The sequence below is a fragment of the Porphyrobacter sp. MBR-155 genome (assembly GCF_040547625.1).
Lineage (GTDB): Bacteria > Pseudomonadota > Alphaproteobacteria > Sphingomonadales > Sphingomonadaceae > Erythrobacter.
Genome location: NZ_JBEPQB010000003.1, coordinates 167501 through 223923 on the forward strand (window position 1 = coordinate 167501; position 56423 = coordinate 223923).

Sequence of the window (56423 nt, forward strand, 5' to 3'; positions counted from 1 at the left end):
GCAATATCGCGTTTGAACGGGTCGGCCAGCAGGCGACGCTGAATCTGGCGGAGGATGTGTTCGCCCGCCTGCACCGCCTGTCGCTGCGTTTCCACCTCGCGCGGCGCACCGGCGAAGTCACCAAGATCATCGAACGCGGCACCAAAAGCATCGATCAGATGCTGTATTTCCTGCTGTTCAACATTGCGCCGACGATCATCGAGCTGATCGCGGTCGGGATCATCTTCTACATCAATTTCGGGATCGAGCTGGTTGCGGCGACTGCGGTGACGGTGGTGGCCTATGTCTGGGTGACGCGCGCGATCACCGAATGGCGCACCAAATTGCGGCGCGAGATGAATGACCTTGATGGCAAGGCGCTGCACCGCGCGGTTGATTCGCTGCTGAATTACGAAACGGTGAAGTATTTCGGCGCCGAGGCGCGCGAGGAAGCCCGCTATGCCAGCGCCGCGCGCGCCTATGCCGAAGCGGCGATCAAGTCGGAAAACTCGGTTGGCCTGCTCAACATGGCCCAATCGGCGATCACCAACGGGCTGGTGGCGGTCGCGATGGCCTATACCGTGTGGGGGTGGAGCAAGGGCACCTTCACCGTCGGCGATCTCGTGCTGGTCAACACCATTCTGATCCAGCTGTTCCGTCCGCTGGACGTGCTGGGCTGGGTCTATCGCACCATCCGGCAGGGCTTGATCGACATGGCCGAAATGTTCCGGCTGATCGATACCGATATCGAGGTGAAGGATGCCCCCGGCGCGCCCGCGCTGATCGTGCGCAGGCCGACGGTGGCGTTCGACAATGTCAGTTTTGGCTATGATCCGGGGCGCACGATCCTGCGCGGCCTCAGCTTTGAAGTGCCCGCCGGATCGTCGCTCGCCATCGTCGGGCCTTCTGGCGCGGGCAAGAGCACGATCGGGCGGCTGTTGTTCCGGTTCTATGATCCGACGCAAGGCCGGGTGCTGGTGGGGGGTGAGGATATTGCCACCGTTACGCAGGCGAGCGTGCGCGCCGCGATCGGCATTGTTCCGCAGGATTCGGTGCTGTTCAACGAAAACCTCGCCTACAACATCGCCTATGGGGCAAAGGACGCGGATCAGGCGATGATCGAACAGGCCGCGCGCGATGCCGCGCTGACCCCGCTGATCGAACGCCTGCCGGATCGCTATGATACGATGGTGGGCGAACGCGGACTGAAATTGTCGGGCGGAGAGAAACAGCGCGTCGCCATCGCGCGCACATTGGTGAAGAACCCGCCGATCCTGCTGCTGGATGAGGCCACCAGCGCCTTGGACAGCCGCACCGAACAGGAAATCCTCGGCACGCTGAAACGCATCGCCAGGGGGCGCACCACGATTGCGATTGCCCACCGGCTGTCGACGATTGCCGATGCGGATCGCATTATCGTGCTGGATCACGGCCAGATGGTGGAAAGCGGCAGCCACACCAGCCTGCTCGGCCAAGCCGGGCTGTATGCCGATATGTGGGCGCGCCAGGCGAATGAACAGCGCGAGAATGATCCCACCGCCGCAGTCGAAGCGGCGGAGTAACGGGTCGCGAGGCTGATAAATCCGTAAACCACCACACCAAAGCTGATTGACGTAAGGTAAGAAGCAGGTAAGTCTTATTTCCTCTTTGAGGAGGACGCGTGTGGCCCTTATTCGGTGTACTGACTGCTCAAAGGAAATTTCAGACAAGGCTTCTTCTTGCCCCAATTGCGGAGCACCTGTTGATGCTGCCAACGCAATTCCAGCACCAGATAGACTGGGGTTCGAGGACGGCGAATTCGTTGGAACCTCAGCGCAACTGGTAGAGTTGGCAAAGAAGGCAATCGGGCGTCTGAACTACCGGGTTGATAGTGCCGACGCCTCTTCAGGAACCGTGTCATTCACCACCGGAGTTACAATGGGATCGTGGTCCGGCGTTTCAGGCACAGTTTCATGGGAAGAGACATCACCGTACCACTTCAAGGTGGTTGGTCATGGCAAGCAAAACGTAAAAGGCGGACAGGTTGTCGCGATCAACCTCTTCGATGAAGCGAACGGAAAAACGAAAAATGTAATCGATGAGATGCAACGATTGGCTTGCGGAGGCTCAGAAAATGACCCGCCAGCTTCATCTTGTTTGGTACTCTTATTCGTGATCTCGGGTTTTGCTCTGGGCGGAGGAGTTCTAGCATCAAAGCTAGTCTCGTGAAGGCGGCAGTCTTTCCAGCGCACTGACATAACCGCGCACCATTGCCTGCTTTGCCGCGCGCGGTTAGTCCTTTCTCCATTCCTACACCGGAGAGAGAGCCAACAATGCGCCATGCCCGACTGCCACTGCGCCTGACCGCCCTGCTGCTTGCCGGCGCCGCCGTTCCCGCTGCTGCCCAAGATGCCGCCGCCCCTGCCGCGCCCGCTGTGCCGATCCCCGCCGCGATGACGGCTGAGGATATGCCGCCGATCCCGCTTGCCTTGGCCGAGCGCGCGCGCCCCTATCTCGAAGCGCGCGGCGCAGGCTTTGCCGGATGGGATCCGAACGCCCGCGCAGTGCTGATCTCCACCCGCTTTGCCAATGTCAGCCAGCTCCATCGGGTCGAGATGCCGCTGGGCGCGCGCACCCAGATCAGTTTCGAAGCCGAGCCGGTGAGCGGAGGCTATGCGCCGGGCAAGGGCGACATTATTCTGGTGACCAAGGATCGCGGCGGGGATGAATATTTTCAGCTCCACACCCTGAAAGATGGCCGGCTGACCTTGCTGACCGACGGCAAGAGCCGCAACGGGCTGAATGCCTGGAGCAAGGACGGCGAACTGATCGGCTATAGCTCAACCGCGCGCAACGGGGTGGATGCCGATCTTTACGTGATGAACCCGCGCGATCCGGCCTCGGCGCGGATGGTGCATGAAAGCCAGGGTGGCGGCTGGGCCATCGTCGCCTTTGCCGCTGACAAGCAGACCGCCATCGTCATCGATTATAATTCGGTCCAGGATCTTGATCCCTACCTGCTCGATCTGACGAGCGGCGCGATGGTTCCGATTGGCAATCCGGCGGCAGAGATTGCCTATGGCGGGCTGGAAATCGCGCCCGATGGCACGTTGTGGGTAACAAGCGATCAAGGATCCGATTTTCAACGCTTGGGTCGTCTAGACCCCCTCTCGGGTGCCTTTAGCCATGTTTCACGTGAAACATGGGACATCGACAGCTTCGACATTTCGGACGATGGCAAGACCATCGCCTATGTGGTGAACGAGGCTGGTTCCGACCGGCTGCGGCTGCTGGATGTGGCCAGCGGCACAGTCACCAAAGTCGATGCCCTGCCCGCTGGTCAGATCGGCGGGTTGGAGTTTGCCCCGTGGGGCGAGATCGGCTTTTCGTTCTCCTCGGCCAAAAGCGCGGCGGACGTATGGTCGCTCGATCCCAAGACGATGGCGCTAACCCGCTGGACGCAAAGCGAGACCGGCGGGCTGGACGCGGGCGTGAATGTCGAACCGCGGATCGTGACCACCCAAAGCTTTGACGGGCTGGAGGTATCGGGCCTGCTCTATCTGCCCGATCCGGTGAAGTTCCCCGGCAAACGCCCGCTGATCGTTTCTGTCCACGGCGGGCCTGAAGCGCAGAGCACCGCCGGGTTCATGGGGCGCAACAACTACTATCTCAACGAATTGGGCATCGGGATATTCTACCCCAATGTGCGCGGATCGACCGGCTATGGCAAAACCTTCGTCAGCCTCGACAATGGCCCGTTCAAGCGCGAAGATTCGGTGCGCGACATGGAGGCGTTGATTGACGCAGTGCGCAAGGATGCAGCGGTAGATGCGGCGCGCGTCGGCCTCAGCGGCGGATCATATGGCGGCTATATGTGCTATGCCGCTGCGGTGCAGATGAAGGACAAGCTGACCGCGACGCAGTGCACCGTCGCGATCAGCAATTTCGTCAGCTTCCTCGAAAACACCAACCCCTACCGGCAAGACTTGCGCCGCGTGGAATATGGTGACGAGCGCGATCCGGTGCAGCGCGCCAAGCTGACCGAGATCAGCCCGCTGACCCGCGTGAACGCAATCGAAAAGCCGATGTTCGTGATCACCGGCGCCAATGATCCGCGCGTGCCCAAATCCGAAGCCGATCAGATGGTCGCCGCGATCCGTGCCAATGGCGGCGAGGCATGGCATCTGGTCGCCGCCGATGAAGGTCACGGTTTCCGCAAGAAGGCCAATTCGGATTACGCCTTCCTCGCGCAACTGGCGTTCTGGGAAAAGCACCTGCTGGGGAAATGATCGCACGCGGCCCTCACCCCGTTCAGGGGAGAGGGCCGCGACGGTCACAGGATATATTTGCTGAGGTCGGTGTCGCCCGCCAAGTCTGCCAGCTTGTCGCGCACATAGGCAGCGTCAATCGTCACTGTTTCGCCCTTCAAGTCCTCAGCTTCAAAGCTGACTTCTTCAAGCAACCGCTCCATCACCGTCTGCAATCGCCGCGCGCCGATATTTTCGACGCTGGCGTTCACCTGCGCGGCGATGTGGGCGATTTCAGCGACGGCATCCTCGGTAATGTCGAGCGTCACGTCTTCTGTGCCGAGCAGCGCCTTGTATTGCGCCACCAGATTGGCGCGCGTTTCGGACAGGATGCGCACGAAATCCGCCTCGGTCAGCGCGCGCAGTTCGACCCGGATCGGCAAGCGGCCCTGCAATTCGGGAAGCATATCGGATGGCTTGGCGACGTGGAACGCGCCTGATGCGATGAACAATACGTGGTCGGTTTTCATCGGCCCATGCTTGGTTGCCACCGTGGTGCCTTCGATCAGCGGGAGCAGATCGCGCTGCACCCCTTCGCGCGACACCGAGCCCCCGCGCACATCGGAAACCGCGATCTTGTCGATCTCATCAAGGAACACGATCCCGCTGGTTTCGGCATTGGCGAGCGCCGCGCGCGCGACATCATCCTGATCCAGCCGCTTGTCCGCTTCCTCGTCCACCAGCCGGTCCCACGCATCGGGCACGCGCAATTTCTGGCGGCGGGTGGCTTTGCGGCCCAGCGCCTTGCCCATCATATCAGACAGGTCGATCATCCCGATCTGCCCGCCCATATTGCCCATATCAAACGGGGCAGACGGGCCATCGGCAACCTCGATCTCGACCTCGACGTCATTCATCGCGTTCTGCACGATCCTCTGGCGAAAGCTGGCCCGCGTCGCTTCGGAGGCATTGTCGCCCACCAGCGCGGTCAGCAGCCGCTCCATCGCGGCATCGGACGCTGCCTCGCGCACGGCTTCGCGGCGGCGTTCCTTTTCCAGCCGGATCGCTTCTTCAACCAGATCGCGGGCAATCTGTTCGACATCGCGCCCGACATAGCCGACTTCGGTGAACTTGGTCGCTTCAACCTTGATGAACGGGGCCTCGGCCAGCTTCGCCAGACGGCGGCTGATTTCGGTTTTGCCGCAGCCCGTCGGCCCGATCATCAGGATGTTCTTGGGCGTCACCTCGTCACGCAAATCCGCACCGAGCCGCTGGCGCCGCCAGCGGTTGCGCAGCGCCACAGCAACCGCGCGCTTGGCGTCCTGCTGGCCGATGATGTGTTCATCAAGCGCGGCGACGATGGCTTTGGGGGTAAGGTTGTCGGTCATTTTTCGAGTTCGTCATTCCGGCGAAGGCCGGAAACCAGTGTCCGGCGTTGCGATACTGGGCCCCGGCCTGCGCCGGGGTGACGGATGTGTGCTAAACGGTTTCAACCGTCAGATTACCATTGGTGAAGACGCAGATATCCGCCGCAACCGCCATGGCCTTGCGCGCGATCACTTCAGCGTCGCTTTCATAATCGGCAAGTGCACGCGCGGCGGCGAGCGCGAAGTTGCCGCCCGATCCGATCGCGGCAATTTCGCCCACTGGCTCCAGCACATCGCCATTGCCAGTCAGCACAAGCAGCGTGTCGGCATCAGCAACGATCATCAAGGCTTCGAGATTGCGCAGGTATTTGTCGGTGCGCCAGTCCTTGGCGAGTTCTACCGCCGCACGCATCAACTGGCCCGAATGCTGTTCCAGCTTTTTCTCAAGCCGCTCGAACAGGGTGAAAGCATCCGCCGTCGCCCCGGCGAACCCCGCCACGACGCTGCCATCACCAATGCGGCGCACCTTGCGCGCATTGGGTTTCATCACGGTGTTGCCCATCGACACCTGCCCATCGCCCGCGATCACGGTTTTGCCGCCGCGCCGCACGCCGATGATGGTGGTGCCGTGCCACTGGATAAGGCCGTGGCTCGCCGGATCACTTGTCATGATCCCGAATATGGCGCGCCTGTCCGCAGGATCAAGCGCGCTTGTGGCAAAGACCTATGGCCCGCCCGGCCCGCCGCCACCCGGCAGCCCGCCACCGACCTGACCAATATTGCCGAACAGGTCTTCCAGGAACCCGCGCTCACGCCCAAGCGTCGGGGTTTTGTTACCATTGGGATCGAGGAAGACCACCTTGTCCACCCCGCTGCGGTTCACGCTGATTACGCGGCCCGCATCGTCAAACTGCACCGCCAGAACGGTGTGTTCGCGGATTTTCGGGCTGTTGAATGGGCGCTGGCCGGTAATGCTGGAAACGTAATACCACGTCGGCGTGCCGAACTGACTGGTGAAGGTGGGGCGCCCCAGCGTTCCTTCGACCGATTGCTGGTTATCGATCCGCGGCTGAATCGCGTTGGTCAGCATCGGATCGACGATATAACCGCGCGATTCGCGGATCGAAGAACACGCCGGAAGCGTGGCCGCCATCGCGGCCAGCAACACGACTGCCTTGATCCTGCGCGCGCCGGATTTCATTACGCCTGCGTCTTTCATCTGCGCCAAACCGTGTTCGTCCCGTCCTGTGTCGCGCGTTTGCGCTTTTGTCCCTTGGGGGATGCGCTTTAAGGGGCTAGGCGCAAGCTTGCAACGCACCATATGGCAAAGCGGTGGCGCAGGCGGCCTGAACTGCGGTTGAACTGCGCTTGGGCGCATCCGCATGATGGGGGTTTGCGTAACAAATGCGGTGCGATTGCGCCTGCGATGATCCGATTTTGAACGTGCGAAAGGCCCGTAAAGCATGTCCTTCCTCTCCCGCCTGCTCGGCACTGCCCCCGACCCGCGTGAAAGCGTGCGTCCGCTGTGGCACCGCGTGATCGAACTGGCGCGCGACCCGGCCTATTATACCGAATGCGGTGTGGCCGATTCGATTGCCGGGCGGTTCGACATGATTACCGCTGTGCTCAGCACCGTGATGGTGCGGATCGAAGCGTCCGAAATGCGATCTGAAAGCGCGTTGCTGGCGGAATTATTCGTCGAGGATATGGACGGGCAATTGCGCGAATTCGGGGTAAATGACGTGGTGGTGGGCAAACGCATCGGCAAGCTGATGAGCGTGCTCGGCGGCAGGCTGGGCGCCTATCGCAACGCATTGAACGCGGGCGATCTGGAAAAGCTGGCCAGTGCGGTGCAGCGCAACGTGACCTTTGCCGACGGGTCGGATGAGACGGCGAGCGCGGACATGGTCGCCGAACGGTTGATGCAGCTGTCGCAGCGGCTCACCCGGTTCAGCGACGACGATATGCTCAAAGCGAGCGCGATCGAATGAGCGCGCCTCCATCTTCCGTCACGCCCCCATCCGAACTGACCCGCATGGTCAAGGCGCGGCCCCTGCCCGCCGATCCGGTGGTGATTGAGGCCAGCGCCGAGGAGCGCGCTGCGCTGGCGGCACGGTTCGGGCTGGGCGCAGTGCAGAGCCTGCGGGCCGAAGTGACGCTCGACCAAAAAGCCCGCGCGATCCGGGCGACCGGGCGGCTGCGGGCCAAACTCATGCAGCCCTGCGCGATTTCAGCCGAGGATTTCCCGGTCAGCATCGATGTCCCGGTCGACCTGCGCTTCGTCGAAGGCAGCGGCCGGCCGATGACCGAGGACGAAGCACTGGAAATCGAACTCGAAGCCGATGATTGCGACGAAATCGCCTTTACCGGCGAAATGTTCGACCTGGGCGAAGCGGTGGCGCAGACACTCGGCCTCGCGATTGATCCCTACGCCGAAGGGCCGAATGCCGGAGCCGCGCGCAAAGCCGCAGGGATCGTGGCCGAGGGCGAGCAGGACGGGCCGATGGCGGAAATGCTGGCGGCGCTGAAGAAGGATTAGGCGGAACGTCCGCTTTTGGGTGGCGCGATATTCGCCAAGAATGGCGGGGATTGGGTGGTTTGTTGCCGGTCCGCTATTCGAACACCAGTTTGGCGCGACTTGAACTATCTCTTGATGTCTGGTTCACCGAACACTATGTCCGGTAAACCAGACACGGAGTTCCTCGGTCGATGCCACGAAGTATCATTACCGCATGCGGTGCGTTAGCCTTCGGTGTCCTGCTTGCCCTAGCTTCCCTGCATTTGAATTTCCCCATGGGATGGATCGGTGCGCTAGCTCTCGTGACATGGACTGCGTGGGCATGGCGGCGATGGGCAACGCTGGAAAAAACGACCGGATTGGAGCCGGGTGCTCCCGAGAGAAATGTGCGTTTCTATGCTGTGGGGACGGCACTACTTTTTGGTCACCTGATTGCGACGCTCGCTTATCCGGACATAGACTTTCACGTCGGTCACGGAAATTATCTGGCAATAGATTCGTGGACAATACTGGCGACGATGATCGTCGTGAGCTTTGCAGTGAGCAAGGCAGGCAATATCCGCGATGAGCGCGACGAAACGATCATAGCGCGCGGGACAAAGGCGGGCTTTGTGTCCTTGATCGCAGGGTTGGTCATATTTTCGTTTGTGATGGCATTTTTTCCGCCAGTTCAGGGAAAATCGCTGACACTTTTCATGGCCGGAAATATTCAAATTGCGATAGTTGTTGCATCTTTGCTGATCAAATATGCGACCCAACTGATCGAATATGCCAAAGATACGAATGCTGCGAGCGCGATTGGTCCTGACGAATGACTACCCTCCAGATCGGCAATAACATTCGCCGGTTCCGCTTTGACCAAGCGGAAATGACCCAGGCGCAACTCGCTGAAATCGTGGGCGTCACACGCCAAACAATCGTTGCTCTGGAAACGGGCCGATATGCTCCATCTCTGGAACTGGCCATGAAATTGGCGGCTGCATTCGGGTGCACTGTGGACGCTTTGTTTTTCTGGAAAGACCCGGAATTTGGGCGCGCAGACGCGCAGTCCCACATCAACAAGGATTCATGATGACCAAGTCAATTAAGTTCCTAAAATGGGCAGGTATTTCGATATCTGCGCTGATCGCGGTTGCAGTTGGTATTTACGCCTATCTGGTAATCAGCTTTGATGATCAAACGCTGCCGGAAAACCATGGCAGAGTGAATACAGAGCTTTTTCTGGGTGAGGGTGATAATCAACCTCTGATTGTCGGCTTCGGCGGTGCCGAAGGCGGTAATGCTTGGGCAAGCGACGTTTGGAAAGAGCAGCGCGACGCGTTCATCGCGCAGGGATACGCATTCCTGGCGGTGGCGTATTTTGGTGAGCAGGGAACTCCAGAAAATCTTGACCGCATTGCTTTGGAAGGCGTCCACCAAGCAATTCGCGATGCCGCCAATAAGCCGAAGATAAACGGAGAATGCGTCGCCCTGATTGGCGGTTCCAAGGGCGCAGAATTGGCCCTGCTTCTTGGAAGCCACTATTCCGATATTGATGCCGTTGTCGCCATAGTGCCGGGCAATGCAGTATACCCTGGGGTCACCATTGCAATGAATACGCCGTCATTTACCTTGAATAGAGAGAATTTGCCTTTTGTGCCAATGCCCACAAGCGCAACATGGCCGCTGATCAAGGGAGACTTGAGGGCTGTTTGGGAAGAGATGCTGAAAAATCAGAAAGCCGTGGATGCCGCTTCAATCGAAGTCGAGAAAATTAGCGGTCCGGTGTTTTTCTTGTCTGCGACCAAGGATGAATTCTGGCCATCAACGGAGATGTCTGCCTCGATGGTGGAGCGCCTCGAGGGGAACGGATTTCCATATTATTTCGAACATCTTGCAATTGAGGGCGGGCATAATGCACCGCTTGATCACTTCGATGTCGTTGAGCGGTTTCTCGCCAATAATTTCTTGCAAGGCGATTCATCTGGCTGTTCGGAGGCGCCATAGGTTCCAAGAGTAGGACATGAACGAACCTTGCACGGCCTTGGCTTGACGACCGACTTGGCGTCGCAAGCCGAACGGCAGGAATTTCCTCAACCGGGACGATTGTGTTGAAAAACCCGGCGCTGAGATCGCTGCTGGCGCGATCAGGGAGGGCGCGCAGAGGCTTCGCCCCCGCTTATGCGGGGGTTGGGGTGGCTGGCATCAGGATCAGCGTGGCCATTTTCCGAAGGTTTTGGGCGGCGGCGGCGGTGGTGGAACGCTGTTGGCTGCGAGCGCCGCAGCAAAAAGTTCTGAAAGCACGATAACCCCGCGATAAGCCACACCCGATCAGCGCTAGAGCTACCATGCCTTAAGCGCTTAAGTCAAAACGGAATATCATCATCCAGATCGTCATAGCCGCCACCCGAACCGCTGCCCGCGCCGCCTGAAGAACCGCCGCCCGCAGAGCCGCCGCTCTGATCCCAGTCGCCGCTACTGCCGCCTGCTGCTGCGCCGCCGCCATAGCCGCTCGCGCTGCCGCCCGAACGCCCACCACCGCCGCCGCCCTGCGCGCCATCAAGCATGGTCAGCGTGCCGCCGAGGCCTTGAATGACGATCTCGGTGCTGTAACGATCCTGCCCGCTTTGATCCTGCCATTTGCGGGTTTGCAGCTTGCCTTCGACGAAGACCTTGCTGCCCTTTTTGAGGTAGCGTTCGACCACGCCGACCAGCCCTTCGGAAAAGATCGCGACCGTGTGCCACTCGGTCTTTTCCTTGCGTTCACCGGTCTGGCGATCCTTCCACGTTTCCGATGTGGCGATCCGCAGATTGGCGACCTTGCCGCCGTTCTGAAAACTGCGAATTTCGGGATCGGCCCCCAGATTGCCGATCAGCATGACCTTGTTGAGCGAACCCGCCATCGAAACGTCCCTTCCCGTCAAAAACTTGCGCGCGCGAATGCGCGACTCTTGCGAGCGTCATAGGACATCAAAGCGGGCGAGACGACAAGCCCCGTGGGCTAATCCCCGAATTACCTTGCCGGATAGCGCAATCGGCCGAGAAACCGCGTCAGGCTCGGCAATTCGCGGTCTTTGTTCAGAAACTGGGCCTTGGCCTTTTCAAACCGCATCACCCCGTCAATCCGGCGGTCAAGGAAAGCGTGGGTATCGGCTTTGTCTTCGCTGTCATCATTCACGAAAACCGCCAGCGTGGCTGAATAGATGCCCGCAAGGATCGCGCGCTTGGTGTAGTGGTTGTAATCGGTCGCGGTGTCGCCCGCCAGCCGCCACATGATATCGGCCGACCGCCATCCCAGCTTTAGCGCGCGCGGCGCGTTCTGCGGCTGCGCCATTACCGCCAGCGCGCGGCGCACGGCTTCGTCAATATGCGCCACCGCGTCCAGCCGGAACGCGACCAGCGTGCGGATGCGTTCGCGGATTTTCAGCGTCGCCAGCCGATCGGCGGGCCATTGCGCCGCCATTGCTGCATCGACACTAGTGATCCACGCTTCGATCATGTCCATCGGCTTTGCGCCGGGGAAGGCGAGCCGGGCAATATCGACATCGCACCCGGCCATTTCCGCCGCCGCAATCAGCGCGGTTTCGTTCCAGCCGTCGAAGATCGCCGAGGCGGCAATATCGGGGGCGAGTGCGACGCGCAGTTCATCCAGCGTCAGGTCGGAAAAATCGGTGGTGGCCATATCAGAACGATGGCCCGTAATCGCGCTTTGGCCCTGCCTCTTCGCGCTTGGTGTCAGCATTGGTGAATTCCTGCTTCATCAGCGTATTGCCGCTCATCAACTCCATGTAATCGCGCGCGGAACGCCCGGAATTATCGTTGTGGTCAGGATCGGCGCCCTGTTCCAGCAGCACCCGCACCAGCGCCACATTGCGCGAATGCACGGCGGCGATCAGCGGGGTTTCCCCGGTCTGATCGCTGACATTGACACTCGCCCCGCCCTTGATCAGCGCTTCGACCCCTTCGGTAAAGCCCATCGATGTCGCCAGTTGCAGCGGGGTCACGCCTTTCTTGTTGCGGATATTGGGATCGGCCCCGCGCTGCAGCAGGAACCGGATCCACAACACGTCGCTGCGCGCGACCACGATATGCAGGCCGGTTTCACCTGAGGTGATATCGCGGGTGTTGACAATAGTGCTGCCCGGCTTGTTGAGCATGTCGGTGACCTCTTCCCCTTCACGATCCTTGACCGCTTCGAGGAACTTGTACCCCTCAGACTGGAACTGCGCTGCAGCAGGAACGCCCAGCGCCACCACGATTATCGGCGCCAGTATCGCCATGATTGCACTGGCAATCGCGCGGCGAGCGCTTAATTTGCGCAAAACAACGGCCGTCACGGTTTGATCCTTTCGCATTACCTGTCACACATCTGGTGTGTATAGCGGGAGTGGGCAAGCCTCGTTCCCTTCGCAAGCCAACAGTTAGCAGAGCATGAACCGTATCAACAAGCCTTCCGCCACATTCGCCCTTCTGATCGCTGGCGCGCTGGCGCTGGCGGGCTGCAATGCCGCCGCGCCTGATGCTGAACCGCCACTGGCGGGCGCAGCCATCGGCGGCGATTTTGCGCTCACCGCCAGCGATGGGCGCACCGTCAAGTGGGACGATTTTGCCGACAAATACCGCGTTGTCTATTTCGGCTATGCCTTTTGCCCCGATATCTGCCCCACCGACATGCAGCGCGTCGCGCAGGGGCTGAAGGTGCTGAAGGCGAGTGATCCCGCCAAGGCGGCAAAGATCCAACCGATCTTCATCACCATCGACCCCGAACGTGATACGCCGCAGGTGGTGGGCGAATTCGCCGCCGCGTTCTCGCCCGACATCATCGGGTTGACCGGCACCCCCGATCAGATCGCCGCTGCGGCCAAAACGTTCAAGGTGTTCTATGCCAAGGGCGAAGTGGTTGAAGGCGGCGGATACCTCGTCGATCATTCCGCTATCACTTACCTGTTCGGCCCCAAGGGCGAACCGCTGGCGACGCTGCCAACCGATCAAGGCGCCGATGCGGTGGCGGCGGAACTGGACAAATGGGTGAATTGAGAGAGCATTTCTGGGAGCTGCCCTTGGGCGAGCTGACCCGGCCCGAATGGGAAGCGCTGTGCGATGGCTGCGGGCGCTGCTGCCTACACAAGATCGAAGACGAAGACACTGGCGAAATCGTCGACACCAACATTGCCTGCCGCCTGCTGGATACCGGCACGGCGCAGTGCAGCGATTACCGCAACCGCAAGGCCTTCGTCCCCGATTGCCTGCGGTTGACGCTGCGGATTGTCGAACAGGTGAGCTGGCTGCCATCCACCTGCGCCTATCGTCTGCGCGCCGATGGCCGCCCGCTGCCAGGCTGGCATTATCTGATCAGCGGTGATCGTGATGCGGTGCGCCGGTTGGGCGTATCGGTGGTGGGCCGGGTGGTGAGCGAGGTCGACGCCGGGCCGCTGGAACATCACATCGTTGAATGGCCTTCACCGCGACATGACCGCCCGATGCTTGAGGAGGACGCCGAAGCGTGATCGACTGGCTGCGCCGCCCTGCCTTGGATGCCGCAATCGAGCTTGGCGGCAAACGCCTTCCGATCGTGCTCAAGCGGCAGCATAATGCCCGGAGGCTGACCTTGCGGCTCGCCCCCGATGGCAACGAAGTGCGCGTTACTCTGCCCGCCTGGGCCGAAGGGCGCGAGGCGATTGCCTTTGCCCATGCCCGCAGCGATTGGCTGGCTAGCCAACTGGCAAAGCTGCCTGCCCGCGCTGTGCCCGAACCGGGGGGCGAGGTTCGCTATCGCGGCACCGCACTGCGGCTGACGTGGGAGGCCAAAGCCCCGCGCCGCCCTGAAATCACGGGCGAGGCTTTGCGTATCGGTGGGCCGCAGACCGGGCTGGAGACGCGCCTGCGCCGCTGGCTTGAGGCCGAGGGACTGCGCCTCGCCCAAGCCGACATGCACGAATATTGCGCTGCCGCCGGGCTGGAACCGGTGCCCGTTGGCCTCACCCGCGCTCAGCGCCGCTGGGGATCATGTTCGGACAAAAGCCGCATCCGCATCAATTGGCGGCTGGTGCAGGCCCCCGATCACGTCCGCCGGTCGGTGGTGGCGCACGAAGTCGCGCATCTGGTGCACTTCGATCACAGTCCCGCGTTCCATGCGTTGCTGGCACGCATCTTCGAAGGCGAGATTGCGGCGGCTGACCGCTGGTTAAAGGAACATGGGCGCGGGCTTTATTCGGCGTTCGGATAAGAGACAGGTTTTGCGTTCGGGCGGACGCCTCCCTATAATGGGCTGATGCTGTCCAATTCCCGCTTCAACCCAGCCCCCGGCCTCGCCGATTTCTGGAACGAGTTCCGGCGGCCCAATCCCTATCGCTGGCCCATTCTGGTGCTGTCGATCATGCCGGTGGCGGTGATCCTGTATTGGGCGATGGGCACCACGGTTTACAAGGACCCCGAACGGCCAACGATCACCTATATCACCACGGTCGACCCGGCGCGCAGTGACGCGGAAATCGCCGCTGAAAACCTCGCCAACCAAGAGGTCAAAGACCTGCGCGCGGCTGAGCTTGCCCGGATCGCGCAGCGCAAGCGTGAAATGTACAAGGCGCTGGGCGCGGCCGCAGGGATGGATGTCGAAGAGATAGAGCGCAAGGCCGATGCCGAGCGCGCTGCCGAAGAAGCTGCGAGGGCCAAGCGCCGCGAAGAACTGCTTCAACAGGCTGGCAGGTCGGCTGACACCAGCAGCGAAGGTGCTGAGCAATAGCCGCCAGCGCGCTTCCGACCGATCACGACTGGATGGCCGCCGCCGCGCGGTTGTCGCTGCGCGCCCGCCCGCTGTCGCGCCCCAACCCCGGCGTCGCCGCGTTGGTGGTGCACCGGGGCCGGGTGGCGGCGCACGGGTGGACGGCGGCAGGCGGGCGGCCCCATGCCGAGGCAACGGCGCTGGCGGGGCTGGCCCCGGACGTGCTCGCGCAGGCGACGCTTTACGTCACACTTGAACCTTGCGCGCACCAATCAGCGCGCGGCCCGGCCTGCGCCGACCTGATCGTCGCGGCCAAACCCGCCCGCGTGGTGATTGGACAGCGCGACCCCGATCCGCGCACCGCGGGTCAGGGCATCGCCCGGCTGGAAGCGGCGGGGATTGCGGTGGGGTTGCTCAATGATGCAACCTCTGCCGCCAGCCTTGCCGGGTTTCTGACCCGCCAGCACTCCGGGCGGCCGTGGGTCACGCTCAAGCTCGCCACATCGCTCGATGGCTGCATCGCGCTGGCTGATGGCACCAGCCGCTGGATCACCGGAGAGGCCGCGCGCGCGCACGTCCATGCGATCCGCGCGCAGCATGATGCGATTCTGGTGGGCGGCGGGACGTGGCGTGCGGACGCGCCGCGCCTTGATGTTCGCCTGCCGGGGCTGGAAGCGCGCTCGCCAAGGCGGGTAGTGCTGACGCGCGGGCCAGCGCCCGAAGGCGTCACCGCGATTGCCGCGCCGCAGGACATCGCGGGGCTTGATGGCGCGCTCTATTGCTATGTCGAAGGCGGGGGCGAGACGGCAGCGGCTTTCCTCGCAGCTGATCTGGTGGACGAACTGCATCTTTACCGCGCGCCAATCCTGATCGGCGATGGCCGCCGCAGCTTGGGCGGGCTGGGGCTGGCGAGCCTTGCTGATGCGCATGGCCGCTGGCGCTTGCGCGATCAGCGCAAGCTTGGCAGCGACACCTTCACGGCCTATCTGCGCGGCCGAGCTTAACGAGGAACCCAGCCCCATGTTCACCGGCATCGTCACCGCCATCGGCACCATCGCATCCGCCGAACAACGCGGCGACCTGCGGCTGCGGATCACCGCCCCGCTCGACCCAGCGCGGATCGATATCGGCGCATCGATTGCCTTTTCGGGCGTGTGTCTGACGGTGGTGGAGCGCGGCGGAACTGCGGGCGATGCGTGGTTCGATGTCGATCTGTCCGGCGAAAGCATCAGCCGCACCGTGCCCGGCATGTGGGCGGTGGGTGCCAGGCTCAACCTTGAACCCTCGTTGCGGCTGGGTGACGAGTTGGGCGGACACATAGTCACCGGCCATGTCGATTCGGTCGGCACGGTTGTGCTGGTGCGGCAGGAAGGCGGCAGCTGGCAGGTCGCCATCCGCGCACGCGCCGAAATGGCCCCGTTCATCGCGGAAAAAGGCTCGATCACGGTCAACGGCGTATCGCTGACCGTAAACGACGTGCGCGACCGGGACGATGGCACTTGCGATTTCCTGCTCAACATCATTCCCCACACCGCCGTCGTGACGACGCTGGGTCAGTTGGCGGTGGACGACAAGGTCAACCTCGAGATTGACGTGCTGGCGCGCTATTTGAAGCGGATGCAATCGCTCGCAGCGGCGGGTTAAGGTCAGCGAAGAACCGATATTCGGGCGCGATCTGGCTGTCTTTGGCGGCTGGGCATGTGGTGCATCGCTGCAACGATCAGTCCTTGAAATGTGTGAGCGATTCCAGCGTCCATTGTTGGGCTTTCGGTAATGTGACAATCTGACTGCGTGAAGGCCTGCGCATTAAGCTACGCATCAAGAAAGCGGGCCGAATAATATCTATGCTTGGGGAGAGCATCCATGAAAGTTGCCAACGCATCCAACAAGTTCCTTCGCGGCCTGCTCTTGGCCGGCACAGCTTCAGCCTTCTGGGCAAGCCCGGCATTGGCACAGCAGAATGCTTCGGGTTCCGCCGAAAGCGGTGATAATGCTTCGGGCAATGTGATCATCGTTACCGCGACAAAACGCGATACCACAATTCAGGATGTGCCCTTTTCGATCAACGCACAGACGCAGGAAGACATTCAGAAATCCGGCGCAGTGACGCTGGAGGATTTGTCGCGTAACGTGGCGGGTCTGACGATCCAGAATTTGGGGCCTGGGCAAAGCCAGGTTTCGGTTCGCGGTATTTCTGCCGGGCAGGTGGTGCGCGATCAGCCCGGCGTGAAGGAACAGGTCGGCGTCTATCTTGATGAATCGGTCATTTCGCTATCGCTGTTTACGCCCGACCTTGATCTGTTTGATCTCAACCGGGTTGAAACCCTGCGCGGTCCGCAGGGCACCTTGTTCGGTTCCGGTTCGATGGGCGGCACGATCCGCTATATCTCGAACCAGCCAAAACTGGGGGTGACAGAAGGTCTGGTCGAAGCTGACATCAACGCGATTGATGGCGGCAACGCAGGCGGCAGCTTCAAGGCTGCGGTCAATCTGCCGCTGAGTGATATCGCGGCGGTCCGCGCGGTGGGTTACTATACCCGCTATGCCGGGTTTGTTGATGCCGCTGGCCCGGGTGGGGGCAAGAATGTCAATGATGGGGAGCGTTACGGCGGCAGGCTGGCGCTGACCGTGGAGCCGACCGACAATATTTCGATTACCCCGCGCGTTATCTATCAGAAGATTTCGGTAAACGGGTTCAACCGGCAGGAAACCTTCAATCTTTTTGCCAACCCTTTTACCACCAGCCGGCCCCCGCAACAGCTTGGCAAGCGTGAACAATTCCTGTTGCTGAAAGAGGATTTTGAGGACGAAACCTTCATCGCCGATCTGACGGTGCGGATCGGGCTTGGTAATGTCGATCTCACCTCGGTAACATCCTATACCAATCGCGATATTCTGGTCAGCCGCGATGCCAGTGCGCTCAGCGGTTCCGTTTCGGTTGATCTTGGCTTCCCCGACGAAGCAGTGCTGCTGCCGTCTAACCTGCGCGACACCACTGACCTGGAAACCTTCACGCAAGAAATTCGTCTCGCGTCCGATTATGATGGCCCGTTCCAGTGGTTGATCGGCGGTTTCTATTCCGATGTGCAGCGCAATTACATGCAGCGCCTGCCAACTCCCGGTTATGACGCATTTACCGATGCGGTGCTGGGCGCGGGCACTTCGGCGGCGGTAGCCAACGGCTTTCCGGCGGATTCGCCGTTCAATTCGGATCTTCCGTTCGATATCGAACAGACTGCGGTGTTTGGCGAAGTGAGCTACGAAATCACCGAGAAGCTGACCTTTACTGCGGGCGGGCGTTATTACGATTTTGATGAAATCCGCACCATCACCACCGGCGGCCTGTTCGCCAATGGTGATACTGGCGTAGTAGATCGCACCGCATCGGATGGCTTTACCCCGCGTTTTCTGCTGAGCTACGCCGCCAGCCCTGATGTTTCGATCAATGCTCAGGTGTCGCAAGGCTTCCGGCTTGGCGGCGTCAATGATCCGCTCAACACCCCGCTTTGCAATGCGGAGGACCTTGCCCTGTTTGGCGGATTTCAGGATTATGACGACGAAAAGCTATGGAACTACGAACTGGGTGTGAAGACGCAGGGCAATGGCTTCACCTTCAACGCTGCTGCCTTTTATAATGATATCAACAACCTTCAGACAACTTTGGATGCCGGTAGCTGTTCATCGCGGATTGTGTTCAACGTGCCTGATGCACACACCGCCGGGGTGGAAGCCGAAGTCGGGGTCACCCCGTTTGACGGCCTCAAGATCAATCTGAGCGGCAGCTACATCGAGGCTGAATTTGACAGCACGCTTCCTGGTGTGCTGGCTGGCGCAACCGGCATTCGCGATGGCAATCGCCTGCCTTCGGTGCCCAAATTCCAGTTTTCAGCCAATGGCAGCTATGAATGGGCTGTTGGCGCATCGACCACGGCGTTTGTGACGGGCTCTGTCCAGCATGTCGGATCGCGCTTCACCCAGCCTTCCGATCAGGAAGACAACCCGCGCACCTTTGTTCACGGATTGCCGTTTGCAGGGATGCCTGCCGATGCCGCGACAACGATTGACCTGAAATTGCCTGATTACCAATTGGTCAATTTAAGCGCCGGGGTCGAACTTGATAGCGGGCTATCACTGACCGCCTATGTCGACAACGTGTTCGATGAAAACGCGCTGCTGTCGTTCGATCGCGAACGCGGCGGACGCGCACGGCTTGGGTTCAATATCGGCCAGCCGCGCACCTTTGGGGTGACTGCGCGTCAGAAGTTCTGATTATCAAGTAAGATACTGTGCGCAACCGGGGCGATCTGCAAATGATCGCCCCGGTTGCAGCAATTTATCGCTGCACCTGCGATATGCGCGGCACATCACATTCTTAGAGTAAGGCGCTGGCCCTCAACCCGCCACCGCCGCCAATGCGGCGATGAACCGGGGCAGGTTTGCCATCGTCAGGCCAGCGATGTTGATGCGCCCCGATGCGGCCATGTAGATGGCATGATTTTCGCGCAGGGTGGTGACCTCGTCCTTCGTCACTGGCAGCATCGCAAACAGCCCGTTCTGCGCGGCCAGCGGGGTCAGGTCGATCCGCCCTGCCCTGCCAGCTGCTGCCAGCGCATCGCGCACCGCCCGCATCCGCGTGCGCATATCGTCAAGCTCCGCCAGCCACGCCGTGGTCATGCCCGGATCGCTCAGGATGATCCGCACCGCCGCGCCGCCGTGATCGGGCGGCATCGACCAGCAGGCACGCGCCAGCGCATTGGCGTTGGAGAACGCCGTGTCGAGCTCTGCCTGTCCATTGCCAAGGATGTAGAACGCCCCCACGCGGTCGCGATACTGGCCGAAGTTCTTGTCGCAGCTATAGGCGATAAAAGCCTCGGGCACCTTGGCCAGCACCGCGCGCATCCCGGCGGCATCTTCTTCAAGCCCCTGGCCCAGCCCCTGATAGGCCGAATCGATGATCGGGAAGGTGCCTGACGCCGCGAAAGCATCGGCAACCGTGTCCCACTGATCGTGCGTATAATCGATTCCGGTCGGGTTATGGCAGCAGGTGTGCAGCAGCACCGCCCCTTGCGCACCGGCACCATTGATCGCCGCCAGCACCGCATCCAGATTGGCACTGCCATCCGGGTTGGCATGGTCGAATGTGACCAGTTCCAGCCCCAGATCGGCGATGATTTGCGCATGATTTGGCCAGCTCGGTACCCCCAGATGCACGCGTTTCACCCCGGCTTTCTGCGCCAATGCCAGCGCCAGACGCACCGCCCCGGTGCCGCCCGGCGTCTGCATCCCGGCAATCCGCCCGCCCATCGTGGGATCAGCGCCAAAGATGTAAGGCATCAACGCATTAACGAAGCCGGTGTCACCTTCCGGGCCGAGATAGGACTTGCTGTCCTGCGTATCAACCAGCCGTTGTTCCGCCGTCTTGATCGCGGCAAAAACCGGGGTCGTGCCTTGCTCAGTTCGGTAAACGCCGACGCCAAGGTCGATCTTGTGCTCACGCGGATCGGCGGCGTGGAGACGAATGAGGGCGAGCAGCGCGTCGGGCGCCTGTGGGCTGAGTCGGTTGAGCATCATGCTGCGGCCCATGGCGCGCCAGCCCGCGCACCGCAACAGCGTTTGCACCTATCGGATCAGAAAGGCAGCCAGCGCTGTTCCTTAGAGAACTTCATGTAGCCCGCATTGATTCCAAGCCTGAGGCCCGCGCCCACACGGATCGGGATCAGCACCACATCGCCGCGTCGCAGATAGCTGGCATGCATCCCGCCGACGAAATAGGCCTGCCCCTCGCCCGCAGGGAAGCGTTCAAACAGCTCTTCGGAATCATAAAGATTATATACCAGCACAAAGGTGTTGGCAGCATTGGCACCGACATCAAAACCGATGGACGGGCCGGTCCAATAGACCTGCTGCGTGCCTTCAACCTTGTGATGCAGCGTGCCCGAGCCATAACGCGCACCGACAACGAATGCCCCGCCAGCCTCACGACCGACGATGTAGCCATTGGGCTCGCCCTGCTTTTTCAGCAGATCCTCGATCATCCGGGCCAGCCCTTCGGCGCCCTTGCCGAACACGCCTTCGGCGGCGCCAATCAGGTCGTCCTCGCCATAAGTGGCCGAATCGGTTGCGGCTTCCGACGCGGTTGGCACGGTGGCGGCTTGCTCTGCCGCTTGCGGCGCAGCAGCAGGATCGGTGGGCGCGGCGGCGTAATCGCCAAAGTCCCGGTCGAAGGACGGTTCAGCCGGAGCAGTAGGCTGAACGCCAGGCGCGGCAAGATCGGCGTCAATGCCGCCCGCAGGCGCCGCATCCTGCGCCGCATAGGCCTGATCGGGGTCGAATTTCTCAAGCTCCTGCGCCGCCGCCGGAACCATCAGCAAGCAAGCGGCAAGCGCAGCCAAAGCCGGGCCAAGCAGCCGTCGGCAAAGGTCAGGAGTTCGTGCGATCATGGTGATCATCATGCAGCCTTTCACAAGGACGGGTCAGCCCCGGATTGATGCGGTTTGCAGCAGAATCGCTTGTGCGCCCCGCTGCAATCGCTTGTCGCTGGAGCGAATCGGAATCGCGACGAGCCGTGACGAGCTAAGGCGCGAAGGCTGAACCGCTGCCGAACTCGCGGTTCGGCAGGACGCAATCCAGCGCCCGCTTCAAAGGCACAAGGTTTTTCTTTCAAGCCACCTTGCCGCTGGCAGACATGGCGATTATAGCCCCGCCCTCACAGCCTCGCTGTTACCCGGAGACGTGGGTGAGTGGCTGAAACCAGTTCCCTGCTAAGGAACCGTACTCTATCAGGGTACCGAGGGTTCGAATCCCTCCGTCTCCGCCATTTCATTTTTGCAGCCCAAAAAATCCTCTAAAGCCCTGAAAGGGAAGGATATTCTGTTAGTTCGAACACCCTGATTCCAGTCATATTCCAAATGACTGTCCAGAGTGAGTTGCAGCACTATCCTCTTGTCCTCCAGACCTCCTTTTTCCCAAAGATAACAAGGGTTTGATAAAAATTCGAACGCAGTTCGAAAAGTTTCGTCATAGTCTCGTGCGACAGTGCCGCAACGAGCCTGCTTTTCGGCGAGAAGATGCTTTTCACGCTCCAGTTCGGCGATCTTGCGCTCATAAGCGGCAACGACAGCGCCACTCTCGGATTCGACCACCCGATCCAGAAGCCCGTCGATCTTTTTCTCGACCGCGTTGATCTTGAGTTTGAAAGCCGTCTTCGCCTCGCGCATGGAGGCCATGCGTTTGTCCCAGAAGATACGGCATTGCGTGGAGACGAGCGAGAACAGGTTCTGGTTGGGCTTCATGGAACGCAAAAGTTCTTCAAACCCGTCTTCGACCTTGGCGCGGGCAACGGACTTGCCAAACTTCGCACAGCCACGGTGACGGCACACATAATAGGGGTAGGACTTCCTGCATCCCTTGCTCCAGTTCGCGGTGAGCGGATTCCTGCATTCCCCGCACACGACGAAGCCGCGTAACGGAAAATCCTCGTTGATATCGGTACGGGCGGGCGCATAAACCTTGCCCGACAGCCTCTCCTGAATGCGCTGATAGGTTTCCAAGCTAATCAGCGGCTCGTGCTGGCCTTTACGGAACGACACGCCCCAGACCTTGGATTCGATATATCCCGCATAGATCGGACGGGTCAGGATACGGTGGGCTTGCTCGTTGGTGAGAATGCCGTGGCGCGTGAGCCGTGCGCCGGGGCTGTTCTCAATGTGGCGTTTGACATCCGCCTTTGTGTTCAGTCGTCCATCAGCAAAGCCCTCCAAGGCTTCACGGATGGCGGAGGCCATCGGCTCGTCGGGGACGAGGATCGAACCGCCAGCAGGGCTTTTCTGATAGACATAGCCAAGCGGCGCATAAAACACCCAGAAGCCGTTGAGCATACGGGCGCGCATACGGTTTTTGGCTTGCTCGCCGTTCTTCTGGCGCTGGTGTTGCGACACCGAGGCCAGCAGATGCTCAACAAGCGTGCTGTCGGAATCCTCGCCGAACTCGATAGAGGGCGATTCCAGAACGCCGCCCGCCTTGTTGATCTCGGTGCGGAGCTTCAAATGGGCTTCGAGGCCACGCGCAAGGCGCGAAATGTCGTCGATGATGACGACCATGCCGTCGCGCCGATGCTTGCGCACAAAGGCGAGCATGGCGGTGATTCCCGGACGGCCCAGCATCGAGCCGGACATGTCGTCGGTAAAGACCTTGACGATCCGATACCCCTTATAGGCCGCATATTCGCGGCAACGGGTTTCCTGACTGTCCAGCCCGCTCCCTTCGCGGGACTGTTTCTTGGTGGAGACGCGGGCGTAAATGACCGCCTGTTTTTCTGTTGTCATTTTCATCGGTAAACCTTGCCCTTATGGGCCGTTGGGTGCGTTGCTCGCGCCCCCGTCACCGGGGTCAATGCTCTCGTCGCTTTGGAACAAACCAAGAATAGCATCATCCCGACCGTTTTGGAAATGCCTGTTTGCCCTCGCCGAGAGGGAAAGTTGCACGGGATGAAGACCGAAGGACTGATCCACGAACGATGCAACGATATTTCCGACAATGCGGATAAGTTCATCCTTATCCGCATCGCTCATGTCGATATCCGCGATGCATTCACGACATTGCTCGAATTCCTCTGGTGTAAACAGTGACACCCGCATGTCCCCTTCCCGCCGCTTCACGCAGCAGTTGATTCAACCAAGACGCGGGGATTGAGATATGCCGATTGCTGACTGTCTCTGGGGGAAACCTCACGTTCCTCCCGCGCCGACCGCAGCAATCCTCACTATCAAGATTTCAGTTTACCGCAGGGAGTTGGGGAAATGCAAACTTTTGAAAATATTGAATATTAGAAGATTCTGATAACAATGAGCGGGATAGCCCGTTTGCGCGCCCATATCGAAGTTAAGAATTCCCGAGGTTCGGCGGTCAGAACCCGCCTTGGTGAAGCTCGCGCACATCGCCAATCTGCGCTTTCCACGGATCGACTGCATAAAATGGCAGGCGGTCGCACACGACCAGTTGCGGCAGGCCCGCAACCTTGATGATTTGCCGTCCCGCGCCGATGCCGCGAATATCCTCCGCTTGCAGAACGGGACGGCGGCTCTCGCCGCGATTGATTCCGGCGCTTTCAACCGCACCACCGCCGATATTCTGCCCGCGAGTGACAATGGTGCGATTGCCCGACCACCGCTCCACATCACGCATCATGGACGGGTCTTCGATCCCCGTCATATTGAGGATCGAGGCCTGATCCTCAATCTCCTTCACCGCATCCTGTGACCAACGCCCCTCCATCGAGAAGCGGCCTTGCGCGAAGAACCAGAGTTGGATGCCCTTGCCGCGATAGAGGCGCAGTGCCTTCAAAATCGCGGGCGCTGGTGGAAGCTGCGGGAATTCATCGAGCAGGAAGCAGGTCCGCACGCCGCCCCGCTCGCGGGCTATCGCCTCGATGGCGTAATTGACGATCAGGCTGACCCACGGGGCAGCAACCCCGAGCTTATCGGACGGGGTGATGAGATAGACGGTGCAAGGCTCATGTTTCAGTCGCCCGAAGTCAAAATCATGCGCGGAAGTGGCACGATCCAGTGTCTTCCCGACCTCAAAGGCCGCAAGGGCTTCGATGGCGTCCGACCTGTAGGCCTCGAATTGCTTGGGCGCATCGGCATAGGTCGCGCCCATTGCGGCGGCCTTGCGGGCGATGCCCTCAATGCCGCAACTCGCCATCATCTGAAACTCGCGCTCCAGCTCGTCATTGCCTGCGTTCACGAACTTCCACAAACCGCCGAGCGTGCAATTCGCGGGATCGAAATGCGCCGCATATTCGGCGCGGATCGAGATAAGTCGCACCGAGCCTTTGCCGACCCAGCTATCCCCTTCACGCGGGTTCATTGGGCGGATGGTTTGGGCAATCTCGTCCGCCTGCGTGTCGATTTCGCCGCCATCTACAACAATATCGATCAGCACTTGCAGCGGATTGATGCGGGTATTGGGGAGGCCCAGAAGGTTGAACGGATTGAGGTAGATGCAAGGGGAGCCAAGCCCGTCCCCGCGATGCTCGCGGGACGCAAAGCAGTTCTCGCCATCCTTCACGTCCACGACGATCAGGCTGCGATCACGGACATGGGCGAGATTGGGTAGAACCAGATCTCGCCCTTTGCCCGACCCTGTGCGGGCATAGGTCAGGAGATGACCGTCGCCGCTGAAAAACAGCATCCGCCCTTGCTGCGCACCAAGAAACAAGCCGCTGGTCTCAAGGAGACCGGCGGCTTTCAGATCATCGAGACTGGCAAGACGCCCATCGCCGAGCTGCCCGGAGGGCGCGGCAATGTTCATCAGATATTGCTGCCATGCGGCCCGCTCGCGGGCTTCCTCTTCGCGCTGCGCCCGATCCATCTCCCGCGTCATGGAAAACAGACGCGGGAGGAACGCTGCCATCTGTTCGATCCGCATGGGATTATTCGCCTCCCTCGCTTTGCGCATCGCGGCTGATCTCAGGAAGGTCGGGAAAGCTGATCGGTGCCATCCTGTCGATATCGGCCTGAACCGCGCTTGGCGGAGGCAATCCCGTGTCCCAGCCCTCGACCGAGACGGTGACGCCATTCTGGACCGCAGAGGTCAGTTCCTGTTGAAGCTGACCGCCCACTTGGTCGGCATAGGCGAGCGCATCATCACCGCCGCCCGGTTCGATGACATTGGCAACCCGACCCCACAGGCGCGCCAGATTGATGACCAGCGCATCGGTGCCCTGCTGCTGGCGGGCGATTTCGGTGCGCTGATGCACATAGTCCTGCTGGAGCTGCGCCGTGGTCTGCGCATAAATTCGGGTACGATCATAGGCGGCCTGATAATTGGTCAGGATGCCTTGGGCCGCTGCGCGATATTGCTCTTGCTGCTGCGCAACGCTCACCTTGACCTCTTCGGCCCAATCGAGAAACGCAGCCTGCGTTTCCAGATCATGCGCCTTGATTTCCGCCGCATAGCGCCCGCCATATGAGCCAGTGATGGTCGAAGGACGATAATCGGGCGGCGCGAACATCTCCGCGCCATAAAGCGCAGCGCCGCACAGGATGATGCCGAAGAACATGCCCGCGCCAGCGGAAATCCGCTTCTTCTGTGGCGGCATGACTATCTGAAACGGCTGGCCCGCCGCTTGTGGCGGAAGGGTCGCCATCCCGCCTTGCTGGGGCGCTTCGCCCCCATAGTCTATGGAATATTGGGTATTGCTCATGGCAAAAGCTCCTGTCTGGTGGTTCTCACCAGACAGGAGCCGGATTTAGGGTGACAGCGTGGGGGAAAGCCCACGCTACCCATCATTCATGCGATGACCCGCGCCGCGACCGTGGGGTAACGGATCGCCAGCGCCAGATAAAGCAGTTCCAGTCGCGGCAGGGTGCGCTTTTGCGGCGCTTGTCTGGGCTGATACACCGCGAATCTCAGGAAACCGCCAAGCCACGAGTTGCTTGGGTCTTCGTCGGTTCGCAAGATCGTATCGACGCAGATTTCAAGCTGGTCGATCCTGCGCCCACTGGCATCGAGGACAATGCCATCGAATTCCCAGACGATATCGGACAGCAGATCGGCAAAACCACGACGGCTGCATGGCAGCAGCGCACGATAGGCTATCGCCAGTCGATATATGGCTGCTTTGGTCAGCAGCTTTTGGGGTGGAGGAAGGCGGACGATCCCCTCAAGGTCGTTATCGTTCGCGGCGAGCGCGTGAAGCGTTTCGGGAGACAGCCAGTCCGTCACGTTCGTCCCTCCCTTTGCCAAGGGCAGGCAACGCAACGCGACCAGTATTTCCACGCCCAATGGGCGCAAGAAGGGATGTTCCCGCAAGCCGGAAGGTCATTGTCATTCTGTGTCGGATAAACCCGCCGATCAGCGGTCAACACTCCGCGCCGAAGGGCGCGTCCATCACGCATAGCCATCGCTTCACTCCCGTATCACCCGCGAAAAGCGGGGTCGTGAGACGCTTCACCCGTTGAAGCGTCTGAGCGAGGGATGGCCACCTCTCAAGCCTGATATGGAGAAGCTTGCCTGATTCGGCAACCAAGAACGATACTCAAACATCTTTTTTAGTTCTTAAGGCCTCGACGACCCATCGCGCTTGAAGCACGGAAAATCTCATCTCTGCGGAAATAGTCGCGCTCGAGAAACTCGCTTGTCACGTCGGAAGCGCTTTTGACGCGCAACCCTTCTGGCAGCTCGTTGTTTCGCGTCCAATTTTGGAGAGCTTGATAGGCGCGATGGTCCGCATCCTTAAGGATAGGCATCGTCAGTTGCTCTGCATCCACCCATTCTCCCCAAACTTCACGTAAGAATGGGACGATCTCATCCTTCCGAGGAACGTATTTTCGCTCAGGCAGAGGCGGTGTGTGATCTAGGCGTGCGCGATCAAAATGCGATTTGAGGAACTTCCCCAGCTCCTCAACCAATGCGTCATCGAACAAAGGGCTACCGCTGGCGTTCGCCGCGATCTCCTGCATGAATCCTATAAAATCTTCTTCTCTCCCAAATTGCATCTCGGTCTTTTTTGGTTCGGGTTGCTCTTTTCTCCTCCGCAGATTTTCGCCTCTGAGGATCGCCAGATGCCGTTCGGCCTTTTGGCGGTCAAAGGGTTCAAGCCCGGTTGCATGCTGCACGATCTGTTTGGGCTCACTGGGCTTGACGCCGAATACCCTGGCACGAACCTTTTCAGCCTTGGACAGCTCTCGCCGTTCACCCTTGCTCATTGGTTGGCCCCAAAACGAAAATCACATTTCGAAGTTCGTACAATGTTCTTATGCAAAATGCAAGCATTTTCGCCGTGTGCGTGATGCAGCGCTACGGGCAGGGTGCTTTCTATACGAGCTTGTGGTGACAAGAATGCGGGGCGCTGTCCCCAGCGCCCCGCATGTCCATTTCTCCACTCCGTTCAGGCTTTTCGGGGTCGCCCAACCCGTCTTTGCGGGCTTGGAGCGTCGAGCGGACTTGGCTGACTGCCTCCGCCGCCCGACCCCCTGTGCGTGACCATCACGAACCCGAGCAGGATTCCGCCAAGCGGGATCAGCTCGATACACGCGCCAATCGCAATCGCCGCGATGGTCGCTTCGGGATAGAGCGCGAGATAGGCCATGTTCGACACGACAGGCATGGTCGGGATCGGCTCTTCTTTGAGGGCTGCGATATCATCCAGCCCTTCGGTCAGTTCCTCTGCCATGCCGTCGAAATTATGCGTGATCGCAGCGGCAGCGGACGGCGGCAGTCCCGCCGCGAGCCAGTCCTTGCGCATCGCGCTTGCTACCGCCTGCATGGCTTCGACAGGGAGCGCGTCGTTCACTTCCCGCGTCAGCCGCGTGAAATTCTCGCCTTTCTTGCGCACGGCGACAAGCTTCTCGTGGCGCTCCATGTCGCTGTCGATCACGCGCCGCGTGTCGATCAGCAGACGGTCGATCCTGAAGAAAAGCCGTTCCAGCTTTGCACGGCTCGCGAAGATCGCGGCCCGCGCATTGGCGCACCCTTCGCTGATATTGGTGAGCGCCGTCGCGACTTGGCCCACGTTGCCGCCTTCGCCGCTATAGACGCCCGTGCCGACCTCCTGCACGCTCATATTGGCAGCGGAACTTTCGCAATCATTCATCACCGACGAACGGTTGATCAGCGACGCGGCGGCACGCTGGCGTGCCTGCGTTGCTTCGGTCTGGGCGGTCAGGGTCGCTTCCATGTGCGCGACTTCGCCCGAAGCAGAGGCGAGAACGGAAGAAGACGCGATCCCGAGCATGAGCGCGACCGCGAGATAGGCCGCCACGAAAATCCCCATCACCTGATTGCGATTTGCTCGCGGCAGCGTCGGGATGTGCGTGAGGGCGATGTAGGAGCCGTATGAAAGCCCCGCCGCAATCGCAACCGCCGACATGACCGTCTCCAGCCATGTCAGCAAGGTCATCTCGCCCGTCGGAGCAACGAGGTCTGATATCCAGACCCCCGTGAAGATGCCCGAGAGCACATGGAACAGGATGTTGAGGATCAGGATTTTCCCGACCATCGCGGCAGTCAGTTCATTGGTCTTCGGCATAGCGCCCTCCTTCTAGGGAGAGCTTTGCGGGCTATTTGCATGAAGTTTGGGGGGAAGAGCGGCTGATATTTGCCGTGACGCATCATATTGCGGCTGTAGGGTTATGGCGGGACCGATAGGCAAATTCCGTTGCGATCCGTTTCGATATGGCGCGTTTCGGTATATAGGCGTGTGGCGAGGGCTGAGCCTCCCAAGGCTGGTTTTGGGCCAGTTTTATGCGTTAGCACGTTCCGCAAGATGTGCGTTTGTATTACAAAATCCTGCGCCTGCGGCTCCGGTTTTGCCAAACGCTCATCTTGGCAAGGGGAACCCGCTGCGCGTTCCCCGTTGCATCCCCTCCGGCTATATGGCGCTCCCCGATCACTCATCCGGCCTGACAACGGGTCAGACAGGATCAGTGCCATTTCGCGCCATCGGGGAGCCTTCGGCGCTCCCCGACAGGCATACGAGCGTATGCCTTCCCCCATCGACAAGGGGCGTGCCTGACCCCTTTGAACCCAGCCTCTCCCGAGGGGCCAACCCTCACGCGGATTGGATGTGCGCCACGGTTTCGCCCGTGGAGCCGACCAAGGGGCATTTCGCTGCCCCTCTGGACACCCTTGCGACAACCGAGCGCCGGTTGGGGCGATTCACAGGAAATCGTGCAAGCCATATGTTCGAGTATTGTTCTAGCGCCAATCTGCGATAGCATCGGCGGCATGGATACGTTTACGCCGCCCCCTATCGATCCACTGAGCCAAGCGAAATGCGTGGCTGACCCTGCCATCAAGGAGGTGATTGACCTTGATACGGGGCAAGTTCTGGGTTCGGCGGAATTCATTGAAAGATATCGCAACGCCGAGTTGATCGAAACTCGCGTCGAAATCCGCAGCCGCATGAGCGGGGATGAACCAAGAGTCATCTGCGCGATTTGCGAAGTTCCGGTCCATATTATTTTGCGCACGGATCGCAGCGCATTCCACTTCCGCCACAAGGAGGAAGATGGCTCATGCCCTGCGCAGACCCGCTCGCCTTTGAGCGAAGAGCAAATCCGGGCGCGGAAATATCACGGCCTCAGGGAAAGCGAACCGCACAAGAGGATTAAGGCGCTGGTGCTGCGCAGCGTCGATGCGGACCCTGAGTTTCGCAACACAGTGCCGGAACAGAAGTGGGAGAGTCGGGACGACCCCAAGCGATATCGGCGACCGGATGTGCAATCGGAGAACGATAGCGGAAAATTCGCGTTCGAAATCCAGTTATCGACCACCTTCCTCGGCGTCGTCGTTGGTCGCCGCGACTTCTATCGTGATGAAGGCGCATTGCTGGTGTGGGTCATGGGAAACTTCGATCCCGCTTATCGCCTGATGACGACCGATGACCTACTCTTCTCGAACAAATCCAACATTGTTGTCGTTGACGAGGAAACGACCGCGCTGTCCGAAAACACGCGCCAATTCCATGTTCGATGCCATTTCCGAAAACCCGTGCGCAACGGTGATGAAATATCGGACATCTGGACGAGCGAAGTCGTCCAATTTGCGGAATTGCATCAGGATCGGGCGCGGCAGCAGGCATATTTTTTCGATTACGACGCGGCCTACGATACGCTGGTTTCCGCGATAGCCGCAGAGCGCCAAGCCGCGCTGGATGCGGAAATTGTAGAAGATGCCGATGCGCTTTTTGAATTTTGGAAAATTCACGGACATCGGTTTCGGCACACGGCGGAAAATCGGGCGTATTGGCAGGATATTCGGGAGCGTTTTGAAAAATGGGAATTCGATTTACCCGAATGGCCTGACAACGACCTTGAATTCGAAGCCATGCTCAGTGTCATTTACAGCGTCCGCGAGGGAAAGCCTGTCGGATACAAGTTTTCCAGTCTGATTCAGGTCGCGCATCAGGTTGCCGAAAGCCATCCCCGATTGCTGGTCGCGTTCGGGCACGCCGTAAATATCTACGAACGGGCCAAGCTACTCAAAGAGCAGGACACCAAGGGCAAATGGAATGACAAGCTTATCGGCAAGAACGGTGCCGAAGGTATTTCCGCCAGAATGAAGCGGCGCGATGAAGCTCTCGCTCCGAACCCTGAGCTTTTACCGCTCCTTACCTTTCTTTTTCCCAAAGTCGGGGCAAAGGTCAGGGCTTATATCGAAAAATCTTAGTGCGACTGGCTACGCCTTTCTGTCAATGTGATGACTTACTCGTCACGGAACGCCGAGAAGGCTATATTTCATACCTGAATTTCCAATATTGAGAACGAATTTGTCTACAGGACCCAACCAACATTATTTACCTCGCTTCCTTCAGAAGCCTTTTGGCATTCGCCCAAAGCGTAAGGAGATTTGGGTCTTTGCGCGTGATTCTGTTCCTGAGCAGAAACGGCTCAAAGAGGTGGGAGCGTCAGACTATTTTTACGCCGACCCTGCCGCCGAAGGGGAGCGCACGCTCGATGATGAGATCACAGATATAGAAACACCCGTTTCCAGAATTCTGTCTGATATGCGCTCTCAGTCCGTTGGGTTCGTCATAGATTCAACGAAGGCCGCCGAGATCGTGAATCACCTTGTGCCTCGCACTGCCCATGTCCGAGTGAACATGGAGCGCGGTTTGCGAATGATGGCGGATGGTGTGCAAACCATTCTGAATGATGACGAGCGCCTTCAGTCGCTCATGGGATTAGATGAAGACGCACCAAATGATGTTTTTCGGCAGAACCTTGCCGACAAGCTGAACGAGATCGAAGGTCTCGAAAATCTGGGTCTGCCAACAGAGCTGATCCAGCGCCTTGCGTTCTTCATGGCGAAAGAGAACTTCACCACACTGGTGGCTGATTTTCTGCCCATGATGCGCAGTGCTTTTGCCACTTGGCTTCAGGCATCGGGGAGCCTTGTACGCGAAAGTCACAACAAGGCGCTGGCGCAAATTTCCAGCTCGAAACCTCGGCTCAAGCTTTTCGAAGAGTTGAGCTGGACCATTGTGGCAGCCCCTCACCAAGGCGCGATTTTGCCTGATTGCGCAGCACTAGCAATTGATCGAGCGGGGCATTCCACTCCTGCAATGTTTGCGGATTGGGGTGATCTTGCTGCGATTGTTCTGCCGATTTCCCCCGAAAAGCTCTTGGTTGGAGCCTCTGCGGAATTTGATGTTACGTCGTTGCCAGACTTCAATGAGGCGGCGGCGAGATGCAGTCATGACTTCTTTCTCGCCCCAACGACGAATGAGTACCTTGAGCAGTTGCACAAGTGTCTGGGCGAACGGTCAACACAGCTCGTTGACGAAGCCGTTAGCGGCGCGATGGAACCCTATCTGGCGCTCGTGCCCAAGCCGAGAGACGGGGGTAAGCCGCTCTTTCCGTCAGACCTCATTCGGCAAACCGAACAGGCATGGCAGTATGAATTATCGCTGATCGGCTGTGGTGACGCTGAGAACGTGCAGGAGCTATCAAACGCAATCCAAGGGATTGTCACCTCTCTTGCGCAGGCCCTTCCGTTGCATCGTTTGGATGGCATCACTGTCGCGACAGATTATCGTGAAGCCATTGCCACGTTGGACCGAGGATATGAGGGAGCTTCGCCCGCGGAAACCGCCCCCGAGGAAATCGGTCAGGGCATCGCCCGAACGATGACGGTCAAAAGGGGCGCGGTTTGGAAGCAGCGGGTTATCCTCGATTCCGGACCTGCCTTTGCGTTGCTGTCTGATGAAAGCGGCGATGTCGAATGGGGACTGTACATCCTTGTCAGGCAGCTCGCGGAAGTTGCGATCTCGGAAATGATCGAGCGCCATTTGCCTGATGTCTGGATGAAGCCGATCAATGATCCGCTCCATGGCTTTTTGTACCCAAGTGCACATCCCGCCATATTCGGATATCTGGGGTCGCACATCAGCGCGGGGTTTGGCGACCCTCCGCATCATACTGACGTCAAACGCGAGCTACTCATCACCGCCTTGGGCGAAATGAGATCGGCAGGCTTAGCAGCTAGACTTGACTACCGTCACCACGGTGACATGGATCGCCTTCTCGGGGTCGTCATGCCACGCATTTCCTACGTGCTGCAATTCGCCGCCGATCTGCTGGGGCATTGCGCGGCGAGCGGCGCTGATCCCTTCGATGCGGATGGTGAATTGGCGGCTGCGCTTGCCGAAGCTGGCTTGCAACATTGGTTTCCGATCTATCGGGATCGGCTGGAGCGGTTGCGCATGCGCATGGGGCTATGGGAATCCTTCGATGAATTTCTGGCTCTGGACGTCCATGTTGAGCGGCTGATGTGGCAGTTGGGAATGCTGCCGTGGGAAGGTCCAGAGGGGATGCGCGTAGAGGTGCCGCTCGGAACAGACATTGCGGCACTGTTGGCTGCGGAAGATGGCGCGTAGCTTGCACTTCATCAGCCTTGACAGTGCAATCAAACACAACAGATCATTCCCATCATGGATGATGAAGATGACCAGAAATATGTCTGCCACCTCTGCGTCAAAGAGGATTACCTCAGCGACCTGATCTACAAAGAGGCGAGTGAAGAAGCGTGCCATTATTGCGGGCAGTTTGAAGCTGCCATCCCGATTGGCGAACTTGCAGGTCATGTTGAAGGTGCGTTTGAGCGCCACTTTTACCGCACATCGGATCAGCCGACTGGACTGGAATATTCCCTCTTGGCGGACAAAGAATCCAGCTATGAGTGGGATCGACACGGCGAACCCGTTCTTTGGGCTATCGCCGAGGCAGCCGAAATTGAGGAGGAGATCGCGCAGGACCTGCTTGATATCCTCCAAGAGCAATATTCCGATTTCGACAGCGCAGCGATGGGCGAGGAAACCGAGTTCGATTCAGACAGCCGCTACGAGTGGAAGCGCCCCGATGATATCGAGTTTCAAATGGACTGGAAGGTTATCGAGGACTCGCTGAGGAATCGGTCCCGCTATTTCAATCGGACGGCGGAAGAGTTCTTTGACCGCCTCTTTGGCAATCTCGACCGCCTTGTCACCAAGGAAGACGTTCCTGTCATTGTTGTCGCGGGGCCTGATTGCGAGACGAAATCCTACTTTCGTTCTCGTGTGTTTCACAACACCGCAGACTTGGAAAAGGCATTGGCTCGCCCCGATCTGGAGTTGGGGCCTCCGCCGCCACGGTTTGCCCGAGCAGGCCGAATGAATGCGCAGGGTATCTCGGTATTCTATGGCGCTGGTGATGCTGAAACGGCGATGGCTGAAGTGCGTCCGCCAGTCGGAAGCAGAGTGCTGGTGGGGCGCTTTGATCTCCTGAAGCAGGTCCGCCTGGTCGATATACAAGCGTTGCGCGATCTCTATATCGAAGGCAGCTATTTCGATCCCGCGTATCTGAAGCAGCTCGAACTTGCCAAATTCCTTGGTGGCCTAAGCGCGAAGATGACCATGCCCGTCATGCCTGACGATGAGCCGACCGAATATCTGATAACCCAGATGATTGCAGATTATCTTTCCCGCACCCCCAAGCCGGGGCTGGACGGAATGCTTTTCCCATCGGTTCAGAAAAGGGGCGACCGAGCCAATGTCGTGCTCTTCAACCACGCATCAAAGGTCGCCCAATGGGAAATGCCCGACGGCACGCGGATTGATGCTTCAACCTATGACATGGATGAGGACGGCGGCGAGTTCAGCTATCACGTCTCGGAGATTGTGCCTCTCGCTGAGGGCGAGGACGAAAACCCCCGTACGGGCTTTGACGACCTAGACAACCTAATCCTAAAACCGGTCATTTTCGATGATGGACCTGCGGATATGCGGGCGGATACGCTTTCACTCGATCCAAAGTCACTCCACGTCCACCACATCGACAGCGTTAGTTTCGGCACGACTGACTATGAGGTCACTCGCTATCGAAGAGAGAGCGGGAAATTGCCTTTCTGAACGCGCTTTCTTTCTTGGTTTCGTGCATTGCGACCGCCGCATGAATGTGCGGTAATGTTCTGGTCGTAAATCAATTCTTCGGTTCCACGAAGTATTGGCGGGAAGCATGATTTTTGCGCGGGAAGGCGCGGCGCGAGGGGGAGCGCAATACGGGGAATGCAGCCGCTTGATCTCATAAGTGCCGCGCCGTGGCAGCGCGCCGTTTTCACCACCTACGCCCTCAGTCTCTCCTTCTTCGAAGCCGTGGTCCTTGATCGGCTGGTCCGTGGCGGTGGGCGGAACGCCCTCATTCTAGCTGATCCCGAAGGCATACGGGCGGCCTTGAGCGAACAAGGCGCCCGTCGTGCGGGTCGTGATTATGAACTTGAGCCTGTTGCCAGCACGACAGGCGTATTTCATCCCAAGCTGACCCTGCTCTTTGGCGAGGGTGACGCCCATATGCTCGTCAGTTCAGGCAATCTGACCTTTGGCGGCTGGGGCATGAATCTCGAGACAGTCGATCACCTCCATCCGAGCTTTGCCGCTGAAACATTCGATGACGCCGCCGACCTGTTCGACTCGCTCGCCATCGCGGACACGATCCGCACGGGAGTTGCCGACCAGTTTGAACCTATCGCGGCCCAGCTTCGCTTGTCGGCCCGAGGCGCACCGCGAAATGGCAGCTATCGCCTGCTTCACAGCGTAGGCGTCTCAATCGCCGAGCAACTGGCGCAATTTGCCGACGATCTTGGCGGCGCAACCCGCGTCACCATCGTTTCTCCCTATTTCGACAAGACAGGCAGTGCCGTTTCTCGCCTGTCCACATTGCTGAATTGCGAGGATGTACGTTTGCACGTCCACCCCGAACCCAAGGGCGCGGTCAGGGGGACGATGGGCACGAACTGGCCGGAGGCGCTCTCCGCCCGCGCCGTGTGCGTCGATACCCCGTTTGATGACGGCTCACGGGCACTCCATGCCAAATGCATCGAGATTCTGTGCAGGCGCGGGCGGCTGCTCGTATCGGGAAGCGCAAATGCCACCAATGCGGCACTTTTTGTCGGGAATGTCGAAGCCTCGCTCGTGCGCATCCAGCGCAACGTCACGGTTGGGTGGAAGGCAAAGGCCGCGAACAAACCTACCGCTTACCCCTTGGCTGAGACAGAAGACGCAGATGATGCGGAGAGCCGGAAAGGTATTCTTCGCGCCATACTTGAGGGTGATCGCGTTGTCGGCGAAGTTATTGTCCCACGCTTGCATGGTGCAGCCAGCTTAAGCGTTGCCACGACCGCCGGATATATCGACCTTGGCAAAATCGACATCGACAGCGCCGGACGGTTCGAGGCGGCAGCTCCCGACTTGGAAATGCAAAGCTGGGGTGGCGGCAGGATGGTGCTGCGCATCGAGCAGAACGATCATGTTGCCGAGGGTTTTGTATCTATCGCAGCGGCAGCCAAGATTATCCAGAAGGCGGGCGCGATGGCACCCCGCCTTCTTGCTATGCTGTCGGGCACGGAAACGCCTGAAGATGTCGCCGCCATCCTGACATGGTTCAAGGAAGATCCCGCTCGCATCGTATCCGCCATGCCCCGTGGCGGACAGGGCGGCGGAAAAGCCGAGCGCGAACCGATTTGGGTCTCGATAGAGGAGTTGCGTGCCGCCGGCGAATTTCATGCATCTGGACCAGCTTCGTCGGGTGCAAACGAGCCTGCATGGCAGCGGGCACTATGGCTGGTGCGATCCGCCTTCACCGAACCTCGCGGGCCGTGGAAATCAGGAACGGGTGAAGACGATCAGGCCGAGGATGAGGAAGATTCTGAGGGCGAGGACGAACGGCTGAAACGCCTTCAGCGGGAAGACAATGCCAAGCACCGCGCCATGAACGCGCTGGACGATCTTCTCGAAGAAATGCTCGCCGAAAGGCACAACGGTATCCACGCCGCATCGGCATTCGCGCTTGCGCACTATCTCGCGGATCGTATCCGGCCCGCGCCTTCGGTCGTCTATGGCTGGCTGGCCCGCATTCTAGGTGCATTTGCACACAACGAACTGCCGATGGATGCGCCCGTCGCAACCGCTGGCATTCTCCTTCGCGCAAGCGACGGACTGGACCGTGCCGCCGAACGGGCACGGACATTCCTGCTGCGCGTAAAGATTGATCCGATGGGGTTCGAGCCAGACGATCAGGCCATTCCGGGGTTCGTGGAGATTCTGTCGCCATCGTGGGATGCCGAGCAATTCATGGGGAAAGTCCGCGCTGCCCGTACACCGGGCGAGGAAGTGCGGGCATATCTTGACGCAGCGGAAAACGGTGAACCTCTCCCGTCGCTCCCCACCCTCCAGAATAGCCCGTATTGGCAGCAGTTGGCTGCGGCGTTCACAAACAGCGAGGCGCGTTCCCGCTTTCGCATCTTGGATAAAGCCCAGAAAGCGTGTCCCAAATGTAATTTGGTCTTGCCGACAGGTCGCTATCAAGACCTGCGATTGACGGGCGTGACGCACCATTGCGGCATCATATTGTGCAGGGAGCTATAGGGATGGCATCGCTCGAAGAACTCCTTGCTGTCGCAGCCAATGCATCTGCCCCCTCAATTGTAGATGAGAGCGGCGTGCAGGTCGGCGGCGTCGATCCGCTAGGGCTGCGCCAGATCAACTTCGACCTGATGGACAAGGTGCTACCGGGTCTGAACAATGTGGCGAGCCGCCTGCGCCCGTTTGTCCTCATGACATGGGCGTGGCGTCGGGTCAGGACCATCATTGAGCGGGATAAGCTCGGCGGGGCAACCGACGAGCAGATGCGTGATTTCGTGGACCGGATCGAGGCGATCTATTCATGGTCCCAATTTCTTCTCGACACAGATGCGGGAAGTCCGGGCGGTCAGGCGCTCGCCGATCTCATCTATGGCGAAAAGGAAACCTATCGCTTCGGCGGCAAGAAATGGGAGCAGCGCAGGAATCTGCGACGGACATCGACAGGCCTCATCTCGCCGCTGAACTATGGCCCCGGCCTGCGCAGCATGGGCTGGCTGATTCCCGCAGGTCCGGCAGGCGTGTTTCAGCCCAATCCGCTTATGGATTCTATGCTGGATGCCTTTGAAGAGAATTTCGCTGACGAACTGGACCATCCCGCCTTCAACAAGCTGGGAAGCGTCGAGGTCGGACGCGATGATGTGCGCCGATGGGGCGAGCTGTGGGAATTGTCCGATCTTACCGAAGCCGAGCAGTTGGCGGGTTTTGAACGGCTGGCAGGGCCGCACGCTGACCCCATGCGCCGCGAGGGCATGACCATGCTGGAGGCTGCCGTCGAGTTTCTGGACGATGATGAACCAGAGACCAGCGCCCTTCGCGCATTGATGGCATCGCCGCCTAAAGAGTGGTTGGACATCGCCGACCTTCACCCCCGAGCTGATGCATGGCGAAGACTCCAGATACGCCAGCTTTTTCGCCTGTCGCTCGAAGCAATGTTCTATTGGATTATACGCGAACTCGCGGACCGTCCGGTGGGTACGGAGGAACTTGCGCGGCGCTTCGCCAATCAGGCTGAACTGGAGGCCGTTGAAACGGCGCAAGAATGGTTGAACGAGGAAGTCGAGGGCAATGCCGTCGAGCAGCTCGATCAACTCGACGAAGCTTTGAATTCTCAGGACTGGCAGGGCGACATACCCGTGCAGATCGCCAGCGGTCTGCATTTCTGCCTGACTGCTGGTCGGAATGAGAAATGGGATAAATCTGAGGCGTTTGATCGTCTGCCCGTGTCCCGCGCCTTGGAAGAGGCGAACGAATGGCAAATGCTATCGCTTCGGGACTTCATCGGCAAATTTATCGAAGTCTGGATTATCGCGCAGCACGCCTATTGGTGCGTCGGGCGTGGCCTTGCTGATGCGCGTGGTCGCGGAAAGACACTTCTGCGCTTGCGGATCGTGATGGACGAAGGTGGATGGACCTTGACGCCGGGAGCGCAAGCACGGGGCGCGCCAGTCCCTACACCTGATCGGCTGCAAACGGCGATTAGTCTGCTACAAGAATGCGGACGAATCGCCGATTTAGGTTAGCTGCCAGTTCAAGGTTTCGGAGAGAGACTGTTGAACGGAGCAAGGCGCAAGGCATCACTGATTTACCAGCAAGTCAAAGACATACTCCGGCTCTTTTTCATGGCCCCCTTCAAATATTGTCAAACGAGCGCCTTTAAAGGATTTTCTGTAGAAAATCTTTCGATCCTCTATGGCGCCAAAATCTCCAATAGGTCTTTCAGTTTCATACAGGCTTAACTTGTCCTCATCCGAAACGATATCCTCCGTTGATCCTCCACTATCTTCGACTATTTTGTTGAAGAAGTTGATTGATTGAGAGATTGGCACACTGCCATTCTGGTGAATCCCATCATACGAGCCAGCATAAATGTCTAAATGAGAATTATCGAGCCGCTTGACTGGTGTGTCCCAATATATTGGCGAGCGTTTTTTTGCAGCCTGAACATCTAGCCTGCCGTCATGGGATTTTGTACAAAATTCTATGTCTTTATAATATTGCTTTTGTTTTCTTACTTTTGTCTGATGATACCACTCGCCTAAGTCCGAAAATGGAATCCACGCAACAAATTTAGAAATATTATACTTTCTGATTTTCATGTATGCGCAAAGGGTAGTGTAGCCACCTCCACTGGCACCAGTTATATAAATCTTGCGAGGGTCGATTTTTGAGTTCTTTATGGCGTATCCTATCGCGTCCTCTATATCGGATATCACAAAATCACTACAGCAAGACTTGGGGTTATTCATTCTTCCTCTTATGTCCGGGTGTATGTATGCGACTTCATGCTTGATAGCCTGTTCGGCAATATTATCTTTTTGAGCGTAGTCGCCGCCCCAAGTGTGCAGGCTAACGATCAATGGCACTGGTTTATCGGTTTTCGGCGAATGGAAGTATGCTGGTTGCTGGCTTCCATCTAGGCTCGAATTGACATTTACCATGACCAGACCATCGGGAACGATGGTATCATGGTCAGGTTCATCAAATTTGTCGCATGAAACGAAGAAATATGCAGCACATATGGTGAAAAATACGGCAATAGGAACCCGAATCTGTTTCAAAAAAGTATGTACCATCAGATGATAATATTTAGCATTTATAAAATAAAATTCCCATTTAATTAAATTAAAAATCACATTTTTGCGATGTCATATTGCTTCACCTTCCAAGCGTGAACGAACAGGTGTTGCTGAATCCCGGCAATTATTGAATGGATTGGGCAATCGCCGCATATAGCAGGGAATCCGATTTCATTTCGCGGTGAAGTGCAAGAAATCCATAATTGTATAAAATTTTATGTAAATTAAACGGTCGCTTTACGAATAATCTTTATATTATTTCTCATGTTAGAGAAAATTAATAAAGAAAAGGCTGTTAGGATTCTTCAAGGAGTTCCGCACGGAGAGGTACGCGATGCGGTACTTTTCATGATTAAGGATCATAATGACCGTGTTGGTATGTTGGATAGACGCGCCAACCGACTACGGCAATCCATTGAAACCTTAAATCTGCACAATCAGCGCCTCCAGCAAGAGATATTCTGGCTGGGCCAGTATGCCCTCGATCAATGGGCGAAAACAGACAATGTGGGTTACGCGTCCTTCATCAGATCAAAGATCGACGACGAGTTGGATTACATCATTCCGGGCGAATTGAGGCCTGACGACATTGAGAAATTGAACGGGGGAGAAGATTGACAGACATTTCTGATGCGACAGTTACGTATGATCGCTTGCTTCAAGCAATGGTGGGTATGCGGTTGGCGCTCAACCCCAATGCAATTCCGATAGTGACCAGCCCGATTTTTCGGAATGCTTCACCTGAACTGAATATCGGAGGCTTGGTTCATGACAATTAATCTCAAAGCCGCTTTCCGCGATACCCATGCGTTTATCGAAGACGCGGAACCTGACATGGATACACGCGTCGCAACGCCGCCCAGCGCATCCGCGCAGGATTTCGCCTTTGGCAAATCCGTCTGGGAAGTTGTCGATGGCAACCCTGACGGAGCTTCCGTTTCGGGCGTTGCAGGCATCAGCCTGATCGGCGACGACGAAGCTGATGCGCGTGGACGCAAGAAGGACGACGACAGGGACGGGTTCGGCTGGGATGATCTCGCCGACCTGCAAAGAGAGCAACGTGAAGCACGGGAGCGCGCCATTATAGAGAATGGTCGCATCACAATGTACGGCATGACCGTTGCCGAAGAGGATATGGATGAGGCCATCAGCCAGACATTGAACAACTTTGATGCCGACGCCGCCAAGTTCGGCCTCGAAGGCAAGGACAAGGCCGACTACCACTATTGGTTGCTTGTATACCAAAACGCGCCCGATGGCTCGCCGCAAAAAGCGCAAGCATTGGAGCAGATGGGTGCGATCAACGAGGGGATGACCGTGCATATTCTGTCTGAGGCCGACAGAATTGGTCGGGCGCGCACATCAGCGCCAAGCCTGACCGAGGCATCCGACGCCACTATCGCAAACATCGAAGACATCAGCGTTCGAGGCGACGCCCTTGTAGCAAGCGGCTATGACGAGCAAACTGCGCAGGAACTTGCTAGCACAAATCTATCAGGCGGGACTGATTCAATGGCATTTCTCGACGGCGAACGCGCAGGGCCGGTGATTTCAGCGGCATACAATTCGAGTGCTTCTGGCGAACAACAGTTTGCACAGACGCCTGCCCCTGCCGAACCTATGCGGCAATCAAATTTCGAGGTAGGATTGGGGTAGGTTAGCGAATGTCAAGCGCAGCCAGTTCACGGGGGAAGCGTCGCGCATATGCTTCTCGGCCCATACGAACGACCTCGGGGCGAACCATGGCCACATTGGCACCGCCAATATTCGCGCCATCGCCTTCAAATTGAGGAAGGCCACGCGCATAAATCTGGAAATTAGCGTCTTCCGCATAACCGTTGAGGTCGGGTCCGACGATGAAAGCCAAGGGAATCCCTTGGCCGCGCAAATCTTGCGCCGCTGCATACGCCTGACGCTGAAGCTCAACATTTCCGCCCCATACGACCACCGCGATCTTGTCACTTGATGCAATGGCAGCTCTGGATTGGACAAACCGCGCTTCTCTGCCGCGATCATCAAAGGTTTGCCATGTGACAGGCGTTGCCTGAATATTGGCGTTGGCTGCCGCAGGCTGGGCCTGCATGGTCTGGGCGATGCCAGAGGCTGGTATAAAGGCGGTTGCCGCCGCGCCGATGCCGAGCGCAATCGGGGCCGCATATTTGCCGAAAATTCCTTTTGTCAGTGCGGACATGTCCTCCACGCCCTCCTTTGCTGTCAATCTGCGCCGACAATAAGGTCCGATTCTGTCAAGCATGGCGGAAGGCAGGATGGAGGTGATCTTCGAGAGATTCGGTTTTTGTTGAAATTATCCAGAAAAAAGAATAAGTTGTTTGTCGGTTGAGGCGCTTGAAATGCGCCACATATTGTAACCTGACCGCGCCGCGATTGACCGAAACAAAAACGGACGTTTTTGGCAGTCGAAGGCCTGAATTTACCCTTTGAAAGAACACCGCTTTTCATGGCGCGTATCGGCTATGCCCGTGTCAGCACGGAAGAACAGAATCTCGATTTGCAATTATTCGCGCTGACAAATGCGGGATGCGACCGCGTTTTCTCCGATCACGGTGTCTCCGCCTTGGCAAAGCGGCGGCGGGGTTTCGATCAGGCGCTAAAGACGCTCCGGTCCGGCGATACCTTCGTCATCTGGAAAATGGACAGGGCGTTTCGATCATTACGCCATGCGCTCGAAGTGTTCGATCACTTCGAGGCCGAGGGCATCGAATTCCATGTCCTGACCGAAGGCATCGACACGACAACCCCGATGGGGAAATGTTTTTACCAGATCAGGAATGCTTTTGCCGAACTGGAACGCAATCTCATCTCCGAGCGCACCAAGGCGGGCTTGCAGGAAGCACGGCGGCGCGGGACACGGCTGGGGCGTCCTCGCGCACTGAGCCGTCGCCAGATTGCGGATGCACGGCAGCGCCACTCTCGGGGCGAGACAATGGCGCAGATCGCAGCCCGTTCGGGGGTGTCGGAGCGCACCATGTATCGCGCAATGGGAACGGCGCGCAGCGCATCGCCAGCGGCGCAGCATTTCAGGGAAAGTGCCGCAAATCTGTAAGGGCCGCGCATTTTACGCCGAGGGGGGAAGAGACGTGAATCGATCCGAATATGTGAAAAGCGTTTTCGTGGCGCTGGCTCTGATCGCAATTCCATTCTTCTTCGACGCGCTCCGTCTCCAACACTTTCCGGCCCCTGCCTCGGCAGGAGGGGAAATCGTCGAGCCAACGGGATTGTTCATCGCATTGTGGCGGTTCGCAGTGCGTCAATCATGGTGGATTTGGCTTATCAGTTCCGCTTCGGGGTATATATCCTTCTGCTGGGCAAGTTCGCAGCGTTTCAAAACGGTAGGCCTCAATTCGAACCTTCCGTGGCTCCCAATTCTGTTGGTGGCATTTCTCGCGCTGGCTCAGAGTATAAGTGGTGGCGCCGAAAGCGCCTATGTCGAAGCCGGAAACCGTATGATTGAGAAGGAGGTACAAAGCCCCGGTTTGCAGGCTCGGATGTTGCTCATCGCCTCATACGCCGTCATCTTCTCGCTCGCCGCCTTCTCGAAGGAGATCGAAGCGTAGAATGTCGTCGCCAGCCTCACCGGCAGCAAGCGGAGGAACGTCTGATCGCCCCATGTCGGTCAGCGCGGCGCGATTTTGCGCCGTGCCAACTCGTTACCGATCATGCGGATGGCGTATGAGGCATCGTTGAACGCCTTGCGACAGGGTGCTGTGGCTTGGTGACGCAACGCTCGGGCGAACAGGTCGCGGAGTTGGACGTCGGTTTTCTTGGTCAGGTTTTCACGGGTCGGTTTGAACATCGTCTCCTCCTTTTTTCGCGCCCCGGCATGGGCCGCGTGTCACGAGAAGCCGAATCCGTAGTGTCAGAGGTGATGCATTCCGCCGCGTCGTGGGGGAAGCAAAGGGAATCCGTATGCAGGCTTTAGGCCTTGCATCATGTCCGTCTGGCACATCCGGTAGGTTGATGGAGAACGGCGCGCCCTGACGGGCGCTTCGGAAATATGGAGGGGAGATAATCGAAGCTGTCCCCGCCGGACATCTTCAAAGAAAATCGCCTCTCACGAGGATAAATGTTTGCCCTTGGGGTTTGCCGTTGCCTTACGGCCCGCGCTCTATTCGCTGGGGCTCACGGAGCCTGTAGTCTCCGCCGTTCGGTGACGATCACTAACGGATAAAGGCTGGGGCACTGCCCCCAGCGCGCTTCGGATCACGTTCCGCCCAGCTTCCTTCACTGACGTTTCGTGCAGCAGGTTCCCCGCGAACGTGCCCACTCCGCTTGCCCCCCGATGCTCGCCGCATGGGCAGGGTTTCAGAACGCACCTGAAACCCAAACCAAACGGAGGATAAAATGGGAGAAGTCAAAGCGATCACAACAAACGAACCCCCCCGCATCTATGTCGCGTGCCTTGCCGCCTATAATTGCGGTTATCTGCATGGGAGCTGGATTGACGCAGCGCAAGACGCATGGGCTATTTATGATGAAGTGAAAGCCATGCTGGCGACTTCACCCATCGAAGAGGCCGAGGAATGGGCCATCCACGATTACGAAGGGTTCGGCAATGTCCGTATCTCGGAATATGCGGGATTTGCCTATGTGAGCGGCCTTGCCGCCTTTATCGCCGAGCATGGCGAACTGGGCTTGGCGGTGCTGGACTACCACAACGGCGACCTTGAGGAAGCGAACGAGACATTATCCGACCGCTACCTTGGTTCATATGCCAGCCTTGCCGACTATGCGCAGGAGGTGACGGAGGACACGAACACCATTCCCCAAAGTCTGGCCTACTACATCGACTACGAAGCAATGGCGCGGGACTCTGAATTGAGCGGCGACGTGTTCACCGTGCAAACGGCATGGGATTCCGTCCATGTGTTCGCGGGGTGCTGAGCATGGAAAAATCACATCAAGACTACAGGCCCGGACATTGCTGGTATTACCTCCTTGGAGGCCGGCGGCCGACCCTTAAGGAAATCAGGGAAGATGCGGAGGATTGCGGCTGTCGCGGCTATCTGGCGGCTGAGCTGGACAGGATCGACCGCATGAGCGAACCGACACGGACAGCGCGGTTGCGCGAACTGCGCGGGCAGGTCGTCGCACGGCTGGCGAAGGATGTTGCAGGTTATCGAGCGGCAGCGCGGAATCTCGCATTGCGCAGGGCATCGGGCGCGGACGCGCCGCCCTTCACGGTGGCGGACGGCGTTCACGTCGCGATGAGCCTGAAACACAGCCATCTTGCCAATGACTTTGCGCATCTGCACGTGCTGGATGAATTGCTATCGCGCCAGCTTGACCTGTTCGGGGGGCGGCTATGACCGCGACCGAAACACTGACACGCGAAGATGTGGAAGAGGCGTTCCGCCGCGCTACCAATAGTTTCATGGGAGCGGCGGAACGATGGGCGGCCTGCGTAAAATCAGGCCTTACAGATGAGGAACTGGCGCAAGCCCTTCGCTATGAACTCGGAATTGCGGGCGGAACGGGTGGACGCGGCGTTCTGTGCGTTGCCTACCAAGGCGCGGGCCTGAAAATCTGGGCCGCATGGGATGTATGTTCGCTGGCCCCGCCAGTCCTTGAGGGCGCACGGACGGTAGCGTTCGCACGGGAGGTTTACGGGATTCCCGACCTGTCCGACGAACAGATGAACTTATTTTGAGTGCGCCAAAATCGGCGCGCCCATGCCCTTGATCGGCATGGGCGCGGATGTTTCATGGAAGCGGCCTTGCGAACAAGGTCAGATCGACAGTGTTGTCGAGGGTTGAGGGATAAGTCTCGCCCTGAACCTCGAACCCGAATTCAGGGAGCAATGCCCTCATCCTCGCGGTCTTCGTGGTGGCATAAATGCCTTCGGAACACCCCGTAGCCCCAAGGGCTGCGCCGATCAGCGTCCGAGCATGACCCCGACCGCGATATTCTGAGTGAACGACAATCCAGCCCAATTCGAGAGGGTAGGAATCGGCGGACACGCCGACCTTCGCCTTGCGAAAATCACCGCGCCGATGGCTGTCATGCGGGCGTTTGACCGCCGCTGTGCCGATCAGTCTGTCCCCGTCATAGAGCATGACGAGGGCAACCGCCGCTTCGACCAAAGCGGACAATGTCTGCGCATTGACCTCGCGAGCGGCGATCACGAACGCCTTGAATGCGTCCTTGGCTTCATTGGACATCTCCGACGGTGATGCCGTTATTGTCCTGATATCTGTGCTTGATGCCATTCCATCGCCCCCGATCATAATTTCACCATGCCCGCGACTTTGACGCAAGCTTTCCCCCAAGGCCCATGCACCGCCAGCATAGCCCCTTTCCCTGTTTCATCATCAGGGAAAGGACGACCGATATGGCACGCATATCTGCGCAAATGCTCAATGAATGCAGGGTCGATCTCTACGACCTTTGCGCAGGGCTGGCGGGGACGTTGCAACTCGATCTTGCCGATTTCGCGGCGAACATCGGGATGGCGAGCGCACGGGAGATTGCCGCGATGCGAAGCGGCGAGCCGTGTCTACCTATCTCCTCGATACCACGCCTTGCGATCATTATGCTGCGGCTACAGGACCGCGTGAACGCAGCATATTTCCGTGAATTGCAGGATTCCCTCGCCCTTGATGCGCCCCAAGGCGAATTGTGCGACCCGTCGGGAGATGACGATATTCCGTTCTGACGGTTTTGGCGGTGGTCGAGCGGATTTGCTCTTGTCAGGTCATTTGCGCGGATAGCTGGATGAACCCATCGGCTTTCTTCATGGGATTTTGAAGACCCGTGCAGCACGGGATCAATGCGGCTCGCTTCCTGCAGTCATTCCATTCATTCCGTGCAGCTCCGCCCCCGTCATACGGGCGTTCCGGCATTTGACCCCGCGCCTCAAGCCCCCGTGTCTTTCTTCGCTCCCATGAAGCCGACGGGATCATCCGTACGGCAAATCACAAAGGAGCAATCATATGTCTGACACCACCAAAAACCGTCCTGCCTTCCGTCTCTATTCCGTGACTGGCGAAGGCAAATCCGCCCGCTGGACCGATATCGGCGTGGCCTGGTCAACCCGCGACGGAAAGGCCTTTACGCTCACCCTCAACGCCCTGCCGCTCAATGGTCGCATCGTCATGCGCGAGACGGCGGACAAGGAAACCGAGGCCGCCGCTTGAGGCGGCCTCCCACGACCCCGAGGAATTCCTTGCAGTTTCTCGCGAAAATAGCTAATATAGAGAATATAACCACTTCCTAAGGAGGAAGCCGATGAGCGACATTTCAGTGAGTGCCACCGAGTTCCAGACTCGGGCTGGACTCTACATCGAGCAGTCTGGAAAGGCACCCGTCTTCATCACGAAGCACAAGCGGCCCGCCCGCGTGCTAATCGACATCGACGAATATGAGCGACTCAAATCTCGCGATACCCGTCGCGCCTTCGCCACGGAGGAACTGCCCGAAGAGTGGGCCACCGCACTCGAAGCCGCCGCCTATGGTGACGCCGACCCCGAACTAGAAAAACTGATGAAGTAGGCCGCTCGTGCAGAAACCGGAGCCGGAAATCGGCCTTGTTATCCGATATGATTTCCTGTGGTCGCATGAGCGTGAAAAGGGCTTCGAAGAAGGTGCAAAGGAACGCCCCTGTGTGATCGTTACCGCCGTCGTCCGCAAGGATACCGGCGAGACCGAAATCCTCGTCGCGCCCATCACACATTCCGAGCCGCAGGAAGGCATCGTCGCCCTCAAAATCCCGACCAAGGTCGGCAAGCATCTCGGCCTCGACGATGAACGCAGCTATATCATCGCGAACGAGTCCAACAGCGTCGCATGGAATGACCCCGGCATTGTGCCTGTCATTGCGGGCAAACAATGGGCCTACGGAAAGATTCCGAAGGGTCTCTACGACGCTCTACGTGCCTCGATGCTCGATCTCCTAAACAAGAAAAGGCTCAAGACGGCAGTTCGCAAGAGCTGACTTCACCAGATCGTAAGTCTACCGACCCAATTCCAACCCGCGTGATGGATTGTCGCGCCCGCGTGGCTCGCGGGCTTCGCCCGCTTTCCGCGAGAACTCGCTGCGGATCGAGCGGTGTGCGTTGCCATCCCGCATGAGGCGATAATTCGCGGCCTGTTTGTGCAATTCCAGAATCTGGCGGGCATGGCGTTCCCGCGTCTCCCTGATACGGGCCTGTAATTCCCGCCGCTCTTTATGCTGCGCATCAAGCATGGACTGGCGCTGGTCGCGGTCGCGGCGCAATCCCCAATAGGCTTCGACCTCGTTCTGCTTCACGATCTTGGCGCGGTCGCCCGTCAGGCGATCCCACATGCCCCTGACACCCGTGCGAAGTCGTGCAGCGCGTTCCTGTGTTTCGCGTTGCCAGCGCTGCCGCTGGCCTTGCTCCATCCGACGACGCTCCGCCTGATGGGCGTCCCGCATCGCCAGCCTCTTTTCATGCAACTGCTTCATGGCGTCTTTCGCCTGAGTCTTTGCCTGTTTGAGATAGGCGTCGAGACGCGGGGCGATGGCTTCCGCGATATGGGCCTTCGTTTCCGCGACGGAGCGAAGATTATCGGCCTTGCCAATCTTAGCCGTGACATCCTTGGCTTTCACGCCGATCAGGCGCGAAAGCGCGAACACCTCTCCTTCATAGGTAACGGCGACATGGGAGCGGCGATCACCCTTCGCCAGATAAAGGCCGCGCTCTTCGAGCGCGTGGGCGAAGGTTTGCGCATTATCGGACACCGCCCAACATTCCTGCGCGATGCCCTTGACGGCTTTCGCATCAAGTTCTGCGCGCTTTGCCTGCTGCCACTCGGCAAGTGTGAAACTGCGCGGATCGCGGGCCTTGGAATCCATCAGGCCCGTCGGCATCTTCCAGCCGTTTTCGAGATATAGCTGTTTCGACACGTCACGAAGTTTGGACTTGAAGAAGGAAAGCTGTTTTGCGGTCATGGTCTCGGCATCAATGCGCGACCACACCGCATGGGCATGACGGCGACCTTCCTTTTCATGGAAGACCACCATGCGGGGCTGACCCTCAAGCCCAAGTTTTTTCTCTATCGCGGACAATGCGCCCTCGAAGACTTCAACGGGGACGTTTTCGGTTTCGGGAGGGTTGAGGGAGACAGAGAAAAGATATTGCTTACAGCGCGTTCCCTTCGCCATCGCTTGCGCCTCCTTCATCGCGCCCATGACGGATTCCGACATGAAGCCGCGAACTTCATGCACCTCGACATGCTCGTTCTCTTCTGTTTTTAGGAGGTGCTGACCGAGCTGGGCAGCGCCGCTGCGCTGGGACGCTTTCAGGATCATGGAGTTGCCTCCATGCCGAGAGCCTTAATCAGCAGGGCGCGAATCTCGGCAATGTCCCGTGACGCTTCTGTGAGCGCGTCTTCGGTTTCGGGGGTGGCAGGCAAAGTGCCAAGATTGGCTGCCCGTGCGAGCTGGTTGAGATTATTCGCGATCCGCGACTGCCCCAGTTGCCCCAGAACACGGAGCAGGGAATCGCGGTCGATTTCGCTCAACCGCTTCCTGCGCGGCGGCTCGTCGAGAAGGCGGGAACGGATATAGGCCCCGAGCGGCTGACCTTCGGCCTGCTCGGTCAGCCGTGCCCGTTCCTCGAACGAGAGGCGGAGCGAGAAAGGAGGATCGTATGGCTTTCGTGCCATCCCGCCCTCCGATTACGCTCGCCGACGACGCCTCCGCGCAACCGCAGGACGGTCGCACGGGGCGTGCTCGTCCTTCCCTTCATTGAGGTTTTCAGGTTGCATCTGCGCAAGGCTGGAATGTCGCAAGAGCTTGCCCCATTCCTCCATTTGCTCAAGGAAATAGTTCGAACAATCTCCCAGCTTGCCCGCCACCGGCCTATGAGAATATTGGATTTTTCCTCTCAAGGGACCACTGTTCCCATAATCGCTCCTCGATAGCTAACGCGCTTCTATTGAACGCAGTTGGCTCGTATCGCTCAAAAGGCGAAGTCAGTTTCAGGGGCGCATACTGGTGCAAGGCGAGGAAGCTCGGGACCAAGACACACCGTAGGCGGCGGATAGCAGCAAGAAATGATGGACAATCATGTCCATCTGATCCTGGTGCCCGCGCGCGAAGGCAGCCTGCGCGCCGCGCTGGTCGTGGCGTATCGGCGCTACACCCGGATGATCAATTTCCGCGATGGCTGGCGTGGCCATTTGTTCCAGGCGCGCCTGCGAACGGGCCGCCCGCTGGCAGCAGAGGAATGGATCAAGCGGCAGGAACCGGCGATATGGACTTGTAACGGTTTTGCGCCGGTCTCCTGTTGCGAGCTCTAAACGCTCAGGTGACCGGCGCAAAACCGTTACAAGTCCGCCCTGATCAAATCGTGGTGATGATCCGCTATACAGTTGACCTACCAGCATCCGATTGCAGATAAATGTCCAAGCTGCCAAATGCCGTGTTCAGGCCTTGGCTCTCTTTCTCTTCTTCGACACTTCATACATCGGAATCTCATAGCTTTGCCCAAGAAAATCGTCGCGGGTTGTTCCGAGAGTCTTGATCTCGATCGTTCGCCTTGGCTTGGGTATTGGAGCATTCAACTGTTTGGAATATAGCACGATTTCCTCCACGAAGACATTTAAAACTTTGAGATCCTGTCCTCAAAAGTAGCTTGGAGATATCAGTCGGTTGCGCTTGGCGCGCTGATATATCGCTGATTCCGGAGTTTCGCCAGAAACCACCGAGGATTTAACGATGTGGCCCGAAATCGCTCAAAGTGCGAGGTCACCGAGTGCTGTTTTAAGCTCGCCCAGCCACCGTTCGAACGGTTCCCACGCGCCTTGCCCCTGCCGGTTGAGCGGCTGGCGTACCTGCTCGCTAGATGCGGTGCGCACGGCGCGGGCCGTCTTGTAAAAATCGAGGCAGGCCGCCTCGAACGGCAGTTCCAGAAAATCGAGCATCCGCCGGGTCTGGCCTTCGAGATCGTCGAGCACGTTCTCATGCTGCACCCTAAGCACCTTGCCCGGCAGCACCGCATCCCAATGTGCCATCAGATCGACGTAATCAGTATAATATCGTCCGACTTCGGTGAGGCCGTAGGTAAATTCCTGCCCTTCTGCGAAAAGCTGCTTGAAGCCGGAAAAGCAGCAATCCATCGGCGCGCGGCGGGCATCGATGATCTTCGCTTTGGGCAATATCAGGTGGATCAGCCCGATATGGCGGAAATTGTTGGGCATCTTGTCGATGAAGAACGGCGCGCCCGCGCGATGGATGCGGGTGTTGGCGAGAAAATCGCGCCCAAACCCGGCCAACTGCTCGCCGGTCAGATCATGCAGCACCTGCGGATAACGGTCTTCGCCGACCCGCCGCCCACGCAGGCGGTGGGCGAGCGCGAGGATATTGGGCAGTTCGAGCGTTCCGTCGATCTGCGAATGGCTGGCGAGAATCTGTTCAAGCAAGGTTGAGCCCGCGCGCGGCAGGCCGAGGATGAAGATCGGGTCGGGCGCATCATGGCCGACGCCCTCTTGCTTCTCGAACAATTCAGCGGTGCATGCTTCCTTTTGGCGGGCAAGTTCGGCGCTCATCGCGTCGGCGCTGTAGCGGGTCTGGGCGCGTTTCAGCCGGTTGCCTTCCTCGTAGGCGGCAAAGCTGGCTGCATAGTCGCCGTGATCCTCGTGCGCCTTGCCCAGCGCAAAGGCGATATGGACGCGGTCCATGAAGGCCAGATCGCCGCGTGCTGCCTGTCCTATCATCCGCTCGATCTCGTCATCGGCAAAGCGATAGGTCTTGAGATTGGCCAGCGCGTACCATGCATCGCCGTGATCGGGTTTCGCCGCGATCGCCGCACGATAACTTGCAATCGCCTCTTCGGTTGCACCGGTGGTCTTGAGCGCATGCCCCTTGCTGGTGAGGTTGGCAGGATCGTCCGGCAGCTTTTCGAGCACCTTGTCGAACAAGGACAGTCCGCGCGCATAATCGCCGCTCTGCATGCTCTCGATCGCCAAACGTGACTGAAACAGAGGGTTGTCCGGATCACGTTGGTAAAGCGCTTCGGCCTCGGCCCGCGCTTTGGCGAAGTCCTGCCGCCGCCGCAACACATCGATGTAATCCAGCCGCAGTTGCACATCATCGGGCCGGAAAGCGAGTGCGCTTTCAAGCAGAAATTCGGCTTCCTCCAGCACACCAAATTCGATCCCGATCCGCGCCAGCAGCCGCATCCCCTCGATATGGTCGGCATCGCGCACCGGGTGCGTGCGCAGATAATGGCGGCAAATTTCCTCGGCGCGCAGCAACCGGCCCTCGGCAAGATGGTTTGTGACCGCCACCAGTTCATGCGGAAGCCGGGCTAGGCGCTGTTGCTGGAACGTCGCGGCATTGGCATCGGCCTTGCGCCCGGACTTGGCCAGCAGCCGCGCCTGTTCGCGCCAACTCGCTTCCAGCGCAGGGTTGAAACGTGTGGCCCGCTGGAACGCTGCCAGTGCGGCATCCCGGCGGCCTTGTGCCAAGGCCAGATGCCCAGCCTCTTGCCACGCGCGGCCATATTCGGGCATGGCAGTATGGAGCCGGGCGAGATAATCCCCGGCGGCCGGGAAATCCCCGAGGTATCGCGCAGCGACTGCTGCAAGATAGAGCGCGTCGCCTTCGTCTGGCGCATCATCCAGCAGCGAGCGCGCCAACGTCAGCCCCTCGGCAAAACGGCTCGCCCGGATCGCATCCTGCGCGGATTTGAGCTGTGTCTCGCGATTGCTCATGCTGGCCGGTCTACACGCAAGACGGCGGGGATGAACCCCTGTTCACCCCCGCCGCCTGCGCGCGCCCTGTGCGTGATCAGTAGTCGTAGCCCACTCTGAACCCGACCGTGAGCGGGCGGTTGGTGACGATCCGCGCGCGGTCGTTGACGAAATTGCCTGAAATCTGGGCGCGTTCATCAAACAGGTTTTCTCCGAAGATCTCAAAGCTCCACTGGTCCTTCTCGATCCCGGCAGCCAAATCGACCACGGTATAGCTGTCGAGCCGCAGCCGGTTGATCTCGATAATGTCGGTAAACTTGCTGGCCGAGTGCGTGACCTGCGGCATGACATAGGCGCCCAGCGTCGCGTTCAGATCGAATTCGTAGCGCACCCGGAAATTGCCTTGGAACGATGGCGCAAAGGCCAGATCCGAACCTTCGACCACGTCATCGGTGGGGATCAAAACCTCGGTTACCTCGGTGTCAAGGATCGATAGCGCCCCCGCCACTGTCAGGCCCGGCACAGCATAGGGTGCGAAGGTGAAGTCCGCTTCCAACCCATAAATTTCCGCGTCGGCGGCATTGGCCGAGAAAAACAGGTTGGTGATCGAGGGGTCGAAGATCGTCGTTTGCAGATTCGAGATATCGACATAGAACGCGCTGCCATTGAAACGCAGCTGCCCGTCGATCAGATCGAGCTTCCAGCCGAACTCATAGTTCTCCACCTCGTCGGTCTGCAGATCGAACGGCACGGTAAAGTTGTTCGGCCCCGGTGCGCCGCCCGGACGGTTGAGCAGGCCCGGACGGAAGCCTTCCGAATAGGTCGCGTAGAACAGGGTGTCGGGTGTTGGTGTCAACGTTACCGTGCCTTTGAGGATGGTGCCGTCGGTCGACGCTACATCGGGCGCACGCACCGAATTGAACACACGCTGCGCCTGCGCCGGGGAAAGCCCTGCTGCCTCGATATCAGCAAGACTGTCGTTCAACGTGAAGTTCTGCCGCAGGCTTTCCGAACATGACAGGTTGAAGAAGAAATTGCCGTCCCCGTCGAAAAGGTCGGAGATATTGGTGCCGAAGGCGTTTTCGTCAGTCCCGCTGGTGTTGCAGAAGCTGCCATTGGCGCCGCCTTCAAGGTCGACCTCGACATCATAATATCTTGCGCCCAATGTCAGGGTCAGCAGATCAGGTACAATGTCAAACGCGGCCTCGCCGAACAGACCGAACTGTTCATCGGTGCGGCGGACATCATTGCGGAAGATCACACTACGCGGGAACGGCCCGGCATCGGTGTTGAACGCATCCTGAAAGGGGAAATTGGGCGCAAAACCGCCAAACGGCGCGGCATCGATATTGCCGGGGTAGTTGAAGTCGTTGCGCTCCTTCAGCTCAAGATCGGAATAGAATCCGCCCACGGTCGCGCGCACCGGCCAGGTATCCGGGGTCGAAAAACGCAATTCCTGCGTGAAGACCTGCGTCTGGCTGTCCGAGGTAACGAACAGATTGGGTTCCTGGCAGGTGCCGCTGGGTGCGGCCGCGCCTGGATAGGTCACCGACCCGTCGCAGATGTAATAGGGCAGATACTGGCCCACGAACAGGTAATCGGTGTAGTCGATCCGCTGATCGGTGTCGCGATCAGTATAAGCGCCGGTATAAACCACATCGAGCATCGCGATGCGCCCTTCGACCGTCCAACTGGTGTTGGAGAAATCATCCTCCAGCCGGTCATCCTCGAAGCGCTGGATTTCCAGATCATCGAGCCCGCCCAGTTCAGGATCGGCGAAGAAAACACCATCGGTCTCAAGGCTCTGACGGGTATGGGCGACAGTCACCGTCCAGTCAGGCGTGATTTCCCACAGCGCGGTGGCGCGAAAGCCCGAATACTGGGTGTCGTTGAAATCCTTGCGCACGAGGCCGGCATTGTCGGCTTCAAGGAAAGTTACGCCCGAAAGGTCTGCGGTCGACTGGAACCCGGAGCGGTTGGCGTTCACCGGCACACCATTGGCGCGCACCGTGCCTTGGGGCCGGAAGCGCGCACTTTCAGACAGATCGCGCCTGCCCGCCACATTATCGATATAACCGCCCTGGTCATCAAGAAACACCACGCCGCGTAGGGCGAAGGTGTCGGTCACAGGGACGTTCAGCATGGCCTTGACCGAATAGCTTTCCTCCCCGCTTTTGGTGAAAGACACGCTTGAATCAAAGCTTGCGTCAAAGCCGGACAAATCGGGCTTGTTGGTGATCAACCGAACCACGCCCGCCTGCGAACTGGCCCCGAACAACGTGCCCTGCGGCCCTGACAGCACCTCGATCCGCTGCATATCGGCGGCATAGACATCGAGGTTTCGGCCCGGCTGGGCAAGCGGCTGTTCATCGAGATAGAAGGCGACATTGGGCGCGAGGCCCGCGACACCCGCGACGGTGAGGTTGGGCGTGGTCGATGCCAGGCCGCGGATATAGATCGTGTTCTGCCCAGGCCCGCCGCCGCCTGCAGTGACATTGGGCAACTGGTCGAGATAGTCTTCGAAGGTATCGATATTGAGCTGGGAAAGCTCTTTCTCGCCCAGCGCGGTCACCGAGATCGGCACATCCTGAAGGTCTTCAGAACGCTTCTGTGCGGTTACGATGATCGTCTTGACCCCGCCCTGATCTCGTGGACGCTGGCTGGAGGTGGAGTTGGAACCTGCGTCCTGCGCGGCAACAGGAGACGCAATCGCGATCGCAAGTGCGCCGATCGACGCACCGCCGAGTATCTTTAACATGTAAGCCCCCCTTAGGCTTAGGAACAGGTCGCGATGCAAGGAGTGCACCGACATGACCCAAGAAATGGCACGAGCACGGTAGGCATCGTGGTGATGAAAGGGGCGCTAACAAGGGAAATCTGTGATTTCCACCAGACTCGTCAAAATCATGCAAAAGCTTTTTGTGGCTGTTGCAGAATCACAACACCACTAAATATTCAAGTCGTATTTGCAATACATGAAATAATATCAAGAAAATTTTTCTTCGGGATTTTTTATATGTTATGGTCTGCGATATTTATTATTTATTTTTATTGATATTATCGCACAGTAGTCAATTTTTATTTATAGCATTGTGAAGTTGCACTCAAATCACTCCGCAGCCGATACTTTCCCGGCCCATTCCTCGCAGCCCTGCGCCGTGGTCGGCACGCCATGCTTTTTGCGGATGAGATCAAACACCACCGCTTTGATGATCGCGATGCCCATCAGCGCGACGACAAAGGAGAACGGCAGCGCGCCGATAATCATGGTGATGCGGATCGCCTCGATCCCGCCGAGGATCAGCATCGAGCCGACAACGAAAGCGATCGCCGCACCCCAGAACAAGATGTGGTAGCGTCGGCTGCCCTCATCATCGCCCGCGCCGTTGATGGTGTTGACGATCAGGATCGCGCTGTCGGCGGATGTGACCAGATAGGTCATCAACAGCACCACCACCAATCCGGCCACCACCAGCGCCAATCCCGGCTCAAGCAGCACGGCGAGGGTCGCAAACAGTTGGTCCGACATCGGCGCACCGAGAATCCGGCCTCCGGCAACCCCCGATAATTCGAGCTCGATCGCAGTCCCGCCAACCAGCGCCATCCATACAAAACACATAAGCGAGGGCACGATCGTGACCCCGAATATGTATTCGCGGATCGTCCGCCCGCGTGAGATGCGCGCGATGAACATGCCGACGAATGGCGCGAAGGCAATCCACCACGCCCAGTAGAACACTGTCCAGTCGAGCTGCCATTGGTGCAGCGCTGCGCCCATCGCAGTACCATCGGCGCTTAACAGGCTGAGCGATTGTTGCGGAAGCAAGCGGAGATAGTCCCATAGCCCCACGCCGAGCCGTTCGAGCCCATAGAGTCCCGCTCCGAACGTCGCGAACAGCGCGAGCAGGCTCAGGGATAACCCCATGTTGAGGTTTGACAGCCACTTGATCCCACGTCCCACACCCGACAATGCGCTCAGCGTC

56 protein-coding genes and 1 tRNA gene (2 of these 57 running past the window's edge) are annotated in these 56423 nt (G+C 58.7%); 33 read left to right on the forward strand and 24 right to left on the reverse strand.

Features of this window, described 5'->3' with window-relative positions; translation table 11 throughout:
• From ABIE62_RS04305 to ABIE62_RS04315, 3 genes are all read left to right on the forward strand, one after another.
• On the forward strand, positions 1 to 1541 hold the 3' portion of the coding sequence (locus ABIE62_RS04305; protein ID WP_354323855.1) for an ABCB family ABC transporter ATP-binding protein/permease. Its footprint begins 337 nt before the window's first position; only the last 1541 of its 1878 coding nucleotides appear in the window; the start codon falls outside the window, past its left edge; the stop codon is at positions 1539 to 1541.
• 100 nt (positions 1542 to 1641) lie between these two features.
• The gene (locus tag ABIE62_RS04310; RefSeq protein ID WP_354323857.1) at positions 1642 to 2187 is read left to right on the forward strand and encodes a zinc ribbon domain-containing protein; all 546 of its coding nucleotides are present in this window, start codon (positions 1642 to 1644) and stop codon (positions 2185 to 2187) included.
• A gap of 104 nt (positions 2188 to 2291) precedes the next feature.
• A complete protein-coding gene (locus tag ABIE62_RS04315) occupies positions 2292 to 4247 on the forward strand; it encodes a S9 family peptidase (RefSeq protein ID WP_354323858.1) in 1956 nt (651 codons plus the stop codon).
• Between the two features lie 44 nt (positions 4248 to 4291).
• On the opposite strand, the gene hslU is transcribed toward ABIE62_RS04315, so the two are convergent.
• The 3 genes from hslU to ABIE62_RS04330 all read right to left on the reverse strand — a co-directional run bounded on the left by hslU (position 4292) and on the right by ABIE62_RS04330 (position 6791).
• Complete coding sequence (gene hslU, locus ABIE62_RS04320) at positions 4292 to 5593, reverse strand: ATP-dependent protease ATPase subunit HslU (protein ID WP_354323859.1); 1302 nt, start codon at positions 5591 to 5593, stop codon at positions 4292 to 4294.
• A 91-nt stretch (positions 5594 to 5684) separates the two neighbouring features.
• Positions 5685 to 6242, reverse strand: coding sequence for an ATP-dependent protease subunit HslV (hslV, locus tag ABIE62_RS04325; protein WP_354323861.1), 558 nt, complete (start codon positions 6240 to 6242; stop codon positions 5685 to 5687).
• A 54-nt stretch (positions 6243 to 6296) separates the two neighbouring features.
• Positions 6297 to 6791, reverse strand: coding sequence for an outer membrane protein assembly factor BamE (locus ABIE62_RS04330; protein ID WP_354323863.1), 495 nt, complete (start codon positions 6789 to 6791; stop codon positions 6297 to 6299).
• 244 nt (positions 6792 to 7035) lie between these two features.
• Here ABIE62_RS04330 and ABIE62_RS04335 point away from each other — a divergent pair, with 244 nt between their 5' ends.
• The 5 genes from ABIE62_RS04335 (at position 7036) to ABIE62_RS04355 (ending at position 10076) form a co-directional block, all read left to right on the forward strand.
• Positions 7036 to 7563 carry a ubiquinol-cytochrome C chaperone family protein gene (locus tag ABIE62_RS04335; RefSeq protein WP_354323865.1) on the forward strand — a complete coding sequence of 176 codons (528 nt, stop codon included), beginning with the start codon at positions 7036 to 7038 and terminating at the stop codon, positions 7561 to 7563.
• The gene (locus tag ABIE62_RS04340) at positions 7560 to 8111 is read left to right on the forward strand and encodes a YceD family protein (RefSeq protein WP_354323867.1); all 552 of its coding nucleotides are present in this window, start codon (positions 7560 to 7562) and stop codon (positions 8109 to 8111) included. The genes ABIE62_RS04335 and ABIE62_RS04340 overlap by 4 nt, the downstream gene beginning before the upstream one ends.
• Before the next feature lie 254 nt (positions 8112 to 8365).
• Positions 8366 to 8905 carry a hypothetical protein gene (locus ABIE62_RS04345; RefSeq protein WP_354323869.1) on the forward strand — a complete coding sequence of 180 codons (540 nt, stop codon included), beginning with the start codon at positions 8366 to 8368 and terminating at the stop codon, positions 8903 to 8905.
• Positions 8902 to 9162 (forward strand): helix-turn-helix transcriptional regulator, encoded by a 261-nt coding sequence (locus ABIE62_RS04350; protein ID WP_354323870.1) that lies wholly within the window; start codon positions 8902 to 8904, stop codon positions 9160 to 9162. The genes ABIE62_RS04345 and ABIE62_RS04350 overlap by 4 nt, the downstream gene beginning before the upstream one ends.
• Complete coding sequence (locus ABIE62_RS04355) at positions 9159 to 10076, forward strand: acyl-CoA thioester hydrolase/BAAT C-terminal domain-containing protein (protein ID WP_354323872.1); 918 nt, start codon at positions 9159 to 9161, stop codon at positions 10074 to 10076. Before ABIE62_RS04350 ends, ABIE62_RS04355 begins: the two co-directional genes overlap by 4 nt.
• A gap of 359 nt (positions 10077 to 10435) precedes the next feature.
• On the opposite strand, the gene ssb is transcribed toward ABIE62_RS04355, so the two are convergent.
• From ssb to ABIE62_RS04370, 3 genes are all read right to left on the reverse strand, one after another.
• Entirely contained in the window at positions 10436 to 10972 is a 537-nt protein-coding gene (gene ssb, locus ABIE62_RS04360) for a single-stranded DNA-binding protein (RefSeq protein ID WP_354323874.1), read from the reverse strand.
• 110 nt (positions 10973 to 11082) lie between these two features.
• Positions 11083 to 11751 (reverse strand): COQ9 family protein, encoded by a 669-nt coding sequence (locus tag ABIE62_RS04365; protein WP_354323875.1) that lies wholly within the window; start codon positions 11749 to 11751, stop codon positions 11083 to 11085.
• A gap of 1 nt (position 11752) precedes the next feature.
• A complete protein-coding gene (locus ABIE62_RS04370) occupies positions 11753 to 12406 on the reverse strand; it encodes an ankyrin repeat domain-containing protein (RefSeq protein WP_354323877.1) in 654 nt (217 codons plus the stop codon).
• Between the two features lie 94 nt (positions 12407 to 12500).
• On the opposite strand from ABIE62_RS04370, the gene ABIE62_RS04375 reads away from it, so the two are divergent.
• From ABIE62_RS04375 to ABIE62_RS04405, 7 genes are all read left to right on the forward strand, one after another.
• Entirely contained in the window at positions 12501 to 13106 is a 606-nt protein-coding gene (locus tag ABIE62_RS04375; RefSeq protein WP_354323879.1) for an SCO family protein, read from the forward strand.
• Positions 13094 to 13576, forward strand: coding sequence for a YcgN family cysteine cluster protein (locus ABIE62_RS04380; RefSeq protein WP_354323881.1), 483 nt, complete (start codon positions 13094 to 13096; stop codon positions 13574 to 13576). The genes ABIE62_RS04375 and ABIE62_RS04380 overlap by 13 nt, the downstream gene beginning before the upstream one ends.
• Positions 13573 to 14295 carry a M48 family metallopeptidase gene (locus tag ABIE62_RS04385; protein ID WP_354323882.1) on the forward strand — a complete coding sequence of 241 codons (723 nt, stop codon included), beginning with the start codon at positions 13573 to 13575 and terminating at the stop codon, positions 14293 to 14295. Before ABIE62_RS04380 ends, ABIE62_RS04385 begins: the two co-directional genes overlap by 4 nt.
• Before the next feature lie 45 nt (positions 14296 to 14340).
• Positions 14341 to 14811 carry a hypothetical protein gene (locus ABIE62_RS04390; protein WP_354323884.1) on the forward strand — a complete coding sequence of 157 codons (471 nt, stop codon included), beginning with the start codon at positions 14341 to 14343 and terminating at the stop codon, positions 14809 to 14811.
• Positions 14808 to 15794, forward strand: coding sequence for a bifunctional diaminohydroxyphosphoribosylaminopyrimidine deaminase/5-amino-6-(5-phosphoribosylamino)uracil reductase RibD (gene ribD, locus ABIE62_RS04395; RefSeq protein WP_354324096.1), 987 nt, complete (start codon positions 14808 to 14810; stop codon positions 15792 to 15794). The genes ABIE62_RS04390 and ribD overlap by 4 nt, the downstream gene beginning before the upstream one ends.
• A gap of 16 nt (positions 15795 to 15810) precedes the next feature.
• A complete protein-coding gene (locus ABIE62_RS04400) occupies positions 15811 to 16434 on the forward strand; it encodes a riboflavin synthase (protein ID WP_354323886.1) in 624 nt (207 codons plus the stop codon).
• A 219-nt stretch (positions 16435 to 16653) separates the two neighbouring features.
• Positions 16654 to 19059, forward strand: a complete 2406-nt coding sequence (locus ABIE62_RS04405) for a TonB-dependent receptor (RefSeq protein ID WP_354323888.1) — start codon at positions 16654 to 16656, stop codon at positions 19057 to 19059.
• Between the two features lie 123 nt (positions 19060 to 19182).
• On the opposite strand, the gene ABIE62_RS04410 is transcribed toward ABIE62_RS04405, so the two are convergent.
• A complete protein-coding gene (locus ABIE62_RS04410) occupies positions 19183 to 20358 on the reverse strand; it encodes an amino acid aminotransferase (protein ID WP_354324097.1) in 1176 nt (391 codons plus the stop codon).
• 59 nt (positions 20359 to 20417) lie between these two features.
• Positions 20418 to 21239 carry a DUF1134 domain-containing protein gene (locus ABIE62_RS04415; RefSeq protein ID WP_354324099.1) on the reverse strand — a complete coding sequence of 274 codons (822 nt, stop codon included), beginning with the start codon at positions 21237 to 21239 and terminating at the stop codon, positions 20418 to 20420.
• A 277-nt stretch (positions 21240 to 21516) separates the two neighbouring features.
• On the opposite strand from ABIE62_RS04415, the gene ABIE62_RS04420 reads away from it, so the two are divergent.
• Positions 21517 to 21607 (forward strand) — tRNA-Ser (locus ABIE62_RS04420).
• Here ABIE62_RS04420 and ABIE62_RS04425 read toward each other — a convergent pair.
• The 7 genes from ABIE62_RS04425 to ABIE62_RS04455 all read right to left on the reverse strand — a co-directional run bounded on the left by ABIE62_RS04425 (position 21570) and on the right by ABIE62_RS04455 (position 28822).
• The gene (locus tag ABIE62_RS04425) at positions 21570 to 23120 is read right to left on the reverse strand and encodes a recombinase family protein (protein WP_354323890.1); all 1551 of its coding nucleotides are present in this window, start codon (positions 23118 to 23120) and stop codon (positions 21570 to 21572) included. The two genes, ABIE62_RS04420 and ABIE62_RS04425, sit on opposite strands and share 38 nt — an antisense overlap.
• A 15-nt stretch (positions 23121 to 23135) precedes the next feature.
• Positions 23136 to 23426, reverse strand: coding sequence for a hypothetical protein (locus tag ABIE62_RS04430; protein ID WP_354323891.1), 291 nt, complete (start codon positions 23424 to 23426; stop codon positions 23136 to 23138).
• Positions 23427 to 23694: 268 nt separating this feature from the next.
• On the reverse strand, positions 23695 to 25248 hold the full coding sequence (locus ABIE62_RS04435) for a type IV secretory system conjugative DNA transfer family protein (RefSeq protein WP_354323893.1): 1554 nt from the start codon (positions 25246 to 25248) through the stop codon (positions 23695 to 23697).
• On the reverse strand, positions 25223 to 25996 hold the full coding sequence (locus ABIE62_RS04440; RefSeq protein WP_354323895.1) for a hypothetical protein: 774 nt from the start codon (positions 25994 to 25996) through the stop codon (positions 25223 to 25225). The genes ABIE62_RS04435 and ABIE62_RS04440 overlap by 26 nt, the downstream gene beginning before the upstream one ends.
• Before the next feature lie 86 nt (positions 25997 to 26082).
• Positions 26083 to 26517, reverse strand: a complete 435-nt coding sequence (locus ABIE62_RS04445) for a hypothetical protein (protein WP_354323896.1) — start codon at positions 26515 to 26517, stop codon at positions 26083 to 26085.
• 326 nt (positions 26518 to 26843) lie between these two features.
• Positions 26844 to 27500 carry a hypothetical protein gene (locus ABIE62_RS04450; RefSeq protein WP_354323897.1) on the reverse strand — a complete coding sequence of 219 codons (657 nt, stop codon included), beginning with the start codon at positions 27498 to 27500 and terminating at the stop codon, positions 26844 to 26846.
• A gap of 182 nt (positions 27501 to 27682) precedes the next feature.
• Positions 27683 to 28822 carry a hypothetical protein gene (locus ABIE62_RS04455; protein ID WP_354323899.1) on the reverse strand — a complete coding sequence of 380 codons (1140 nt, stop codon included), beginning with the start codon at positions 28820 to 28822 and terminating at the stop codon, positions 27683 to 27685.
• A gap of 698 nt (positions 28823 to 29520) precedes the next feature.
• On the opposite strand from ABIE62_RS04455, the gene ABIE62_RS04460 reads away from it, so the two are divergent.
• From ABIE62_RS04460 to ABIE62_RS04480, 5 genes are all read left to right on the forward strand, one after another.
• A complete protein-coding gene (locus tag ABIE62_RS04460; RefSeq protein ID WP_354323901.1) occupies positions 29521 to 30963 on the forward strand; it encodes a DUF6035 family protein in 1443 nt (480 codons plus the stop codon).
• Positions 30964 to 31063: 100 nt separating this feature from the next.
• Positions 31064 to 33172, forward strand: a complete 2109-nt coding sequence (locus tag ABIE62_RS04465) for a DUF4238 domain-containing protein (RefSeq protein ID WP_354323903.1) — start codon at positions 31064 to 31066, stop codon at positions 33170 to 33172.
• Positions 33173 to 33226: 54 nt separating this feature from the next.
• Positions 33227 to 34681: an RES family NAD+ phosphorylase gene (locus ABIE62_RS04470; RefSeq protein WP_354323905.1), complete on the forward strand. Its 1455-nt coding sequence runs from the start codon at positions 33227 to 33229 to the stop codon at positions 34679 to 34681.
• Between the two features lie 156 nt (positions 34682 to 34837).
• On the forward strand, positions 34838 to 37192 hold the full coding sequence (locus ABIE62_RS04475) for a phospholipase D-like domain-containing protein (protein ID WP_354323907.1): 2355 nt from the start codon (positions 34838 to 34840) through the stop codon (positions 37190 to 37192).
• 2 nt (positions 37193 to 37194) lie between these two features.
• Positions 37195 to 38709 (forward strand): septum formation inhibitor-activating ATPase, encoded by a 1515-nt coding sequence (locus ABIE62_RS04480; RefSeq protein WP_354323908.1) that lies wholly within the window; start codon positions 37195 to 37197, stop codon positions 38707 to 38709.
• A gap of 54 nt (positions 38710 to 38763) precedes the next feature.
• Here ABIE62_RS04480 and ABIE62_RS04485 read toward each other — a convergent pair whose 3' ends face one another.
• Positions 38764 to 39762 (reverse strand): alpha/beta hydrolase family protein, encoded by a 999-nt coding sequence (locus tag ABIE62_RS04485; RefSeq protein WP_354323910.1) that lies wholly within the window; start codon positions 39760 to 39762, stop codon positions 38764 to 38766.
• Positions 39763 to 40029: 267 nt separating this feature from the next.
• Here ABIE62_RS04485 and ABIE62_RS04490 point away from each other — a divergent pair, with 267 nt between their 5' ends.
• Complete coding sequence (locus tag ABIE62_RS04490; protein ID WP_354323912.1) at positions 40030 to 40383, forward strand: hypothetical protein; 354 nt, start codon at positions 40030 to 40032, stop codon at positions 40381 to 40383.
• A gap of 150 nt (positions 40384 to 40533) precedes the next feature.
• On the forward strand, positions 40534 to 41421 hold the full coding sequence (locus ABIE62_RS04495; protein WP_354323913.1) for a hypothetical protein: 888 nt from the start codon (positions 40534 to 40536) through the stop codon (positions 41419 to 41421).
• 1 nt (position 41422) lies between these two features.
• On the opposite strand, the gene ABIE62_RS04500 is transcribed toward ABIE62_RS04495, so the two are convergent.
• On the reverse strand, positions 41423 to 41956 hold the full coding sequence (locus ABIE62_RS04500) for a hypothetical protein (RefSeq protein ID WP_354323914.1): 534 nt from the start codon (positions 41954 to 41956) through the stop codon (positions 41423 to 41425).
• Between the two features lie 219 nt (positions 41957 to 42175).
• On the opposite strand from ABIE62_RS04500, the gene ABIE62_RS04505 reads away from it, so the two are divergent.
• Positions 42176 to 42829 (forward strand): recombinase family protein, encoded by a 654-nt coding sequence (locus ABIE62_RS04505; protein ID WP_354323916.1) that lies wholly within the window; start codon positions 42176 to 42178, stop codon positions 42827 to 42829.
• 34 nt (positions 42830 to 42863) lie between these two features.
• Positions 42864 to 43340 carry a hypothetical protein gene (locus tag ABIE62_RS04510; protein WP_354323917.1) on the forward strand — a complete coding sequence of 159 codons (477 nt, stop codon included), beginning with the start codon at positions 42864 to 42866 and terminating at the stop codon, positions 43338 to 43340.
• A 59-nt stretch (positions 43341 to 43399) separates the two neighbouring features.
• Here the strand turns inward: ABIE62_RS04510 and ABIE62_RS04515 are convergent, their stop codons facing one another.
• Positions 43400 to 43579 (reverse strand): hypothetical protein, encoded by a 180-nt coding sequence (locus ABIE62_RS04515; protein WP_354323918.1) that lies wholly within the window; start codon positions 43577 to 43579, stop codon positions 43400 to 43402.
• Positions 43580 to 44127: 548 nt separating this feature from the next.
• On the opposite strand from ABIE62_RS04515, the gene ABIE62_RS04520 reads away from it, so the two are divergent.
• The 3 genes from ABIE62_RS04520 to ABIE62_RS04530 all read left to right on the forward strand — a co-directional run bounded on the left by ABIE62_RS04520 (position 44128) and on the right by ABIE62_RS04530 (position 45433).
• The gene (locus ABIE62_RS04520) at positions 44128 to 44667 is read left to right on the forward strand and encodes an antirestriction protein ArdA (RefSeq protein WP_354323920.1); all 540 of its coding nucleotides are present in this window, start codon (positions 44128 to 44130) and stop codon (positions 44665 to 44667) included.
• Between the two features lie 152 nt (positions 44668 to 44819).
• Positions 44820 to 45092: a hypothetical protein gene (locus tag ABIE62_RS04525; protein ID WP_354323922.1), complete on the forward strand. Its 273-nt coding sequence runs from the start codon at positions 44820 to 44822 to the stop codon at positions 45090 to 45092.
• Entirely contained in the window at positions 45089 to 45433 is a 345-nt protein-coding gene (locus ABIE62_RS04530; RefSeq protein WP_354323924.1) for a hypothetical protein, read from the forward strand. The genes ABIE62_RS04525 and ABIE62_RS04530 overlap by 4 nt, the downstream gene beginning before the upstream one ends.
• Before the next feature lie 52 nt (positions 45434 to 45485).
• Here ABIE62_RS04530 and ABIE62_RS04535 read toward each other — a convergent pair whose 3' ends face one another.
• Complete coding sequence (locus tag ABIE62_RS04535; RefSeq protein ID WP_354323925.1) at positions 45486 to 45944, reverse strand: GNAT family N-acetyltransferase; 459 nt, start codon at positions 45942 to 45944, stop codon at positions 45486 to 45488.
• A gap of 170 nt (positions 45945 to 46114) precedes the next feature.
• On the opposite strand from ABIE62_RS04535, the gene ABIE62_RS04540 reads away from it, so the two are divergent.
• From ABIE62_RS04540 to ABIE62_RS04555, 4 genes are all read left to right on the forward strand, one after another.
• Positions 46115 to 46438: a hypothetical protein gene (locus ABIE62_RS04540; protein ID WP_354323926.1), complete on the forward strand. Its 324-nt coding sequence runs from the start codon at positions 46115 to 46117 to the stop codon at positions 46436 to 46438.
• A gap of 277 nt (positions 46439 to 46715) precedes the next feature.
• Complete coding sequence (locus ABIE62_RS04545) at positions 46716 to 46919, forward strand: hypothetical protein (RefSeq protein ID WP_354323928.1); 204 nt, start codon at positions 46716 to 46718, stop codon at positions 46917 to 46919.
• A 91-nt stretch (positions 46920 to 47010) separates the two neighbouring features.
• A complete protein-coding gene (locus ABIE62_RS04550; protein ID WP_354323930.1) occupies positions 47011 to 47274 on the forward strand; it encodes a type II toxin-antitoxin system Phd/YefM family antitoxin in 264 nt (87 codons plus the stop codon).
• A 7-nt stretch (positions 47275 to 47281) separates the two neighbouring features.
• Positions 47282 to 47716 carry a hypothetical protein gene (locus ABIE62_RS04555; RefSeq protein WP_354323932.1) on the forward strand — a complete coding sequence of 145 codons (435 nt, stop codon included), beginning with the start codon at positions 47282 to 47284 and terminating at the stop codon, positions 47714 to 47716.
• 18 nt (positions 47717 to 47734) lie between these two features.
• On the opposite strand, the gene ABIE62_RS04560 is transcribed toward ABIE62_RS04555, so the two are convergent.
• Positions 47735 to 49054: a relaxase/mobilization nuclease domain-containing protein gene (locus ABIE62_RS04560; protein WP_354323934.1), complete on the reverse strand. Its 1320-nt coding sequence runs from the start codon at positions 49052 to 49054 to the stop codon at positions 47735 to 47737.
• Positions 49051 to 49410 (reverse strand): plasmid mobilization relaxosome protein MobC, encoded by a 360-nt coding sequence (gene mobC, locus ABIE62_RS04565; RefSeq protein ID WP_354323936.1) that lies wholly within the window; start codon positions 49408 to 49410, stop codon positions 49051 to 49053. Before mobC ends, ABIE62_RS04560 begins: the two co-directional genes overlap by 4 nt.
• A 390-nt stretch (positions 49411 to 49800) precedes the next feature.
• Between mobC and ABIE62_RS04570 the strand changes: the two genes are divergently transcribed.
• On the forward strand, positions 49801 to 50046 hold the full coding sequence (locus ABIE62_RS04570; protein WP_354323937.1) for a hypothetical protein: 246 nt from the start codon (positions 49801 to 49803) through the stop codon (positions 50044 to 50046).
• Between the two features lie 435 nt (positions 50047 to 50481).
• Here ABIE62_RS04570 and ABIE62_RS04575 read toward each other — a convergent pair whose 3' ends face one another.
• The 3 genes from ABIE62_RS04575 to ABIE62_RS04585 form a co-directional block, all read right to left on the reverse strand.
• Positions 50482 to 52461 carry a tetratricopeptide repeat-containing sulfotransferase family protein gene (locus tag ABIE62_RS04575; protein ID WP_354323939.1) on the reverse strand — a complete coding sequence of 660 codons (1980 nt, stop codon included), beginning with the start codon at positions 52459 to 52461 and terminating at the stop codon, positions 50482 to 50484.
• 76 nt (positions 52462 to 52537) lie between these two features.
• Positions 52538 to 55198: a TonB-dependent receptor gene (locus ABIE62_RS04580; protein ID WP_354323940.1), complete on the reverse strand. Its 2661-nt coding sequence runs from the start codon at positions 55196 to 55198 to the stop codon at positions 52538 to 52540.
• Positions 55199 to 55549: 351 nt separating this feature from the next.
• Positions 55550 to 56423, reverse strand: the 3' portion of a protein-coding gene (locus ABIE62_RS04585) for a BCCT family transporter (protein WP_354323942.1). It continues 869 nt past the right edge of the window; only the last 874 of its 1743 coding nucleotides appear in the window; its start codon lies beyond the right edge, outside the window — the gene reads right to left on this strand; its stop codon occupies positions 55550 to 55552.

Bases quoted from the DNA above. Each gene is read 5' to 3' on its own strand.
- ABIE62_RS04315 (WP_354323858.1), top strand. From the start codon at position 2,292: ATGCGCCATGCCCGACTGCCACTGCGCCTGACCGCCCTGCTGCTTGCC.
- hslU (WP_354323859.1), bottom strand. From the start codon at position 5,593: ATGACCGACAACCTTACCCCCAAAGCCATCGTCGCCGCGCTTGATGAA.
- hslV (WP_354323861.1), bottom strand. From the start codon at position 6,242: ATGACAAGTGATCCGGCGAGCCACGGCCTTATCCAGTGGCACGGCACC.
- ABIE62_RS04330 (WP_354323863.1), bottom strand. From the start codon at position 6,791: ATGAAAGACGCAGGCGTAATGAAATCCGGCGCGCGCAGGATCAAGGCA.
- ABIE62_RS04335 (WP_354323865.1), top strand. From the start codon at position 7,036: ATGTCCTTCCTCTCCCGCCTGCTCGGCACTGCCCCCGACCCGCGTGAA.
- ABIE62_RS04340 (WP_354323867.1), top strand. From the start codon at position 7,560: ATGAGCGCGCCTCCATCTTCCGTCACGCCCCCATCCGAACTGACCCGC.
- ABIE62_RS04345 (WP_354323869.1), top strand. From the start codon at position 8,366: ATGGGATGGATCGGTGCGCTAGCTCTCGTGACATGGACTGCGTGGGCA.
- ABIE62_RS04350 (WP_354323870.1), top strand. From the start codon at position 8,902: ATGACTACCCTCCAGATCGGCAATAACATTCGCCGGTTCCGCTTTGAC.
- ABIE62_RS04355 (WP_354323872.1), top strand. From the start codon at position 9,159: ATGATGACCAAGTCAATTAAGTTCCTAAAATGGGCAGGTATTTCGATA.
- ssb (WP_354323874.1), bottom strand. From the start codon at position 10,972: ATGGCGGGTTCGCTCAACAAGGTCATGCTGATCGGCAATCTGGGGGCC.
- ABIE62_RS04365 (WP_354323875.1), bottom strand. From the start codon at position 11,751: ATGGCCACCACCGATTTTTCCGACCTGACGCTGGATGAACTGCGCGTC.
- ABIE62_RS04375 (WP_354323879.1), top strand. From the start codon at position 12,501: ATGAACCGTATCAACAAGCCTTCCGCCACATTCGCCCTTCTGATCGCT.
- ABIE62_RS04380 (WP_354323881.1), top strand. From the start codon at position 13,094: ATGGGTGAATTGAGAGAGCATTTCTGGGAGCTGCCCTTGGGCGAGCTG.
- ABIE62_RS04390 (WP_354323884.1), top strand. From the start codon at position 14,341: ATGCTGTCCAATTCCCGCTTCAACCCAGCCCCCGGCCTCGCCGATTTC.
- ABIE62_RS04400 (WP_354323886.1), top strand. From the start codon at position 15,811: ATGTTCACCGGCATCGTCACCGCCATCGGCACCATCGCATCCGCCGAA.
- ABIE62_RS04405 (WP_354323888.1), top strand. From the start codon at position 16,654: ATGAAAGTTGCCAACGCATCCAACAAGTTCCTTCGCGGCCTGCTCTTG.
- ABIE62_RS04410 (WP_354324097.1), bottom strand. From the start codon at position 20,358: ATGCTCAACCGACTCAGCCCACAGGCGCCCGACGCGCTGCTCGCCCTC.
- ABIE62_RS04415 (WP_354324099.1), bottom strand. From the start codon at position 21,239: ATGATCACCATGATCGCACGAACTCCTGACCTTTGCCGACGGCTGCTT.
- ABIE62_RS04425 (WP_354323890.1), bottom strand. From the start codon at position 23,120: ATGAAAATGACAACAGAAAAACAGGCGGTCATTTACGCCCGCGTCTCC.
- ABIE62_RS04430 (WP_354323891.1), bottom strand. From the start codon at position 23,426: ATGCGGGTGTCACTGTTTACACCAGAGGAATTCGAGCAATGTCGTGAA.
- ABIE62_RS04435 (WP_354323893.1), bottom strand. From the start codon at position 25,248: ATGCGCAAAGCGAGGGAGGCGAATAATCCCATGCGGATCGAACAGATG.
- ABIE62_RS04440 (WP_354323895.1), bottom strand. From the start codon at position 25,996: ATGAGCAATACCCAATATTCCATAGACTATGGGGGCGAAGCGCCCCAG.
- ABIE62_RS04450 (WP_354323897.1), bottom strand. From the start codon at position 27,500: ATGAGCAAGGGTGAACGGCGAGAGCTGTCCAAGGCTGAAAAGGTTCGT.
- ABIE62_RS04455 (WP_354323899.1), bottom strand. From the start codon at position 28,822: ATGCCGAAGACCAATGAACTGACTGCCGCGATGGTCGGGAAAATCCTG.
- ABIE62_RS04460 (WP_354323901.1), top strand. From the start codon at position 29,521: ATGGATACGTTTACGCCGCCCCCTATCGATCCACTGAGCCAAGCGAAA.
- ABIE62_RS04470 (WP_354323905.1), top strand. From the start codon at position 33,227: ATGGATGATGAAGATGACCAGAAATATGTCTGCCACCTCTGCGTCAAA.
- ABIE62_RS04475 (WP_354323907.1), top strand. From the start codon at position 34,838: ATGCAGCCGCTTGATCTCATAAGTGCCGCGCCGTGGCAGCGCGCCGTT.
- ABIE62_RS04480 (WP_354323908.1), top strand. From the start codon at position 37,195: ATGGCATCGCTCGAAGAACTCCTTGCTGTCGCAGCCAATGCATCTGCC.
- ABIE62_RS04485 (WP_354323910.1), bottom strand. From the start codon at position 39,762: ATGGTACATACTTTTTTGAAACAGATTCGGGTTCCTATTGCCGTATTT.
- ABIE62_RS04490 (WP_354323912.1), top strand. From the start codon at position 40,030: ATGTTAGAGAAAATTAATAAAGAAAAGGCTGTTAGGATTCTTCAAGGA.
- ABIE62_RS04495 (WP_354323913.1), top strand. From the start codon at position 40,534: ATGACAATTAATCTCAAAGCCGCTTTCCGCGATACCCATGCGTTTATC.
- ABIE62_RS04500 (WP_354323914.1), bottom strand. From the start codon at position 41,956: ATGTCCGCACTGACAAAAGGAATTTTCGGCAAATATGCGGCCCCGATT.
- ABIE62_RS04515 (WP_354323918.1), bottom strand. From the start codon at position 43,579: ATGTTCAAACCGACCCGTGAAAACCTGACCAAGAAAACCGACGTCCAA.
- ABIE62_RS04520 (WP_354323920.1), top strand. From the start codon at position 44,128: ATGGGAGAAGTCAAAGCGATCACAACAAACGAACCCCCCCGCATCTAT.
- ABIE62_RS04525 (WP_354323922.1), top strand. From the start codon at position 44,820: ATGAGCGAACCGACACGGACAGCGCGGTTGCGCGAACTGCGCGGGCAG.
- ABIE62_RS04530 (WP_354323924.1), top strand. From the start codon at position 45,089: ATGACCGCGACCGAAACACTGACACGCGAAGATGTGGAAGAGGCGTTC.
- ABIE62_RS04535 (WP_354323925.1), bottom strand. From the start codon at position 45,944: ATGTCCAATGAAGCCAAGGACGCATTCAAGGCGTTCGTGATCGCCGCT.
- ABIE62_RS04540 (WP_354323926.1), top strand. From the start codon at position 46,115: ATGGCACGCATATCTGCGCAAATGCTCAATGAATGCAGGGTCGATCTC.
- ABIE62_RS04545 (WP_354323928.1), top strand. From the start codon at position 46,716: ATGTCTGACACCACCAAAAACCGTCCTGCCTTCCGTCTCTATTCCGTG.
- ABIE62_RS04550 (WP_354323930.1), top strand. From the start codon at position 47,011: ATGAGCGACATTTCAGTGAGTGCCACCGAGTTCCAGACTCGGGCTGGA.
- ABIE62_RS04560 (WP_354323934.1), bottom strand. From the start codon at position 49,054: ATGATCCTGAAAGCGTCCCAGCGCAGCGGCGCTGCCCAGCTCGGTCAG.
- mobC (WP_354323936.1), bottom strand. From the start codon at position 49,410: ATGGCACGAAAGCCATACGATCCTCCTTTCTCGCTCCGCCTCTCGTTC.
- ABIE62_RS04570 (WP_354323937.1), top strand. From the start codon at position 49,801: ATGATGGACAATCATGTCCATCTGATCCTGGTGCCCGCGCGCGAAGGC.
- ABIE62_RS04575 (WP_354323939.1), bottom strand. From the start codon at position 52,461: ATGAGCAATCGCGAGACACAGCTCAAATCCGCGCAGGATGCGATCCGG.
- ABIE62_RS04580 (WP_354323940.1), bottom strand. From the start codon at position 55,198: ATGTTAAAGATACTCGGCGGTGCGTCGATCGGCGCACTTGCGATCGCG.